Below are 55,003 nucleotides of genomic sequence, written 5' to 3'. Positions count from 1 at the left end.
GGATTGCGGGATTAGCTCCTCCAGGGTTGGCGGAATAGCTAATATTTGCTGCTGATCATAGTGTTTGAAAACAGGTTGTCTGATTGCCATATCTCATATATCTATACTTTAAATATATGAAAATCAGATTGTTAAAACAAATAAAACCATAGATAACTAATTGATTTTATAGCAATAAACCATTAATAATAAAAAAGAGGCTGATCATGATTTATGATACAGCCTCTTTCTTTAACAGATAAATTATTTTTGAAACTGGCTGTTTAGTAAAGCCTCCCAGTCTTTTGCCTGGGTTTCCAGTTGTTTCAGCTTTAATTCATTATCAATAAATTGCTGGTAAAACGGTATGCTGCAAACCTGCCTGTTTGCCTGGTCGGCAATTTGCAAAATGATTGATTTTACCGCAGTGCCATTCATGCTTTTTAAAATATAACAGCGGGTAGCGTTATTCAGGTCGTTTACGGTCACGGTTTCCTGCGATCCAAAGAGCAAAGCTTTACCCGATTGTGCCCAGCCAATGATCTTATTACCGATAAACTCCGACCGGCTTAAACTGAGGTGATGTTCATTTGCAATTGCCTGCAGGCGCTGGTTTAGCGCGGCAAATCTTTTTTGTTTTGATCGGCGGGTGATAATCACTACCGGGATAATAAATACAGCTAATAGGGTGCCCGCAACCAGGGCATTTTCCGTTATATGGTTCATGCTTGATAATTAAAATTGAATAAATAAGCGTTATATTAAACGCAAGGAGTTATAAAAAAATTAAATCAGCATGGGTTTACCAGAAACCATGAAAGGGGAAAAGGATGAGCCGGTAAAACCGGGACGGTGGCACATTTGAAGCCTTGCTAATATTGAGCCTTGCAAGCGTGTAAGGTGCGCCCAGTTCAACAGCGGTAAAGAAAGCTGCCGGATGTGCCGTAACCTGTAAGGCAGGCGCGTTAACCTCGGTATTCGTCTCGGCAATTAATTGGTCATGGCGGGTGTTTTGTTTGACACTCGCTTTATTGCTGCCCTGTTTGCCGGTATAAGCGTGTACCTGTCCAGGCCCGCTCATATGCAAAGCGAAGAACAAAGTAACCACCAATAAAGATTTCATTAACCTGGACAGCATTGGGCAAAGATAATGTTTTTTGGCAGGATGGTGGCGAAGCGCCGTTATCAGCTTAAAATCCAATTGAAAATCGGTCGTCAATAAATAAAATGCATCTTGTCAAATCAAAAAAATACATAAGTTTAGCCAATGAAATTTAGCGAAGCGGTTGTAAACAATAAAGATCACAACATTGAATGGATAAATAATTTGCGGCTAATCAGCATGTTTGCCGTCATCGTGTTACATACTGCATCGCCCTTGCTTTTTGGCTATAAAAGTGTGCCTTTAAATGATTGGCTCACGGGCGATGTTTACAACGCACTGGTACGTTTTGCGGTGCCGGTTTTTGTAATGATAACCGGGGCTTTATTACTGCATCGCGAGTATGAGTTGGGCGATTTTTTAAAAAAACGGATTGGCCGGTTAATCCTCCCATTTATTTTCTGGAGCCTGGTTTACGTTGCCTACCGCCTGTATAACGAGGAGTTTGCATTTACCGGTCATTTGTGGCCCGATGTAAAATTTGTTTTAAATCAACTAAAATCAGGAGCTTATTATCATTTATGGTATGTGTACCTGTTAATAGGGCTGTACCTGTTTATTCCTGTTTTAAGTAAGTTTGTACAGCATGCCACCGAAAAGGAAATATTGTATTTTCTGGTGATTTGGTTTTTGGCGGTGTTGCTGGCCACGCCATATTTAAGCATTTTTAATACCGCTGTTGATCTTCACAATTTCACAGGCTATATTGGCTACCTGGTATTAGGGCATTACCTCACTTATAAGCGGTTCAACTTACGGGCATTGCCATATATTGCTGCCCTTGTGTTCGTCGCCCTGGTGGCTTTAATAAGCTGGGGGACTTACTATCTACAGGTAAAAGATCATGAGCTTAAAACATTCTTTTATGAACCGGTTGGGCCTTTTGTTGTTGTGTTGGCCACATGCGCTTTTTTGATAGCTAAATACACCAAAGTGAAGCTTAATACAACCGTGAAGCGTGTTTGTAATAATGCCGGTAAATATACCTTTGGCATTTACTTAAGCCACGCTTTGGTGCTAAATATATTTGATTTAAACGATATTAACTTTACCATTTTTAACCCGGTAGTAAGTATTCCGTTAATAGCTTTTGTTTGCTTTTTACTGTCGTGGCTGTTGGTATATGGCATGAGCAAGGTGCCGGTAATTAAACATTTGGTTGGATAGCAACCCATACAATAATTAATAAGCCGCAAACAATATCTGCGAAAATTCATTATCAAAACAAAATATAAAACCGGCCAATGGATTCCGTTACCCATATTACTTTAGGCGCCTGCATTGGCGAACTTGTATTGGGTAAAAAATTGGGCAAACAGGCATTGCTATGGGGAGCGATAGCCCAAAGCCTGCCTGATATTGATGCCGCCGGGGCTTTATTTCTTCCGCCGGAACAGGCGTTATTGGCTCATCGTGGTGTAACCCATTCCTTAGTCTTCGGGGTAGTTGTCGGCTTGGCCTTAGCCTTTTTGGCCCGGCGTATACATCATAAGGTTTACCTGCCGTTTATTATGCTTGCACTGTTTTTTTGTACGCAATTGATGCTGCACGATTTGTTGGATACCTGTAATGCCTACGGCACCGGCCTGCTGGAACCTTTTAGCCATCAACGGTTTTCGGTTAACCTGCTTTACGTAGCCGATCCTTTATTTACTATAGGTTTGCTTGTAGCTTTCGTAGTTTTGGTTTTTAAGAATATCAGTTATCATGGCCGGGCGAAATGGGCTTTTGCGGCTATTATGCTCTCCGGGTTATACTTGTGCTTTGCCTGTTTCAGCAAATTGTATATAAGCCGCAAGGTGCAGGCTTCACTCGAAATAAGCCAGGTTCAACCAGCCTATTTAATTACGCCAGCGCCCTTTTCCAGCATGTTTTGGTACATTGTTGCGCCGGTAAACAATGGTTATAACACAGCCTATAGTTCGGTATTTGATGATAATGACAATTCATTAGCTTATCAGTTTCATGCCCAAAATGATTCGTTATTAAATGGCGTTCAAAACAAAACCGTAGTAAATAGCCTGGTTAGGTTTTCCGACAAATACTACACCATAACCAAAGCGGGAAATGACATCAATATCAACGTGTTGCGGTTTGGGCAGGTACAGGGCTGGGCAGTTACCGATGCGCCGTTTGCGTTTAGTTATCCGCTGGTTGCCGGTAAAAACCAGGCCATGCTGCTGCAAAAAGGCCGCCTGAGCGGCTGGGACGGTTATACGCTTAAAATTTATGTAAAGCGTATACTGGGCAAATCAGTTATCGAAAATAAACCTAATCACAAAATTTAATAATGAACTGGTATTTACCCGCAATTGGCATTTATCTTCTCCTGGTTGTTTTTGTTTGTCTGCGCATTTTGTATGATATAAGGTCGGCAACTAAAACTTTCGCGTATTTGCTTGTTACCATTCTTATGCCGGTAATCGGTATGGTTATTTATTTTGCCGTAGGTGCCAATTACCGCAAAAATAAACTCTACTCCAAAAAGATAGTAAGCGACAGCAAGCTATTGGCCGAGATTCGTGAACAGGTAATAAAGGAATCGGAAAGAAGCTGGAATAGTGGGGAAGAAGAATTAAAAGGCCATAAAAAATTGGCCCGCATGCTGCTGAATGACAACAGCCCGCTAACCTGTAATAACGATGTTAAACTTTACATTAATGGCGAAGAGAAATTTCCTGATGTAATAACTGCCTTAAAAAATGCCAGGCACCACATCCACATGGAATACTATATTTATGAGGATGATAACATTGGCAACCAGATAAAAGATATCCTGATCCAAAAGGCTTCCGAGGGGGTTAAAGTGCGTTTTATTTATGATGATTTTGGCAGCCGCTCCATACGACACACCCTGGTGCCCGAGTTAATAGCCGGAGGGGTGGAGGCTTACCCTTTTTATAAGATCCTGTTTATAGCGCTATCCAACCGCACTAATTACCGCGACCATCGCAAAATCATCGTGATTGATGGCTGCACAGGCTTTGTAGGGGGGATTAATGTAAGCGATAGGTACATTAACAACGGAGGCAAAAAGAAACTATATTGGCGGGACACGCATGTGCGCATCAATGGTCCCGGCGTATATTACCTGCAATATCTTTTTATCTGCGACTGGAATTTTAGTTCGGGCAAAAAACTGGCTTTGGAGAAGAATTTCTTCTGCTCGACCAAAAGCGATAAAGGGCAAGCCGTAGTACAGATTGCCGCCAGCGGGCCCGATTCGGACATACCTACTATCATGTTCTCGCTCATCCAGGCCATTGGTATGGCCGAAGAGGAGTTGCTGATAACCTCGCCATATTTTATCCCCGGCGAAAGTATCCTGGATGCACTTAATGTAGCCGCGCGTAGCGGCGTTAAGGTGAAACTCCTGGTTCCGGGCAAGTCCGACTCGGCATTGGTAAACGCCGCTGCCCGGTCGTACTATGGCGAAATTTTAGAGGCCGGTGTCGAAATTTACCTGTATCGCAAAGGATTTGTACACGCCAAAACGATAGTAGCCGATGGGCAACTGGCCATTGTTGGCACCGCCAATATGGATCACCGAAGTTTTGAACTTAATTTTGAAGTGAACAGCATGATATATGACGATACAATAGCCGGCCAGTTAAGCGATGCTTTTTACGCGGATATTAAAGATGCCGTTAAAATCAATCCAAAAACCTGGGCCAAACGCACCCTGTTTAAACAACTGCCCGAAAAACTCATCAGACTTTTATCGCCGCTGTTGTAATTGGGAATCATCTATCCGAAAAAAAACTATTACGCTGATTTTAAGTTTTCAAGTGTGGTAAGCCAATTGTTAAAATGGCGACAAGCGGCCCTTAGTTTATCTAAACTTATTGCTTCTGCAATCAAAATTCCGTCTGCAACTTTTTCATAGGACGGTATAACAGATAGTATTCTCTTGGACGGCGAGGTTAGCGGACTATCGTTAATATGTTCGGGAGTTTCAAATTTGTTTCTGATATTTTGCAATGCTCCAACCGGGAAATTATAATCTAACGATAAAAATTCTTCAAGAACAGCGCAATCTGAAAATAGCAAGGCTTCAAATTCATGAAGTTGAAAATGAGGTATAAACCTATAAACAGATAAATCCGTGTTTTCAATATCTAATTTAAACGCCTGCTCAATAGCTATAGCTTTTGCATAGGGTTCCATAGCTTTGCTTTCTTCATACCCCGGATACTTATTTCCCATGCCATAAATGTCTAAAAGTGTTGTTACGTAAGCACCGGAATCTTCTTTTAACCATTGAATAACATTCGCCTTAAGTTTACCGTAACTTGATCCGGTTTTTATATTGCGGGCGGTTACCAGTATGTTTTTAAGAATAAAGTGGGGATAAAGGACTTTGGAGATAAAGTTTTCTTCTGTAGAACCCTCGCATATTATATTTATTCGAATCACGGTTTACCTCCCAATACATTTTGCTCCCATAGTTCGCCTATTGAATAAAGTTTAAGCCAGGAACCTAAGCTTCCCTCATCCAAACGGGTAAATGTTGAACTGCCATCTTTATTTTCAACCACCAGGATGTTTTTGGGCTCAAACTCGTTCACAAGATTAACCGACTGGGTTGAAATAATAATCTGCGCTTTTTTAGATGCTTTCCTGATTAATGATCCCAATAAGGTTATTGCCGATGGATGCAGACCTAATTCTGGCTCATCTAATAATATTAACGGTGGAAGCTCAGGTTGCAATAATAATGTCGCCAGGCAAATAAAACGTAACGAACCATCAGATAAATCGTTGGCGTTGAATATCACGTCAGAATTTTTATCCTGCCACTCCAACATAATCGTTGATTTGTTGAAAGGGTTAGGTCTTAGTACAAAGTCTTTAAAATACGGCACAACTAATTCCACCGTTTTTACAATCCGGTTATAGTGTTTTTCATTAACCAATTTCATGTGATAAAAAAATGCAGCTAAATTTGAGGCATCGCCCCGCAGATAATCTACATCAGTTATGTCGCCCGTTTTTTTTACAGCGGCACTTGAACTGGTATCATGAAAATGATAAAGTCGCCAGCTTTTTAATACATCAAAAACATATGTCTGAACGCTTTTGATAACCTTTCTGTTTATCGTTTCTTCAAGTTTAGATTCCCTACCTCCATTATTTATATTTTCTTTGAAAACAGTATCTACCGAAGTGTCGAAATAGCAATATTCGTTTTCAAATAAGAATGAATCATTCGCGGTGGGCAATAAACTAAATTCGTAATAATTAGGGGCGAAATTTAACGATACGTGTAATTTTTTTGTGGTTTTACTGCCGTAATATAATAGCTTATTTGCGCCGCCATTGACACCAGTATAAATTTGAAGATGGCTTTCAATAACCTCCCTTAAAAATTTAAACAACCCTATAAAATTAGATTTACCTGCACCATTAGGGCCAATTAAAACATTAAGGTCATCTATTTCTATATCAAGTTTTTTTATCGATTTAAACCCCTCGATAAGTATGTTATTCAGTTTATGCGCCATAGCAAAACTTCGATTTATTATACTCCCACATAATTGTTTATACTACCCTAATAAAATACTGCGATCAAAAATCGAAAGTAAGTTAATTAATTTAGTTCTTAAACGATTTCTTAAGTTAAGAGTTTTATATCACTTTTTATTGCGTAGTCACCCTTAAACTCAACGTATCTGTTTGCATAGCCGTAAAAATGCCCAGGCCGTTGGTGACATTGGTGGGCTCGTTAAGCAAAGCCTGCGAATCGCGGGTGATATTGGTTGTCAGTATGTTGATGTATTCCTGGTTAACCCGCATTAATATCACTTTATAATGGCCGTAATAGTTAAATGAYGATTGTACCAGGTTGTAATAAGATGCCCGCTCCGCGTTAATCTGGAAGCTGGGCTTATTATTGCTGCGGATGTAAGATATATAATAGGGATCGTTGTCAAGATTTTTGAACACCAGCAGGTGGTACAGCGAATCTGGGTTACTCCATTTAATGCTCGCCCTCGCCACATCAGCATATAAGGGGTTGATGGTGCTGGGGACATGAAATACGCTATCCGACAGGGTAAAATCTGCAGGTTTGCCCGGCATAATAGTAGTCGCACTGATCTCTACACCGGCATAGGTAAACTGCATGGTATACGTTTTACCGGTAGCGATAAACGATTGATCGGCATAGGTATACGTGCCGCTTGCGCTTTCGGTTAGTTTAACACTTTTACTGCCATCAGATACGCTGATACTTAACCCCGTAAGTGCCGCTCCGTAAGTTGTAGTATCGGTAAGGGCCTTTTGCTGGTAAACTTTGATACTTAATACCTGGCCGGGAATAAGGTATGATTCTACCACCGGTTTATTGGTAGCCAATATATCCGATTGATTTTTTTTACACGATGCCAGCAGTAGCAAACTGCTCATTAAACTCAATGCGATATAGCGTGTATATGTTTTTATTTCCATCTTAAGCTGAGTGTTAGGTTGGGGGTAAAGCCCAGGTAATTTACATTGGTGGTTATCACCTGGTTATTTTGCACCTGGTACTCTTTATACCAGGTATTAGTATGGTTGTAAACGTTGAAGAATGACAGGCCTATCGAACCTACTTTATGCCCGTCAATCTTCAGCAGGTCATACGATACCGACATATCCAAACGGTGATATGCGGGCAGGCGTTCGCCGTTTTTATCGCTGATGTTCAGGTAAGTTTTACTGTTACCGTCGGCTGTTTGAATGGTATAAGTTGATAGGGGGGCAGTATAGGGCCTGCCGGTACTGAACAGGAATGTTGCTGCAAAGTTAAACCTGTTGTAATGGTACATATTGATGGATTTAAACTCATGCCTTACATCCTGGTTAGCATCGTAATAATAATCGCCGAAGGCGGCAAATTTATTCTGGGCTTTGGCAAGCGTATAGCTTACCCAGCCGGTGTAGTTTCCCAGTTTTTTTTGTATCAGTAATTCAACACCGGCATCGCGACCGGTACCTGTGTAAAAATCTTCGGTAACAGTTTGTGTTTGCGGCGCGGCCATCCTGAAACCGCCACCCCCCGTTTGGGTTTGCTTCACGGTGTATTGCGTAAGCCCGGTTAGGGTTTTGTAATAGCTTTCCACACTGATCAAAAATTCATCATTCTCATAGCTAAGGCCGCCTATATAATGCCGGGCCATGCCAACCGGGATATTGCCGCCATTGGATAATACCCAAAAGTTACGGTCGCCGGCAAGGATGTCTTGCCGTATCACCTGGTTCTCAAACTGGTAAAACTGCCCGGTAGCACCCTTTACCGTAAAATGTTCGTTCAAATTATAACTGGCCGATACCCGGGGTTCAAAATAAGGCTTGCCCGTTGGGCCATAATAGCTGGTCCGCAAGCCCGGCTGGATGTGGAAGTTGTTATTCGGGTCGATAGAAAGCTCGGCATAAACACCTTCCAGCATGGCGTTGTTATGCTGGTTAATCAGTTTGCCGGTATCGTTTTGTGTGTATTCGTAATCAATTTTTTTGTAGTTAACAAAACCACCAAAAAGCAACTTGTAGGTTTCGCCAGCTTGCCATTCCCATTCAGATTTATAGCCAACATCTTTCAGGTGATTGGTTTCTACCGTGCTGTTGCTAAAGGTGTGGGCAATACCATTGCTATCCAGCAATGAGCCGCCCGAACTGGCGCGTTCCCGGTTGTTGAAATAGGAGGAGTAGGTGATGTAATTGTTGGAGTACAGTTTTTTACCCCACTGCCTGAACCATTTTACACTGCTGCCCAGGTTGCCGTATTTGGTGTAATCGGTAATGCCAATTCCGCTGCCCGATCCTGACAGGCCCGGAGGCAAGCCAAGGGTACGGCTGTTATCGGTTTTATCGGTTCCGGAGTAATAGCTTACCGAAAGTTTATCCTTATCGCTGATGGTATAGGTGTATTTGGCGTTGGCATCGTAAAAATACGAGGCCGGAGTTACCTGGTTGGCAAAGCCGCCACCACCACGGCCGCCAAAACCGCCGCCACCGCCTCCCTGGAATGTGGTTGTCTGGTTAAACTGGTTAAATATCTTGTTATAAAAAGGCCCCTGGTATGATCGCCTGATGGAGAGCAACAGTGTTTCATTTTTGGAAAGCGGTGTCTCCAGGAAGCCGCTCGCGCTTAATAAGCTCAGGTCGACACCCATATTGGTTTCGTTTTTATTGCCTTCCTTGCCGTTAATTTCGGTAACGCTTGATAGCCTGCCGCCGTATTTGGAGGTAAAGCCACCTTTATAAAGCTGCACATCCTTAACTGCACTGGCGTTAAAGGCGCTAAAAAAGCCGTATAAGTGATCAACCTGGTAAACGGTAAAGCCATCCAGCAAAACCAGGTTTTGATCGGGTGTGCCGCCACGCACATAGGCCCCGGATGATGATTCGTTTGTGCCGCTTACGCCCGGCATTAGCTGGAAGGCACGCAGAATATCCTTATCGCCCATGGTTGGCAGTTTATCTAAATTTGCCGGCGAAAGCTGGAGCACGCCCACCTGCCTGCTATCAGTGTTCATAACTCCGCTTTTTTTGCCGGTAATATTAACTTCATTTAATGTGTTTAACGATGCGTACAGCCCACATATCAGCGTGTTGTTGATTTTATCGCTGCTAAGCCTGAAATAGTCTGTTTGGTAGCCCGAATAGGATACTTCTACCACACAGGTGTCTGATGGTACCCGTAAAAAAGTAAAATAACCATCAGAATTACTCATTGCGGTGAGGTCGGAGTTCCGGATCTTCACCGAAGCTGATGGAAGCGACTCGCCGGTTAGCTGATCGATCACCCGCCCGTTTATGCTGAACATAAAGTGCTTGGGGGCTATCTTTGGCGCTATGTCCTGGTCGTCATCATCGGTCTTTTTACGTTTTATTTTGGCATTTGCCGCCTGCAACGAAAGTTGGTTTAGTTTTTTCAGCCGGGCCAGGTCGTCGGTGTTTTTCAGAATGTAAATGGTGCCGGTAGATTCTATCCAGTACTTCAAATCGTGTTCCTGGCAAACTTGTTTGATGATGTTTTTTAAAGGCTCTTCAAAAAAATGCTCAACCACATCCATACCCTCCAGTTGGTTTTTATCATACACAATACGGATTTGGTAGGTGGTTGATATGGTATCAAGCATTTGGTCAAGCGTGCACAAAAAAAAGTGGTTGACGATAATGTCCTTCAGCTTTTTTTGTGTTTGCTGTGCCTGTGTGGCCGAATGGCCTAAAGCTACGATGGTAAATAACAATAAGGAAAATCTCTTCATTAGGGGTGTATTTTCTTTGCAACGAAATTGCACCCTATTTTCATCCACTTAAAATAAATGCGACATCAGGAGACCTTGTGTAGATAAATGGGGGGAATGTGTAGTGGGTTGGTGAGTGGTTGATTAAGTTAGATTGGGTTAGATTAAGTTGGAGTAAGGGAAAATTTATATTTTCTTACATGAATAAACTAATCAACCCAATCAACCACTCACCAACTCACACCTTCCCAATCATTTTATTAATCACCTCCCGGTAGCTGTCGCTTAGGGGCACTTCGGTATTGACGAGTTTTATGCGGGCTCTGCGAAGCTGGGATACGTGCTGCAGGTTTACCACGAATGATTTATGCACCCTGAAAAACTGCTCGGCAGGCAATTGCAGTTCCACAGCTTTAAGGCTGATGCGTGATAATACCGGTTTTTGCTGATTGGTGAAATGAACCTTCACATAGTCTTTTAGCCCTTCAATATATTCCACCTGGTCAAAGCTGATTTTGATGAGGTTATAATCGGCATGCAAAAAGAAATAGTTTTTTACTACAGGCTGGGGTACATAACTCCGGCGAAGTTCAAACAGGTCGATAGCTTTGTGACAGGCTTTTAAAAAACGGTCAAGCGGCACCGGTTTTACCAGGTAATCAATTACATCCAGTTCAAAACCTTCCAGTGCAAATTTTTCATAAGCCGTTACAAATATCACCATGGGGCGCTGGGTGAGGCTTTTAATAAGCTGTAAACCATTGATGCCGGGCATATAGATATCGCAAAATATCAGGTCGATCTGCTCCTTCTGCATGGCCAGGATGGCTTCACCGGCATTGCGGCAGCGTGCTGCTATTTGTATGCTATGCACATGTTTCAGGTTATCTTCCAGCAGGTCAAGGGCCAGCGGTTCGTCGTCAATAATCAGGCATCGCATCATTTAAGTTCAATTTGCAGCATTACAATATAAGTTTGTTCGTTTTTATTGATGTATAAGTTATGTTTACCGGGGTAAAGTAGTTCCAGCCGCCGTTTTACGTTGGCTAAACCGATGCCGCTGTCATTATCCTTTTGCTTTTCCGCTGCGTTATACACGTTTTGTACTGTAAACCGCAGTGTTTCTTCGTCGGCAAAAAGCGTGACTGCTATATCGGGCCTGGCAATATCGCCGGTACCATGCTTAAAGGCATTCTCCACAAAAGGGATCAGTAGCATGGGCTCGATAGTTTTATCAGGCGCTTTTATATCCGATTTAAAGTAAATTTTTACCAGGTCGCCAAAGCGCAGTTGTTGCAGGTCGATATAACTGCGCAGGTAATCTTCTTTTTTTTGCACCGTTACCATTTCGGCATCAGTAACATACAGCATGTAACGCAATAATTTTGATAATTGTATAAGCGTAGGCTCAACTGCCGCAGGATTTAACCTGGATAATGCCACAGCGCTGTTTATAACGTTAAATATAAAGTGCGGACTGATCTGCGAACGCAGAAAAGCCAGTTCGGACAGGAGCGAGGCATTGGTGATATCCTTCTTTTTATTCATCGCCCTAAACTGATCGGCAAGGTAATGGTAGGCAAAGCTGCCGGCAGTTATAGATAGTAACGGAAACAGTACAAAGAAAGGCCCGCGTGGTGCCCGGCCTTCCATATCTTTCACATTAGGCAGTGGGAAATGCGGCCTGGCATATAATAACACGATATTAAAAACTACAAATGATGCCAGTAAAGCCAAAAAATAAAACCAGATATTCTTTTTTAAAACCTTGGGAATGAGTACAAAGGCATTCAGGTAAAACTCGGCGGCAAGTACCAGGTTGAAGGTGATAATACGCCCGGGCGAAAAAAAGTGCTGGGGCATGCCCCGCATGTCCGGTCGGGAAATAATAGGGGTATAAATAATAAGCGCCCAAAATAGCAAGTGGATAAACACCTCGATAACAAGCGCCGGCTTTATGCGGTTAAACATGCGGGCTAAGGTAAACGCATTTATCCATCGTATTAAATACAATAGACGAGCGGCTGAAATGTGCCGACGAAAGGGGTTTTAGTTCTGAGTTCTGAGTTCTGAGTTCTGAGTTCTGAGTTCTGAGTTCTGAGTTCTGAGTTCTGAGTTCTGAGTTCTGAGTTCTGAGTTCTGAGTTCTGAGTTCTGAGTTCTGAGTTCTGAGTTGACATTATGTTAAATAGTTAAAACAATCATAAGTCAAGGAGCTTTCCATAATGACCAATGACCAATGACCAATGACCAATGACCAATGACCAATGACCAATGACCAATGACCAATGACCAATGACCAATGACCAATGACCAATGACCAATGACCAATGACCAACCGCCCCACTGCGTCATTATTACACAATAATAGTGGCGTAATTTCCACAAACTATTACGCAACTTAAAATTAAGTGCTGTTTTAAGGCTTTTAACCCACATTTAATAATTGGCATTGCAATTGAATATAACTTAATATCCTTCTCAAAGGATTGTTTTTCATAGGTAGATGTAAAGGCCGATAAAACTGCGAGAGTTTTTCGGCCTTATTTTATTTGCTGCCTGATGATTGTTGAATAACCGGAAGGCCAGCTTCACCGTTCTTTTGACTTAGTACTACAAAGTGCCTTGCGAAATAGATAATTAGGTCCGTTAAAAAATCAACAAAACAATTATCTTAGCCATTGAAAGTCGCGATCTTTACTCGTTGTTTTAAACCTTAAACCCACAAACCGCTATGCATATTTTTTTACGCGCCAAACACTGGCAATTGTTCCTTTTATCGTTTGGTATCCCTATGTTGCTGCAAATAGTAATGATGGGCAGTATTATTACGGGTTTGAGCCCTAACGCCGGTCCCGATTTTATATTTAGCTATTTTAAATTTTTTCCGTTGATTATGTTGCTGTTTATGGGCACAATGTTTGGCTGGTTTTGGTCGGTGGCCACAGGCTTACAAAGCATGGTTCCTGCGGATATAAAAATGAAAGTTACTTTATTTAAGGTTTTTCTGCTTATCCCKGTAATATATATAACAGTCCTTTGTATAACTCTTCCTACCTTATTTTTGTCTCCCCATTTTAATAACGTTCATAACCCGGCACCAATTTTATTGGCTTTTTCAGTTATTGTTCCGCTGCATTTATTTAGCATGTTCTGCATTTTTTACTGTATGTATTTTGCCGCAAAAACTATTAAAACAGTCGAGCTTCAGCGCGAGGTTACCTTTAGCGATTTTACCGGCGAGTTTTTCCTCATCTGGTTTTTCTGCATCGGTATCTGGATATTACAACCAAGAATAAACAGGTTGGTCAATCAACAAAAAGAGGAAGTTATTTAGTATCCAATATCGTTTAGGCTACAATTTCTTAGACCACTGGTTTTGCTATCCACTGTTAGCTGGTAAGCCGGTTGTTATTGCCAATGCTATCAATTGCGATATTATTCACCGTAAGTCGTTATTGCTGTTTATTGCTCAATTTTAAGCTTGATTGAGTTTTTCAGTACCGGGTAGTGTATTAAATTTTATGTTATGATATAGGTAAGGTTATCGTAAATGTGTTCATGTATCTATATTAAATCAGCCTGCAAATTCCACCCCCGCTTGCATCATTCCAATAAATATCTATACATTAGTACAACCAATTATAAACCATTTAATTCCTGTCTGCCATGATCAAAACGCACTTTCAGCAAGGCCTGTTTGGCTGTTTGTTTTTCGTTATTTTATTTTCTGTAGATGCCAAAGCGCAAAATAAGGATGGCTGGCGACAGCTTTTTAACGGTAAAGACCTTAACGGCTGGAAACAGGTGGGCAAGGGCAGTCGCTATGTAAAGGATGGCTTAACAGGCAGCCACGGCGGCATGGGGCTATTGTACTGGACGAAGGAGAAATTCAGCAATTGTACCATCCGCGTAGTTTATAAAATGCAAAAGTTTAACAGCAATGCCGGTGTATTCATCCGCATACCGCTGGAGCCACGCGAGGAATGGATGCCCGTATTTTATGGTTATGAAGTGCAGATAGATAACCATCCGGAAACCTCCAAAGAGGACGACTACCATATTAYCGGCACCCTGTACTCGCTTACCAAGCCATTGGCCAAACCCGGCAAGCCCGGCCCGCAGTGGAATACCATGGAAATTACACTGGATGGCCCGCGAACTATAGTTGTTGTTAACGGTCAAAAAGTAACCGACTATAAGGAGGGGGACCCGACACCGGCACGTAAATTTGATTTTGAGCCGTTCCGCGGCATCCGCCCCAATGAGGGCTACATAGGCTTGCAAAACCATGGCGATGACGATGTGGTTTTTTTTAAGGAAGTAGCTGTTAAACCATTGCATAAATAATGACTATGGAGCAATTGGATGAAGCAACAGGCAATAATGGCATAAGCCGTGCCGACTTTATAAAAAAGGCCGCTATAGCTACGGCCGGTTTTTACATTGTACCCCGTTTTGTGCTGGGTGGCAAGGGTTACACCGCGCCAAGCGATAAGCTGTATATTGCCGCGATAGGCTGCGGCGGGGAGGCCGAGAACGATATTAAGCACTTTGCCACCGCGCCTAAAAAAAATGCCGTTATAGCCTTTTTATGCGATGTTGACGACAGGCAGGCCGCACCACGCCGCAAAGAGTTCCCCAAAGCGCCTTATTATCATGACTGGCGCGAGTTGTTTGATAAGCAGCATAAAAACTTTGATGCTGTAACCGTGGCCATCCCCGATCATAACCACGCTTTGGTTGGGTTGAGCGCCATGCAGCTCAAAAAGCATTTATATCTGCAAAAGCCATTAACACACGATATTTACGAAGCCCGTATATTAACCCAGGCATCCGAAAAATACCAGGTGGTAACCCAAATGGGCGATCAGGGTGCATCCTGTGATGGTATGCGCACCATGCGCGAATGGTTTGAAGCCGGCCTGATAGGCGATATCGAGAAAGTATACTGCTGGACCGACAGGCCGGTTTGGCCGCAAGGCATTTCCTGGCCAAAAACAAGCCCGCCAATTCCTAAAGAACTCAAATGGGATTTGTGGCTGGGTACTGCAAAGCAAATCAACTATATTGATAACCTGGTGCCCTTTAACTGGCGCGGCTGGTGGGAGTTTGGCACCGGTGCGCTGGGCGATATGGGATGCCACATTATGGGGCCTCCTTTTAAACTGCTTGGCCTGGGTTATCCAACCGAAGTTTCGGGCAGTGCCAGCACCGTTTACAGCGGCATTTTTAAAGAAGGTATTTACCCCGAAAGCGGGCCGGTATCCAGTGCTATCAAGTTTAAATTTAAGCAGCAAAATGGTAAAAACCTCGATTTGCATTGGATGGACGGCGGCATAACGCCCGAGCGCCTTAACGAGCTTGACCCAGCCTTAAACATGAATGAAGCGTTGGGCGATTTCCCCGGCGAAAATGATTTTGAAGGCTGTACATTATTCATCGGCACCAAAGGAAAAGTTTCCTGCGGATGGGGAGGGAGCCATCCCCGACTGCTGCCGCTGTCGCTAAACAAGGATATAAACGTACCCGAAAAATACCCGCGCGTTGCCGGCGGTATGGATGGCCATTGGTGGCAGTGGGTTGATGCCAGTATAGCTGGTTACGGCAAAATGGAGGTGGATTCGCCATTTGTGGGGTATGCAGGGCCATTGACAGAAACAGTGCTGATGGGCAACCTGTTGCTGCGCACCTTTAACCTGCGCGAGAAAATAAAACGCAACGATCCGGTTTATGGCAACATGGAAGGCTACAAATTCAGCGGCAGGTACACCGGCTTGAATTGGGATGGCGAAAACATGCGCGTAACCAACTTTGAACCCGCCAACCAATACATCCGCCGTACTTACCGGCATGGTTGGGGCGAACTGAAATTGTAATTAACCCGGGAAATATAAAACCGGGCGAGTGATAAATGTCACCCGCCCGGTTAAAATGTTTTTTGTCAATTTATAAAGCTACTGTTGTACTGTTAGTCACCTTCCAGATAGCACTACCTGGTACAGGGAAGCTTACGCCGTTGGTATTGCCCCGGGTTGCGGCATCCTGTCCAAAATGGTATAGCGGATGCCCTTTATAAACAAGTTGTGTTTTTCCGAATACGTTAATAGTGGTAAACTGGGTTTTATCAAAAATTGAGGGGATGCTGGCTACCCCGGTAACCTCAAAAATGGGCCACGCGGCATTATTGCTAAAATCGGCTTTGGTAAAATTGTTTTTGCCGGATGCATCTTTGCTAAACATGTACAATGTAAGCCCCTTGTCATCAGTTATAAATTGCGATGCTCCCGTGCCTGCAATGCCTTGATCGGTGTACTGGGCTTTGTCCAGCCCGATAAGCTGGGCGTTGCCAAACATAATAGTATAGTCGGCTTTGGCTATGGCCCAAAGGTTGGCAACCTTATCACCATTGGTATCACCGGCTTTAAGGTCTTTGCTGTAATAATATAATGGCCATCCTTTATAGGTACTTTGTTTACTGCCGTCGGGCCTGTCAATCACACCAAAATCTGATGATGTCAGGCCGGCGCCAATGGTCAACCCTGCTTTGTAAAATACGGGCCAGGTAGTAGCGCAACCGTCAACACAGGCCGAAGCGCCGCTTACATCTTTAGAGAAAAAATAAAGCGAGAATCCGTTGTTATCTGTAAGTAATTTGCCGAAGGTGGCATTATCGGTCAGCACAACTCCGGTTAATTCCGGCGTTGGTATAATCCGGTTCGAACTTTTACTGCATGAGGAGCCCAACAGCACAATGCTTACAAACACAGCAATGATAGCATGAGGTAACTTGTAATTTTTCATAGGTTTTAATTTAAGATGTAGTTGATTTTATTAGTCATTACTCTAAAAAAGGGTAAATGGTTGCTTTTTAAGAAATGTAAAATTTAAGGTGCATGTAAATGCTCGACGTGAGGTTACGGCGTGTACAGGGTTTTGTAGAAGTGTATCGGTAAGGAAAAAATGTCATTTCGAACGAACATGGGAGGGGCTTGAACGCTGGCGTGAGGAGAAATCTTGTACGCCCTGCATTCCGGGCGGATAATTGTGATGCAGGGCGTACAAGATTTCTCACTCGTACCTCGTTTCGAAATGACAACTTTTTTTACATAAGGCTCGTGTATACGAAACAACTTGTTCGGGCAGACTCAGAGGAATATAATTAAGCCTCCCCAACCGGGGGAGATTCAGAATGGGCCACTTCTACCAGCCCCAATACCCATATTTTACCTGGGTATATTAAAAAAACACATTCGCAGCGTTTAATATGGAACAGATAAAAATAAATATCTATCTTTTCAACTAATATGAGCACGCGTATTTTAACAGCAACAGATATCAACCTTACATATACCCCTGTAATCAATTTCGCCCTTCAGCAAAACCATGTGCCGGTAATCCGGTCGCTGGTAATTAACAACACTACCGGGGCCGATTGGAATGCCCTGGAAGTTGAAATTACTGTTGAACCGACTTTTGCGCCTTCATGGAAAAGGATTTACGGGTATGTAAAACAAGGGGATGCCTTTGAAACAGGTGCTATACAGCTCAATCTATCAGCCCAATACCTGGCCGAATTAACCGAGAAGGTATCGGGTACCATAAATATCATTATCCGTAACGGCGATGAACTGCTATTGGCTGAAAATCGCCCGATAGAACTGCTTGCTTACGACCAATGGAACGGATTGAGCTTGCTGCCCGAGATGCTGGCGGCTTTTGTAACACCTAATCACCCGGAAATACCGAAGATCCTTCGCCGGGCATCTGCCATTTTACAAAGCTGGACGGATAACCCGTCATTTGATGATTACCAAAGCCGCAGCCCCGATAGGGTACGTAAGCAAATGGCCGCCATTTACGAGGCCATTGCCGAGCAGCAACTGATATATTGTACCGTACCTGCCAGCTTTGAAGAAAGCGGACAGCGCATCCGTTTGTGCGATGCCATATTTGCCAACAGGCTGGCCAATTGCCTCGACCTATCGTTGTTATACGCCGCCTGTATGGAGGCCGTGGGTATCCACCCGATTATTATCATAGTGAAAGGGCACGCCGTTGCCGGCGGCTGGCTGGTTGACGAATCATTTGCCGATGCAGTGAATGACGATCCATCGCTTATTACCAAACGTACGGCGGATGGCATAAGCGAGATAGCCATTGTAGAAGCTACCTGCATGAATGCCGGCAACAATACCTCATTTGATTCGGCTGCGGCATCGGCGGGGCAAAAGATGCTGAACGCCAGCGAATTTATATTGTTTATAGATATTAAGCGGGCCCGTTTTAGCGGGATACGACCGTTGCCCTTGCGGATACAAACCGCTGCAGGCTGGGAGATTATTGAAGAAAGCCGCCAGGAGCGGGCCAACGCCCTGCCCGACGAAATTTACGCCGGGCAAAAGCTAAAAAATGTAGATCATATCGAGATTTCCAAGCAACGCCTCTGGGAACGTAAATTACTTGACCTTACGTTGCGTAATAGCCTGCTCAATATCCGGATAACCAAAAGCGTAGTACAGTTTATGACCGTGAATGTAGGTAAACTGGAAGATGCCCTTGCCGATGGGCAGGAATTCCAGGTGTTGCCAAGGCCGGCCGATTGGGATAACTCGCTGCGCGATGCCGGTATGTACCAGGCGCTGCACCAATCGGACCCGATTGCCGAGCTGATACAGCACGAGCTGAGTCAAAAACGTATCCGTAGCTTTTTACCCGAGCCGGAGCTAACCAACGGCCTTACCGGTTTATTCCGGGCCTCGCGGTTATCCATCGAGGAGAATGGAGCTAACACCCTTTATATCGGCCTGGGCTTGTTAAGATGGTACGAAACGGATGCCAGCGAGCGGCCAAGGTATGCTCCTGTGTTGCTGGTCCCGGTCGAGATCATCCGTAAATCGGCTCAAAAAGGCTATGTAATTCGTAGCCGCGACGAGGAAACCATGGTGAACATTACCTTGCTGGAAATGATACGGCAGGATTTTGGAATCACCATTGGCGGCCTGGATACATTACCTAAAGACGAAAGCGGGGTAGACGTAAAGCTGATATTTAACATTGTACGCCAGGCCATTATGGCCAAATCAAGGTGGGATGTGGAGGAGCAGGCCGTACTCGGTACATTCTCGTTCAGTAAATTTATCCTCTGGAACGATATTCATAACAATGCCGAACATCTTTATCGCAATAAGGTGGTAGCCAGCCTGGTATCGGGCAAGCTGGAGTGGCAGGCACAGGAAAATGCCGATGTATCGCTGATACAGGATAGCCAGCTGCACCCGGCAAATATCGCGCTCCCCATCAGTACCGATTCGTCGCAGTTGCAGGCCATCGTGAGTTCGGGCCAGGATAAAAGCTTTGTGCTGCACGGGCCCCCGGGAACCGGTAAGTCGCAAACTATTACCAATATTATTGCCAATGCCTTATATGCAGGGAAGCGGGTGCTTTTTGTAGCGGCAAAAAAAGCCGCTCTTGAGGTGGTAGAAGATAGGCTGGAATCAATAGGCATAGGCGATTTTTGCCTCGAACTACATTCCAACAAATCAAAAAAAACAGCGGTGTTGGAGCAACTGAAAGCCGCTACCGAGGTAGCCCGCAAAGCCGCCCCCGAAAGTCACCGCGATGAGGCCGACCGCCTGTTTGCCCTGCGAAATGAGTTGAATACCTATGTTGAAGTGCTGCATAAAAAATACCCGTTCGGGTATTCGTTGTTTGATCTGTTTAGCAACTACAGCCGTTTTGAAAAAGGGGAGGATAGGGTATATTTTGCAGCAGGCGCGATAGCGCAGCTAAACCCTGCAAAGCTAACTGCCTGGCACGATGTGGCCGAAGAATTACAGGTAGCCGGTGCACTGATAGGCCAGCCGGCCAATCATGCCCTGCAATACATGCGTTTGCAACAATATAATAACCAGGTAAAGCAAGACGCCGGCCAATTGATTGAGCACCTGCTTGATCTTTTAAGCCAATACCAAAGCCAGCTTGTTGGTGTAAGCAGGTTGCTGAAAATAAACGGGTTGGTTAAAAGCAAGGACCAGCAGCAATCATTACATACCCTGGTAAGCTTATTGCTCGACTTACCCGATATCCCGGCATCATTGCTGCAGGCCGATTTTCTGGAGCAAACCTTTGCCCAGGTGGTAGGCGTTGCGGCCCACGGGCAACAGCGCGATAAACTACGTTCGGCCTTGCTTGGCCGGTACCAAAAGGAGGTTTTAAGTATACCAGCCCAAAGAATTTTATCTGAATGGAATATTGCCGACGGTAAATGGTTTTTACCACGGTGGTTGGGCCAGCGGGCAATTGTTAAAAATATGCGTGCGCTTTCGGCCACAGGGCAAATTGATAAATCGGCTATAGTTCAGGACTTGCAGCAGGTGATAGCCTTCCGTGCAGAACAGGATGTGATTGACAAATCCTCTTTTTTACCCGGCCTGCTCGGCTTTTTATGGAAAAATGGCGATCCCGACTGGGACGCGTTGATCCGTATCAGCGACGCCGTTATCAATATTAACCGCGCCGCAGGAACGCTTGTAGGTGCTACCCAGTTAAGGGAGTGGCGAGCGACATTATCGCGCGAGTTTACCGAAGGCAGCAGGGCGTTTATTATCCAAAACTCCGGCACGCTAAGCGGCTTACTAGCTACAGAACAGCAAGTGACAACTACCGAAGGGCAAATTCAACAACTGTTGGGTATAAACTTTGCCACGTTGCCCATTGTTACCGGCGATTACACTGCCGACCTGATTGATGAGGCCGTTAAGTGGGTGCAACACCTGGATGAATTGAAAGATTGGTACAACTGGACATTGACACGGGATAAAGCCCTGGCCGCGGGATTAGACCCCTTGCTTACCGCTTACGAAAAAAGTAATATGGCAAATGCCGACCTGGTGAGGCAGTTTCAGAAAGGATTTTACCGCTCGGCCGCCGAATATATATTAAGCCTGCACCCGGAGCTTGCCAGTTTTAACAGTGGCCTGTTTGGCGAAAAAATAAGAAAATTTCGCGAGGTGAGCAGCAAGTTTGAAATGCTTACCCGGCAGGAGTTATATGCAAGGCTGGCAGCAAACATCCCGTCGTTTACGCAGGAGGCTTCACAAAGTTCGGAAATTGGTATGTTGCAGCGGGTGATTAGGAATAACGGGAGGGCGATGTCTATCCGCAAAATATTTGATGGCATTCCAAACCTGCTGCACCGGCTGGCTCCTTGTATGCTGATGAGCCCGATATCGGTAGCCCAGTATTTTGATGCCGGCAACCCTAAGTTTGACCTGGTGATATTTGATGAAGCATCACAGTTGCCCACCTGCGAAGCAGTTGGCGCCATTGCTCGTGGCACTAACGTAATAGTAGTTGGCGACCCAAAACAAATGCCGCCGACCAGCTTTTTTGCCACCAATAACTTTGATGAGGACAATGTGGAGAAGGAAGACCTTGAAAGCATCCTGGACGACTGCCTTGCGCTATCCATGCCATCGCAACACCTGCTGTGGCATTACAGGAGCAAGCACGAAAGTTTAATTGCGTTTAGCAATGCCAAATATTATGATAACAAGCTGCTTACCTTCCCATCAACAGATGATATTACCAGCAAAGTAAGCTTTGTGCCTGTAGATGGGCATTACGATAAAGGGAAAAGCAGGCAAAATAAATACGAAGCCAAAGCGATTGTTGACGAGGTGATTAAGCGATTGTCTGATCCGTTGCTGGCCAAAAGGAGCATTGGTATTGTAACATTTAGCTCGGTGCAGCAACTGCTGATTGATGATATGCTAACAGAGGTCTTTGTACTTAGGCCCGACCTGGAAAAGATTGCCCTGGAAACCGGCGAACCCCTGTTTATCAAAAACCTGGAGAACGTTCAAGGGGATGAACGCGATGTTATCCTGTTTTCGATAGGCTATGGGCCGGACGAGAAAGGAAAAGTAAGCCTGAACTTTGGCCCGGTAAACCGCGATGGCGGCTGGAGGAGGCTGAATGTAGCCGTATCAAGGGCAAGGTACGAGATGAAAGTGTTTTCAACTTTAAGGTCAGATCAGATAGACCTTAACCGCACATCATCTGAAGGAGTTGCAGGGCTAAAAGCATTTTTAGCTTATGCCGAAAAAGGCAAAAGCGCTTTGCCGCCCCGCGCATCGGTAAAACAAAAAGAAGATGGCGGGTTTGAGCTGAGCATAGCCGAATCGGTTCGTAAACATGGTTATGAAGTACACAGCCAGATAGGGTGTTCTGATTTCAGGATCGACCTTGGCATTGTGGATAAGGAAAATCCATCGGCATATATCTTAGGTGTATTAACCGATGGTAAAAACTATCATGCGGCAACCACATCGCGCGATAGGGAGATAGTACAGGTTGATGTGTTAAAGTCGTTAGGATGGAATGTGCACAAGATTTGGTCGACAGAATGGTGGGAGAAGCCGGACAAGGTTATCAGCGGCATAATGGACGCGGTTACTAAGGCAGAAGAAAGTAAAAAGAAAGCAGCAGAACCGGCTGTAACGGAAAAAGCTAAACCGGTACCACCACGCCCCGAAGATTTAAACAACAAACCATCGTTCAACCAAACTTTTGCGGAAACGCAAGCCCGGCCGGCAGCCCCGGCTATTTTAAAAGTCGCCGAGGAATACGAGGTTAGCCACTTAGATACTGTTCATACCCTAACGGCCGATGATTTTATTATGCAGCATAACCGTGGCAAGCTCAAAGCGCAGGTATTTAATGTATTGCAAACCGAATCGCCCATAAGCAAGGATCTGCTCATCAGGCGCGTTCTGGCAGCGTGGGGAATTAGCCGGGTAACGGCGCGGTTTGTTAATCACCTGGATGGAGTATTTGAGCAGATGAACCTTACCCAAACCAAAACCGCAGGGGGCAATGTTTATTTCTGGAAAGCAGACCAGAGTCCTGAGAAATATAACATCTACCGCATAGCTAAAACCGATGCTGATAAACGGGATGCTGATGACCTGCCGCCCGAAGAGTTAGCAAATGCGATACGCGAAATTCTTCATAACCAGGTAAGCCTGGCCCGGGCCGATCTGGTAAGGGAAGGAGCGAAGCTGTTTGGTTTTGCCAGGATAGGAGCCAATGTGGAAAGCGCTATGCTAAGCGGTATTAATATTGCCGTGAACAAGGGTTTTGCCACGGTAAATGGCGAGCGTGTAGTTTATAATGGTTGATTTGTGTGCGTAAAATAGCAATGCGTATATAAATATTGCAAACTGCTAACTCAAAACTGCCAACTTTTTAACTACCTTTGTACCCTTAACTGCAAACTGCCCACCGGCAAATTGCGAACTCAAAAAAATGGGGTCGACCGGAATTGACAGGATGGAGATAAGTAGGTAAGCATGCAGCGCGTTGGGTGAATTAGCGCTTTAATCTGAACGCTCAAACTTACAAATGGCGAAAATAACTACGCCTTAGCTGCCTAATTTAGAATTAGCATAGCTTTTGTCCCGCCGGTTCTGCGTTTCATTGGATCGGCATCAGGGGCATCGACAAATGAAACTGGCCTGCTTGGGGTGTGATAAGCGGGCGAGATAAAGCACCTACGGAACACGGTACAGGTAAGCGACTGACCTTCCTGTTCCCGACAATTAAACAGAAGCTAAGCATGTAGAAAGCTTACCTTATACCATGTTTGGACGAGGGTTCGAATCCCTCCGGCTCCACAAAATTACTTACCGTAAGTTGAACGTATGTTTGGCTTACGGTTTTTTGTTATTGATTCTGCTCTTTTCTGGGTTTTAAAGTGGTGTCAAGTATTTCATCAAAAGATGCGTACCAACAATTATGTCCAAATTGATTGAAGGAGTATAATGCAATATCCTTATCTGTCGATAAAGATATTGGAACCATGTGGGGGTATACAACACCAAAGGCAAGTGTTTTAATCAAAAAATGCACATTATTTATAGCCAGTAATTTGTCTTGCTTATGCTCGGTTGGGACATATTCTATCTTATATACTGAAAAATTTGTATCTGATACATTTATGAAAGCTTTATAAACAACCGCGCCAGTCCAACTTCTTGTAAGGTATATAATATCATTCCAACCATAAATGTCCCATTTGTCTTCCATGCACTTAGCCTTGTAAGCAGCTCCCTCTATTTTCGAGCCATTATGTGGATACTCCAGATTTACATCCAGCATCTGGCTGCCATCCATTTTAAAACCAATTAATTCTTGTCCGATACTTTGTCTTTGTTTATTGAATAATTCTGCAACGAATTTATCCCTAGTAAAAGACAAGGTATTTTGTGTTAAGCTTCTGATATCGAGTATGTGTTTATTAAATGGGTTCTCATCACCTAACTCATACCATTTAAATTGATATTCTTGATTTTGGTATTGATGAGTTTCTGATTCTTTGATCGTTTTCCTTTTGAATAAGCCAAACATAGATTGTTATTAAGGTCAACGTAAATCTAACTATTAGAATTATCATAAATAGGTTGATTGATTAKATTTTTCCATGGCATCAATTACTTTAAGAAAATCTTTAAGTAAAAACAAAAAATCTTCGTTTTCGAGCAATGAAATAGGATTAGGTTCTAACCCCTTTCCTCCGGCTCCACCATACTGGATAAGTGTTGTAAATCAGCACTTATCCAGTATTTTTTTCCTCCAACTCTTTGTTAGTCAATATTATGCAATCCGCAACTTCGTTGTGTATTAAATTGCTTATAAGTTCTTATAATCAACACTGGCAGACGTTTAATAGCCTCTTACATTGCATGATTAGATTGATATTTTAAAGATAGTGTATTAACCTGAGTGGTCTTTTCATCATATCTTCTTAATATTGAGTATAACCTCCCGTGGACGTAAAGTGAGTAATGGCCATGCTGCCGGGATTTTCTCTGTAGTACTAATATTAAACGATTTAAAAATAGCATAAAGAACAAACGCCATTTCGGCCATCGCAAAATTATTGCCGACACACATTCTTGGACCTGCGCCGAACGGTAGGTAATTTCTGATGTTCTTATCAATTAATCCTTCCGGGGTTAAAAACCGTTCGGGATTAAATGTCAGCGGGCTCTCCCAATAACCTTCATACCGGTGCATCCCATAAATATAAGTTAAAATGCTGGTGCCGGCAGGGAACGAAAAGCCGCCAAACCGATCGTCTTTTATAGCTACCCGCTCGTTTATCCACACTGAAGGATACAGGCGCATACCTTCATTAATTATGGCATTTACGTAGCTATGGCGCGGGCTGTCCAACATATCTATTTCGCCTGTCGTGTCTATCAATTTTTCACAAACCTGCGGGTTTGAGGCAATAAGATATAATAGCCATGAAAGTGTGCTGCCAGTTGTTTCATGCCCTGCAAAAAGCAGGATAAGCAACTCGCTGATGAGTTGTTCTTCAGACATTCCTTGTCCGGTGTCTTCATACCGAGCATTTAGCAGCATTGCTAACAAGTCGTTATGTGCCGTTTCATCTGTCCGCCGCAGCGCGATAATACCTCTTAGCATATCCCTGATGCCATCCCATTGCTTAACCAGCTTTTTCTCGGCCCCTGTTACGGGGTATAAAAATCTCCTGAAAGGCTGAAGAACATCTTTGGCCATAAAGTCCTGCAGATCTATAAAGCCCCGGCACAATTCATCGGTCATCTTACGGGACATATCGATATTAAATAACGAATTGAGCAACACCGAAAAGGAGAGCTCACGCATTAACGGATATACATCGACCTGCGCCCCCTGCGGAAAATTGGCTATATAGGCATTCACGGTATTCATCACCGTTTCATACAGTTGGTTTATACTGTTATGGTGAAAGGCAGGCTGTATAAGCCGCCTTTGTCTTCGCCAGTCATCCCCGTTTACAAAAAGCAGGCTCGTGCCTAATTGCTTGTTAACTACATCTGTATCCAGCCTGGCTTTTTGATAATTGGTGTGATTTTCCCGAAGGACATAATTGACAAAACTGCTATCCCTGGTAACTATTACCCGCCCTTTTCCAGGCATAAATCCGGAGTAAGTACCCCCGAACTTTTTTATTTCCCCGGAGACATAGCTTAGCGGATCTTTTATTGCTTTGAATGATCCGGCTAAGCTTTGAAGCGTGTTATTGCCGGCAGGGAAATGATATTGATTGCTCATAGTGTTTTGCATTTATGCAACTGCAAACCTATAAGCGGGCCACGTTAAAAAAATTAACAAAAGCTAATTAATGCTGTTGTCCGTAAGCTATTCTTTTACGAATACGGCTAAGCGAAACCGGCGTAACCCCTAAATAGGTAGACAGGTATTTATCAGGCACCCGGTTAGCTATATCCGGTTTTTCGTGAATCAGTTTAAGGTATCTTTCTGTAGGCGACAGCAGCACAAAAGATTCTATTCTATCTGTTGCTTCCTTTAGCATATCTACCTGGAAGATAGATCTGTAGGCGCCTATCGAAGAGTTTCGGTCGGCCATTTCCTGCACCAGCTTATAATCCGTTTCCGTAAGCGTGGTATCTTCCAGGGCCTGGAAAATAAAACGGGAAGGCTTTTGCCACATGATGGTATCATACGAACCAACAAATTGGCTTTCCCAGCGTATTAATACTGTTATTTCGTCGCCATTGGGCTTTAATTGGTATGCCCTCATCAGGCCCTTTTTTATGTGGCCCATCTTTGTGGAGGCTGTTCCTTCGTGAATATAAATTTCTCCCGCCCGTATTTTTTTTGTTTTTGCTGTTTTAAAAAGCCTGTATATATCAATAATATTTACTCCCTTTAAAATAGAAATATAAAATTGAATATCTTCCTGGCTAAGCATAGCCAAAGATACGCTGACGCTGTTTAAATTGACATCAATAGAATAATTTTATTTAAAAGCGGTTGAATAATCTTCCCGTCACCTATAGGGGAATAGAACATGTGCTCAACCAACTGCCTTTTGGCCGAGCGATGTTTTTATTACACTTGTTTATCGGCCATCACCTGCTCATACATCTGGTCAAACGGCTTGTTCTTCAGCTCGATGGCTACGCCCGAGTTGCGTTGCTCGCAAAAGCGGAGCATTTCAAAGCAATCAATTAAAATGTTATCATCTACGCCTTTAAAAGTCATTTCCACAACTTTGCCCGATATCTTGTAATATTCCTCCAGCGCGCGCAGTCCTTCTCCGGTTATTTTAATGAGTTTGGCACGTTTATCGTCTGGCGATGTACGCTCGTCAATTTTCTTTTCGGTTATCAGTCGGTTAATAACCTCCATACCGGTGGTGGTTTCGGCAAACATGTAGTTGATCAGGTCACTTTTTCGTACCTCGCCTAAATGATTAAGGCCATTAAGATAGTAGAAGCTTTCGGCAGGGGGGAGCGCAATATGTTTTACCGCCGCACGAAAATAAAGGCTATAGGCACTCATGATGCGGCCGATGGTTTTTAACAGGAAAGCACCATTCATAATGCGTTCGCCTTTTTTACCCGGATGTTTGGGCTGCGGTCGTTGTTTTTGCAGGTAGTATCTGCAAAATGTTTCAACGGTCTGGTCCGCACTTACCTCCTCAAATTCCGACCAAGCTTTAATTAATTCGACTACGGGCTTCATGATGTTCCTATTTCGGCATAAAAATAAAAAAATATTTCTAAAAAGTTTTATTTATTCCTAAATGGTAATATATTTGAAAAGTTATTTCGGATTGGTAGTAGTTGAATTGAGGCATTAAGAAAGGTTTACATTTCTTTAATTTAGCGAAGAAATAAAAAGAGTTTAGTTTGGAGCTATTCAATTTTTTTCAAAATCCTGTAAATTCCGATAAATCCTTAAATCGTGTTAAAATGTTTTTGATTATCAATCGTCCAATAAAGTAGCGTTTATTTGTAATACACTTTTACAGCATCTAATATAACTTGCATATGCAACCCGATAAAACCAAACCAAATCAAAAACCACCCGGCGTATTCAGCCTGCTGAAGCCATACCTGGGTTGGGTTACATTGTTATTAGTTTTTTCTGTAGCGGCTACGGCAATTAACCTTTGGCTGCCTAAAATAATTGCCAATGGTATTGATGCATACACCCATCACCAGTTTGTGGTTAACGATGTGATTAAAAAGTTTTCACTGGCGGCAATACTGGTGTTTATTTTCAGCTCTATCCAGGGTGTGATACAAACGTACTCGTCAGAACTGGTAGCGAAGGACTTGCGCGAAAAGCTGGCAGATAAAATATCGCGCCAAAGCCATGCCTTTATCGAGCAGGCCAATCCATCAAAACTGTTAACTAACCTTACGGCCGATATTGATTCTATAAAGTTATTTGTATCGCAGGCGCTGGTATCAATAGTTACGTCGATTATAACCATTGTTGGCTGTAGCGTAATGCTGCTCACTATTAACTGGCGTTTGGCGCTGGCTGTTATTGTTATTATTCCTATTATAGGCGGTACGTTTGCATATGTTTTAAAAAATGTGCGGGCGTTGTTCATGAAAAGCCGCGGGGTGATAGATACGCTGAATAAGGTTATTAACGAAAGTATATTGGGCGCTGCATTAATCCGGGTTATTAACTCGCAACAACTGGAGTTTAACAAATTTTTGGCTGCCAATACCGAAGCCAAAAATTACGGGCTAAAAATCCTGACTTTTTTTGCCGGGTTAATACCTATTGTAACTTTTACCGCCAACATGGCCGGGTTAACCATTTTAGTAATGGGCGGGCATTTTGTAATAAACAGCACCATGAGCCTTGGTAGTTTCGCGGCGTTCAACAGTTATTTATCGCTATTGATATTCCCCATATTTGTGCTTGGTTTTATGAGCAACCTGATAGCACAGGCCAGTGCATCATATACCCGTATCAGCGTTGTTTTGGATGCACCGGATGTTGCCGAAGGGGGCGATTTAAAAGATGCACTTCGCGGCAATGTGGAGTTGAAGGATGTATCAGTCGTTTATGGACAAAAACTGGCGCTTAAGGAAATATCGTTAAAAGTTACCGCTGGGTCAAAAATTGCCATTATAGGGCCAACATCCGCAGGTAAAACCCAATTGCTTTACCTGCTAACCGGGCTTATCAATGCAACAAGCGGCGAGGTTTTATATGATGATAAAAGCATAGCGGCTTATGACAGTGAATCCTTTCACCGGCAGGTAGGCTTTGTTTTCCAGGACAGCATTATATTTAATATGAGCATCCGCGAAAACATAGCTTTCAGCGATACAGTTACCGATGAATCGTTGCAAAAGGCTATCGACACCGCGGAGTTGAAGGACTTCATCGGCAGTTTGCCCGAGCATTTGAATACCATTGTTTCCGAACGTGGTTCCAGTTTGTCGGGTGGGCAAAAACAACGTATCATGCTGGCCCGTGCATTGGCGGTTAACCCTAAAGTTTTGTTACTGGATGATTTTACCGCCCGGGTAGACGGCAACACCGAGAAAAAGATCCTTGCAAATATTCAGCAAAACTATCCGGGTTTAACGTTGATATCAGTTACCCAAAAAATAGCCTCTGTTGAACATTACGACCAGATAATTTTATTGACGGAAGGCGAAATTGTAGCCAGCGGTGTACATGACGACCTGATGAAAACCAGTACCGATTACGTACAGATATTTAACTCGCAACAAAGTACAAGTAATTACGAATCGGTTAAGTCCTGAGTATTAAGTTGAAAGTCTTGAGTCTTAAGTCGGAAGTAAAAAACTTCCTTGGAGTCACGACTTAAGACTTCGGACTTAAGACTCAGAACTTCTAAATAAGTATCACAAAAAATATTATCAACAAATGAATTACGATCTTAACCAGCTTGGTAAAACTGCGCCAAAAACATCAACCTGGGCAGGCCTGCGGAAGCTGATCCAACTGATATCGCACGAGCAGCGAACGCTCATTATAGCGTTAATAGCCATCCTGGTCAACTCCACGCTGAACCTGCTGGGCCCCTTCATTATCGGCCATACCATCGATAATTATGTGCTTCATAAAAATTTTGATGGCGTTATACACAACGCCATTTTATTACTTTGTATGTACACCGCGGCCTTGTTTACCAGCTATAAGCAAACTACGCTGATGGGGGGCGTGGGGCAGCGCATGCTGTTTACGTTGCGTAACGCGATATTTAACAAACTGCAGCAATTGCCGGTCGGTTTTTTTAATCAAAACAAGTCGGGAGACCTTATATCCCGCGTAAATAATGATACAGATAAACTGAACCAGTTTTTTTCGCAATCGCTGATGCAGTTTATCGGTAATATATCTACCATGGTAGGGGCGGGAATATTTTTGCTTGTCATCCACATTGAATTGGGTGCGGCAGCATTAGCACCCGTTTTAGTGATCCTGTTACTTACTGTTGTACTATCGCCATGGGTTAAAGCTAAAAACGCTGCCAACTTAAAAAGTACCGGCGGCTTAAGCGGCGAGATCCAGGAAAGTTTAAATAACTTTAAGGTGATTATCGCTTTTAACCGCCGAGATTATTTCAGGAAGCGATTTGCTATCGCCAACGGTGAAAATTATGAAAAGGCCATCGGCGCGGGATTGGCTAACAACGTTTTTGTGCCGGTTTATGGCTTGTTTGCCAGTATAGCCCAATTGATAGTGCTTACATTTGGTATTTACCTTATTACTCATAAACTCTATGGTAGTCAAGCATTGTTTACCCCAGGGGCTCTTATCGCTTATTTGTCATACACCACCTTGTTCTATAACCCACTGAGGCAACTTGCCGCTTTATGGTCAAACTTCCAGACAGCCATGGCTGCCTGGGACAGGATCTCGCAGATATTATCTCTGGAGAGTGACCTGCCACAAATAGCGGTTGGCATAACCGAGCCTAATGCAGCATTACTCGAGTTCAGGAACGTGCATTTCAGTTACGATGAAAGCAAAGAGATATTGCATAACATTAACTTTAAGCTGGAGCAGGGTAAAACCTACGCACTGGTTGGCCCAACAGGTGGCGGTAAAACCACTACGGCATCATTAATAGCCCGCCTGTATGATCCATCAAAAGGATTGGTACTGTTGGATGGTAAAGACATCCGTACCTATACCGCCGAAGAGCGCAGCCTTAAAATAGGATTTATTTTACAGGAGCCTTTTTTGTTTAGCGGCACCGTTAAGGATAACATCCTGTACAGTAACGATATGTACAAGGAACATACCAACGAGCAATTGGAGAAAGTGATTACGGATGCCAACCTGGGCGGCCTGCTGGCTATTTTTGAGAACGGGCTGGAAACTCCTGTACTTTCAAGCAGCGATAGCATTAGCCTTGGCCAAAAACAACTGATAGCGTTTATGCGGGCCGTACTGCGTAATCCGCAGATATTGATTTTGGACGAAGCCACCGCCAACATTGATACCATTACCGAAAAACTACTGAGCGATATCCTGAACAAACTGCCCGAAACCACCACCCGCGTAATCATAGCCCACCGCCTGAACACTATTGAAAATGCCGACGAGATTTTCTTTGTAAACTCCGGCGAGGTGATACGTGCAGGTGGCTTAAATGAAGCGATTGATATGCTGCTGCATGGGAAGAGGGTGAGTTAGGTAGTAGAGTTAAGAATCAAGAGTCAAGAATCAAGACAGGAGCTTGTTTCATTGTAGGTAGCGAAACACATTGAGCGAAAGTTTTAAAAGTTACATAGGTCTTCCTGCTGTGTCATTTCTGCCCATCGTGCAGAAATAAGTTTTGCATAATCGATATAAAAGAGACCATAGCTTCCAATAGCGTATCCTTCGTTAACTTCTACAATCAAAAATCTTCCATCTGCTGTTAAACCGAAATCAATAGCGTAACCGGCGGGTGCATTCTTATATGAATTAACTGCTTCTTCTATAATTTTATAATCATATTGGTTTCTCCAGTCTCCCTTGTACGGCTTTACACCGAGTATTTCCTTGTATCTTACAAAGACCCTCCATTCGCTTATAAACTCAACAGGTTCAGAAACCCATATGGGTACATCGCCCTCTATATCACCGCATCCGATTAAATCATAAGTAGTTTTAATATGCCTGCCCGTGAATTTTTTAAGTTTATGCCTGGGTTTCACAAATACATTCCACAATTCGGGATTATTTGCAATCTTATCTATTGTAGATTCGGTTATTTTCCTTCCATAAAATTTCGAAAGGCAACCAGGGTAGTCAATATGTTCAGGGATTTCAAAGTCTAATTTATTCAAGGCAGTTTGCACGAAGCTTATGCTGCCAAAGAAGATGTTGTGCGGGGATACGGCAAGATCGTCAAAGTGCTCTACTTCGATGATTTCAAACCCCATGTGATAAAAAGCTTCAATTCCCGTTACCACAGTGATATTGCTTGCTTTTCCTCTGGTGATTTTTTCTGTATATAATTTCACTGAATTCTGGGGATGTAGATTAAGGTGGTAGTATTTGTGATGGAGATCATTGCTCGTTTTTACAACCGGTGTGCTATTAGTAGTGGTCTCTATTACAGTTTTTAACGCCTCTGCTAAAAGATTATATCTGCCCGGGCGATAGCTTGACGGTCGACATCGATATGGCAAGTTACTACATATAGGTCATAAATACCAACTGGTCGTATGCCTAATTTAAGCTGGAAGGTAAGTTATGAATACGATCAGTTGCGGCGCGCTAAATTCGCGGGAGCAAAAGATATTTCGCCGTAGCATTCTCCATAAGGTTGTTATATTTATGCAAATGATTTTGGGATACAATGGCAGGTAAAATTAAAAGTGACTTTGAGATAGTTACGGCTGAATCGCGCAAATTGGCTATCGCCTGGCATCATGGCTTTATCAATTACGACCACCTTTTTGTAGCCATGTTGCAAAATAAATGCAAGGCTACAAAATACTTAGGGCATTGTGATTTGGATTATTGGGAAACAAAAATAAAAGCGTTGTATCCTGCAACCGGCAAGCAAACACTGCGGCATTCAATGCCTTTAACGGTAGAGGCCGAACGTGTTGTAAAGGATGCTTTCCAAATATCGGGCATTGATGATTTTGCCCCAACCAATACCATACACCTGCTGCTGGCTATTTTAAGTTATGATAATGAGGTAAGCAAGGCTTTTTGCCAGGCTGGGATATTAATTGAAGATATTACGGGAGCCGAATTTAAAAAACCGGTAAAACGGTTTCCATCTCCTGTACAAGCTGTTCGGGAAAAACCATATAGCAAAGCAGAACTCTTTTTTTTGTCAAAAGCATCGAAAAAGAAGCGGGTTGACGCTTTGTATCGAAATGCCCTTAACTTTTATTTTTATGGGCAATTTGATGATGTTTTAAAAATATGCCGGATAGGTTTAAGTCTTTTGCCCAATTATATGCACTTCAAGGTGTTAATGGCTTTCGGCAGCCAAAAGCTGCGTGATTTCGATTTAGCATTGTCGCTAATGACCGAGTTGGCAGAGCTTAAGCCCGATGATACCGATTTACGACTTTCATTATCACTTCTGTATGGTATGATGGGAAAGTACGGGGAGTGCGGCGAGATGTTAGACGCTCTTTTGCAGGTACAGCCGGATAACGAATCGTTTTTAAATAACAAAGGCTTTAACCTGCAATTGCAGGAGCGTTATGCAGAATCGGTGCCTTTATTTGAGCAGGTTATACRGGCTGATCCTTCAATTGCCTATGCCTGGAATAACTTAGGTTTCTCGAAGTTCAGGCTGGGAGAGAAGGAGCAAGGGCTGGGCATGATTAATAAATCGCTTGAGCTGGATAAGGGAAATCCTTACGCGTACAAGAACCGAGGTATTGTTTTGATGGAGCAAGGACACAAAATTGAAGCAAAACAAAACTTTATACTTGCCCTGAAATTTGGCTACACCGAAAACTATGGTGATGAAGTGGAAAAATTGTTGCACAGCCTAAGCCCGCAGGATCCTGATTAAACGCTACTAAAACACAAATAACCCGGATGATAGTTCATCCGGGTCATCTAATTTTTCAACAATGGGCTACTAAAAAGAAACTCATTTTAACTCAGCCGCGAAACCGCCGTTACGTACCATGGTTATGGTCATTTTATCGCCGGCTTTTACCTGTTTGGTTTTACGGCGGTAATCCATAGCCTGGCTACCGGCGTTTATGCCATCCTCAAACCATGTTATGGTATAGGTTTTGTCTTTATCCAAAAAGTCGAAATTCAGTTCCAGTTCCCTGGTTTTTTCTTTGCCATTGGTTATGCCGCCGATAAACCATTTTTCGCCTTTGCGTTTGGCTACCACTGCAACCTGGCCGGCATCTGCAATTAATGCCCGGGTTTCGTCCCAGGTGGTAGGCACGCTGGTTATAAATTCGGTACAATCGGCGTTGCGGTAGTAAAGCGATGGGTTATCGCACAGCATTTGTATGCCGCTTTCAAATACCACATACATGGCCAGTTGGTTAACCCTGGTGCCTATGGCAGCTGCATTAGGCCGTTGCGCGCTGTAAGCGTTGGGTTGCATGTTTATCATGGCCCCCGGTGTAAAATCCATAGGGCCTACGGCATTACGTATAAATGGCAGGTAGGTGCTGTTATCGGGCGAGCAGCCACCCATTTGTTCAAGGCCGCGTACGCCTTCGTACGATATGAGGTTTGGATATTTATATTCGAGCCCCGCAGGTTTAAAGGCACCATGAAAATCGACAAAAACCTGGTTCCTGGCCGCTTCTTTAACTACATCTTCATAGTACTTTACCATCCATTGGTCGCTGCGGTCCATAAAATCAATCTTAACGCCTTTAACGCCCCACTCATGGAAGGTTTTAAACAAATCCATATTATTATGTACTGTAAGCCAGGTGAGCCATAAAATGATGCCCACATTTTTTTCCTTGCCATAACGAATTAGTTCTTTCAGGTCTACTTTAGGATTAGGCGTGTACGGGTCGGTTGTGCTTTTGGCCCATCCTTCGTCCATCACAATGTATTTAACGCCGTATTTGGATGCAAAGTCGATATAGTATTTGTAGGTATCCAGGTTATAGCCCGAAACAAAGTTTACATCGGGCCCATAAGGGGTGGCATCGTTCCACCATTCCCAACTGGCCTGGCCCGGTTTAATCCACGTTGCGTCGCCAATAACACTTTTTGACGATAGCCTTAACGTCATGGTATTTTCTAACAGTTGCTTATCGTTTTTAGTTATTACAAAATACCGCCACGGAAAATTACGGGTGCCGGATGTTTTGGCAATATAATCTGCCGATTTTAAGATCTTCTGGCTCCGGTCGCCGTCGGGGCCAAATTCCAGCGGAACCTTCGGAAAGGTAGCTTCGGCGCCGTTGCTGCCTGTACCTTTTAAAAACATACCCGGATAATCGGAAAGGTCGGCTTCGCTGACCAGTATTTTATAGTTTTGTTTGGTATCTATCAACACCGGCAGGGTCGACATTTTGTCGGCCTCTTTCCATGCAGCCGATGAAACGTGTGTATAAGCATCTTCATAGGAGGTTTTAAAGCCACCCGGCTGCTGCAGGGTTAACGCGTAATCTTCAGGGAAGTTTATACCAAAATCCTCGCTCATTACCGTTATATCGCCCTTTTTTGTGGTGGCAAAGCGGTAGGCTATACCATCATCAAAAGCACGGAACTCTACAGAGTAGTTTCCTTTAAAGTTTAACAGCACGGCATTGTAAATGCTTTTAGCAGTCGAGAATTTGAGGGAGATGTATGGTTTGATGGTTTCTTCGCCGTGTATACGCTTTGAGTTCAGAAGTTTGGGGTTTTGGCCTAAGGTAACATCATTAAGATTAAGTCCCAGGTGGCTTTTGGTTAGCAGTTCTTTACCGTTGCGATATACGGAGTAATAAATTTTATCGCCGGTAGTTATGGTTATCTTAAGCTCGCCATTTGGCGATGTCAGATCAATAGGTTTGCCCTGGGCAAATAGCCTGCCCGTAGCGACAGATAACAGGAAAAGGCAACATAGATATTTTTTCATAAAACAGGATAATGGTGTAATTGGGTTTATTTATAAATGATGGTATTATTGGTATATTGATCTAAGCATTGGTAGTGCTAATGGTGCACTGATAACTTAGGGCAGGCAATGATAACGACACATTACCGGCCATTTTTTATCAATAACCAAAGTTAATCTTATGTCGCGAATATAAAACCCTGCCAGTGGCTGCGCAATGCCGGTTAATCGCCCTGGTGCCGGGGATAGCGGGGCTCATGGGCCGCTTTTTTGAAGCTGGTACAGCTGGCAATAAAAATAGCTTCTGAATAGTAATTTGCTGATAGTTTGAGTTTTAAATAAACCTCCAGGTGCTATAGGATGATGTCCCGCTCGGTTTTAATAACAAGCCTCTGTAAAACTTTCATGGTGCGCTTCGATACCGAAATGTATACGCCGACAATAAATATGTACGATTTAACAAAAATGGGAATAGGATAATTTATCCTTTTGCCGTATTACCTGCGATAACCATGTGCCTTAAATTGCACAACTGCATCGTTTTAGTAAATTTGTACATAACGAAACAAGGGGCGTTTATCAATGACGATAAATGCCCCTTGTTTGATTACAGAAAAGATGTTTTAGCTTCTTATTTTATCATAATTTATTGATATAAAGTATTTTGGTATAAAAAAACGGATATTGAAGTTATGGATAAGATGTTGTGTAGGCATCCCTAAATTGATTGCAAAGGTGCTTGAGGGGTACTTGAAAAGTGCATCACCGGTGATGGTTTAAAAATTCAGGCAATCGGGTAAGCCTGATATTACAGGGATATACACCCGATAATACCGGCTTACAAAATAGTTGTCGGATTAACACTAAATAATTGCATAATTATTTTTACACTTGCAAATAAACTCTAACTAAATTATGCAGAAGTATAGCGGCCAGAAACGCATTTTAGTGGCTACCGATTGTATCATTTTTGGATTTGACGGCTGGAATATCAAATTATTGCTGGTTCAGCGTGGCCTTGAGCCCGAAAAACATAAATGGAGCCTGATGGGTGGCTTTATTCAGCCCTCAGAATCGCCGGACGATGCCGCTAACCGTGTTTTAGAGCTGCGTACCGGGCTTAAAAATGTGTACATGGAGCAATTTCGCGTATTTGGCAGCCCCGACCGTGACCCGGTTGAACGTACGCTTTCCATAGCTTATTTTGCACTGATAGATATTCACCAGTACGAAAAACAATTGAGTGAAGAATATCACCCGGAATGGTTTTTACTGGATGAAATGCCCGATTTGATATTTGACCATGCCCAAATGGTTAGGTTGGCACTAAGGCAGCTGCGCTATAAAGCAGCGCTTCACCCGATACTGTTTCAGCTTTTGCCCGAAAAATTTACCATCCCGCAATTGCAGGCGCTGTACGAAGGGGTTTATCAAACTAAATTCGACGATAGGAATTTCAGCCGTAAACTGTTATCAACCGGCTTGTTGGTTAAGCAACCCGAAAAGGATAAGCTATCCTCAAAAAAAGGAGCGTTTTATTATAAGCTCGATCAATCGCACTACGAACAAAATTTCGAGTCGTTTTTAAACCTTGTACCAAACCCCGAGAAGTTTTTTTAAGGATTTGAGTATCCAGCCTGGCAGTTTCAAAGTTCGAGATACCGGGTTTTTCAGACTGTTTTTTTGATTTTTTGCGCAAAATATCCTCATGTTGTTTTTGTGTAAATAAATGCACTTTTTGTTTCAATAAATAGCATATTTATGATTGAAAAGTTGAGTTTAATGACCCTGTTTTACCCGTTTGTGCATGAATAAAGGGCGGTTTTGAAAATATAAAAGGATGCTTATGAATTTGTATGGTTTACCCACAAATAAAAGCGGTTTTGCAAACCCCGATTTGCGGAATTCGCCTTAATTTGTGGGAATTGTTTTTTATAAATTTTGACCATCCATACCAGGCAATATAGGTCCGGTTTTTCTCGTTTCTCCGCAATTTTTGTTAAAAAACGCGCAAAGATTAAAACTTTATATAAATTTACTTTTCATACCGATTATTGAACCAATTTATTACCTAAGTTTTTGCCATGCCCGTTGGAGTGTTGTATGTTGATGATGAGATAAATAATTTAAATAGTTTTAAGGCGGCGTTTAGGCGAAGTTTTAATATTTATACAGCACAATCGGCAGCCGAGGGGTTCCAGGTGCTGCAAACTTATGAAATAGGCGTTATAATTACCGATCAGCGTATGCCCGTTACAACGGGTATCGAATTTTTAGAGTCAATTTTACCTTTGTATCCCGATACTATTCGCATACTTTTAACAGGTTTTTCGGATGTTAATGCGGTAATGGATGCAATTAACCGTGGGCAGGTTTACAAATACCTGGTAAAACCCTGGCAAAACGACGAACTAAAAATTTATATTCAAAATGCTATAGAAATATATGAGCTGCGACGGGAAAATAAGGAGCTAACCTATAAATTGCAAATAGCAAACCTCGAACTGGAATCGCTTCATAAAACCGGGGGATAATTTAGAATTGAGGTAGGTTTAACGGGCATCACACTACACATTAATCATCTGTACATGTTTAGTATTTCAAATCTTACATTTCAAAGCTAATATTGACATGAAAACGATTTGCAAAGCTAATTTGTGCGATTGTTTATGTTTAACAGTACTTAATAGTCTCAAATCTCAAATCTCATATCTCGTATCTGTTTCTCTTTTTTTATTGTGTTTTAATTCAGGTGCAAACGCGCAAAATGGTTTTTCGAACCAGGGTACCGAATTTTGGACGGTTTATATGGATCATATTGATCCACCTACAACAAGCGATCCTAATGGTACTGTAAGTAAAATGGATCTTTACATTACCGCCGATGTAAATACCAGGGTAACGGTTGCCATTGCCGATGGTACTTTTTCGCAAAGCTATGATGTTGTTGCACGGCAGATACTTACTGTTGCAATACCCGCAAGCGCATTTATAGATCAACAGGGATTAAGTTTAAAAGGTATTCACATTACAGCCCAAAAACCGATTGCCGTTTATGCCCATATTTTCGCTCAAAGCGTTTCGGGCGCCACACTTTTACTGCCTGTAAATGTGCTGGGTAAAGATTATCTTTCTATTAATTACACCCAGCAATCCAATTCGCTCAGCAGCGAAAAAAGGCCGTCTTATTCCACATTTGCAGTTATCGGTACCGAAGATAATACTACGGTAGAAATAACACCAACCACCTACCTGCTTAATGGCGAACTTCCGGGTAAGCCTTTTACTGTAATTTTAAACAAAGGCCAGGTGTACCAGGCACTGGCAAATAATGATTTAACCGGTACGCGCATCCGTACGATAAGCACACAAGCAGGCACATGTAAAAAAGTGGCTGTTTTTTCGGGCAGTTCAAAAATACTTATCGGTTGTATAACCAAAAACAATACATCTGATAATCTTTTTCAACAGGTTTATCCAACGGCAGCCTGGGGCAAAAATTATATCACTGCGCCCCTAAAAAGCCGCTATTATGATGTTTTCAGGATCGTTAAAAGCGATGATAACACAACGGTAAACCTAAATGGTACTAACCTTTCACCGTCGGATTTTGTAAACGGACGTTATTACGAGTTTAATTCAACCAGCCCCAATGTTATTAAAGCCGATAAACCTGTGCAGGTTGTGCAGTATGCCGTAACTCAATTTAAAACAATTAACTGTATTGATACCGCGCAGGATATAGGCGATCCTGAAATGATTTATCTTAATCCGCTTGAACAAACGCTTGATCATGTCACCTTAAATTCAACCGGTAATTTCAGGATTGCCAATAACTATATTAATGTAATTATTAAAACAGCCGCCGTACCCACCTTTGCGCTTGACGGTAAGCCGTATACTGAATTTACTCCGGTTAGCAATAATCCAGCTTATTCATATGCCCAGATATATGTTTATAATGGCGTTCACCATATTAGCGCATCCGATGGTTTTAACGCCATTGCGTATGGCTTCGGCAACGCCGAATCATACGGTTACGCCGCGGGCACCAACTTGAAAAATTTAACCCAGTTTATAGCGCTGGATGACCCCAAAACCAATACTGCTACGTTAAATGGCTGCTCTGGCGTAACCTACAAAATACAATTAACCCTTCCTTACAAAACAACGCACATCAGATGGGATTTTAAAAATGGTATTACTTATAATGATAGCAACCCGGTTGTAAAATCAACGTCGGTAAAGGGCGGGCAAACATTATATTTATATGAGTATGCAGCCGACCAGGTTTATAAAGCCGGCGATTACTCTATATTGGCAACTGTATTTAACCCGGTTGCCGATGAATGTGGTTCGGACGAAGATGTCGAGCTCGACTTCAACATCTCGGACCCGCCTGTTTCAAAGTTCAACTTTTCGGGAGTATGTTTGGGCGATACCACATTTTTTAGGGATACATCGGCAACTAACGGCCGCGAAATTAAAACCTGGTTGTGGGATTTTGGCGATGGGCACACCGATGTAGTACAAAACCCTTCGCATTTGTATACAAAGGCTGGCAATTACACAGTAAGGGTTACCATTACCAACGAAAATGGCTGTGCCGATATATCGGATGCTGCTACGGTGAATATCAGTAATTTGCCTGTGGCAAACTTTGAGGTAGCTGCATCCGGATGCCCTGCACAGGATATAATTTTTACCGATCAGTCTGTTGCCGGCGATGGTACAATTTCAAAATGGATATGGGATTTTGGGGACAGTACGGCCGTTGTAGTAAAAACAGATAAATCTCCTTTTACACATGTTTACCCGGTTGGCGGCACTTATAATGTTAAGTTAACGGTATTGAACGCCAACGGATGTGCGGGCCCGGTTAAACAAAAAACAGTAGTGATAACCCCACTTCCTGTGGTTGATTTTATTTTGCCCGACGCGTGCGTTGCTGATTATGTTCAATTTAAAGACAGTAGCATTATTGCCGACCATACGGAGGCTGATTTTATTTACCATTGGAATTTTGGCGACATTAACGCCACCGCTGCCAATAATATATCTGCTGAAAAAAATCCCAGGCATCATTATACCCAGGCGCGTGATGACTACCAGGTGACTTTAACAGTAACTTCAAAATATGGCTGTAGCTATACCAAAACCAAAACCTTTGTAGTTAACGGCGATATTCCTAAAGCAAACGTGGTGTTAAAAGATCCATCAGCGGTATGTAGTAATAAAGAAGTTTTCTTTGAAAACCGGTCTTCGGTTAACTTTGGTAACATAACCCGGCTGGAGGTGACTTTTGATATGGGAGATGCTTCCTCGTTACAGGTGTATGAACATCCAACTTATGGGCAGCAACTGCGCTACACTTATCCCATATTTACCGATGGCGACCGTACTTTTAATGTGCATGTAGCAGCCTACTCGGGTGGCGTTTGTGCCAATATTCAGGAATTTCCTTTAGTTGTAAAAGCTACACACGTTATCACTTTGATGCAGGTGCCATCAATATGTCCCGAAGCTACACCTGTACAGCTTGCGCCTTTAAGTATAGTAGGGCAGCAGGGTAGTGGGGGGTATTCAGGTAAGGGCGTAAGTAGGACTGGCTTATTTGATCCGGCCGTTGCCGGTACAGGCACTGCTGAGGTAAGCTATATTTATACCACTCCCAATAGCTGTCCTGATACCGTGAAACAACAAATTATGGTATACCCATCACCAACAGTAAGCTCAGCCGGGGCACTAACTGTGCTTGAAGGTGCTACAGTTACCTTGAATACATCAGCGTCGGGCCATAATCTGAGTTATAAATGGTATCCTGCTATAGGCTTAGATCATGACGATGTATTAAATCCGGTTGCAAGCCCTGCAGAAAATACCAGTTACCGGTTAACTGTAACATCGGCAGAAGGCTGTTCAAGTTCGGTTGATGTTATGGTGAAGGTTTTAAAATACCTGGTGATACCCAATGCTTTTACGCCTAATGGCGATGGCAGAAATGATGTTTGGGATGTGAAATATTTAGATGAATATCCTAACAATACCGTCGAAGTGTATAACAGGTACGGTCAAAAAGTATTTTCATCAATTGGCTACCCTGTTCCCTGGGATGGCAGATACAAAGGGAATTACCTGTCGCCGGGCACTTATTATTATATTATCAATCCGAAGAACGGCCGTAACGTGGTATCAGGAAGTGTAACCATAATTAGGTAGATGTTTAAGAATGCTTTATATTTATAGGGTCGAAATGAGCCTGTAAATTATACAGGTACCGTGAGCCTGACCTGCATGAATAAAATTTTTACCTTAATAAACCTTTTCCTATTTCTCTGTTGTTTTGCTTGCCGCGTTTCGGCCCAAATTACACAAACGGTTACAAGTGGTTCAAGTACGCAGGTTATTAATTTTCCGGGTGCGGGTTGTGTTTTTGACTGGGAAAACGATAATACTTCTATTGGTTTATTGCAAAACGGTACCGGCAATATTCAGGCCTTTACAGCTATCAACACCGGCAAGGTGGGTGTTAAAGCAACCATTACGGCGGTGGCGCAGCCTACAGGTTTTGCTTACATACCTAATATGGGCGATGGAACCGTCTCTGTTGTGGATCTGACAAGCAATAAAACGGTTTCGGCAATAAGTGTCGACAAAGATCCCGTATGGGTTACCGTGAGCCCGGATGGAAAAACGGCATATGTATCAAACGAAACTGCACAAAGTATAAGTGTTATTAATACTACAACAAATAAGGTCACAACAACAATCGCTACCGGCGGAATAACATTAGGAACAGTAACTAGCCTGGATGGTAGTAAATTGTACGTAGCCTGCACCGGCACAAATAATTTACTGTTAGTAAATACTTCCGATAACAGCATCATTCAAAAAATAGCATTAAACGCATCGCCATTTGGTATTACAATGAGTCCTGATGGCAGGTTTATATATACCGCCAATCTTAACGACAATAACATTTCTGTTGTAAGTACAGCTACAAACACGCTTATTACAAATATAGCGGTTGGCACAAGCCCATCGGCCCTGGTATTAAATCCTGATGGTAGTCGGTTGTATGTAACCAATCAAAATTCAGGTTCTATATCTATTATTAATACAGCCGCCAATCAGGTAATTGATACGTCGGTCACCGGCCAAACTTCTGCGGATATAGCCATAAGTTTGGATGGGCAATGGCTGTACACTACTAACTTTGTAGCGGGTACAGTTTCTGTTATCAGTACGGCGTCAAATAAAATTGTGAGCAGTATCAATGTTGGCGATATGCCTGTCGGGATATCTATTAGTTCGGGCGGTAGCAGATTATATATTTCCAATCAAGGTTCCAACAACGTTAGTGTTATCAATACCTTTACCAATAAGGTAATTGCAACGGTTGCGGTAGGTGCATCGCCAAACGGGCAGGGGCATTTTATAAAAAATGGACTGAATTGCACTGATAAGCCACTTCGCTATTATATAAACGTAAACCCAGCCGGGCTGCAACCTTCAATTTTTGCAAGCGCTGTAACCGGCAACATTTCCTCGTGTGCCGGAACTGTTTCGCAAACCCCGGCTTTGTTACAATTTAAGTTGTCGGCCAGTAATCTGGCCGAAGATATTGTTGCCGTAGCCCCGGCTGGTTTTGAATTTTCGCTTTCGCCAAATACGGGTTATGGGACAACGTTGTTAATAACCCCTGATAACGGAAGTGTTGCAGAAGAGGTAATTTATATCAGAAGTAGCGCCGCCGCAGCGGTTGGTAATATATCCGGAGATGTGATTCTGACATCAGGATCTGTAAAAGAAATGGTACCCTTAACCGCCACTATTAACCCGCTGCCAACCGTTGGTAAAGTGCCGGATCAGGTAAAGTCAAACGGCCAAACCACTGATGCGGTTAACTTTAGCGGAAATGGGAACGCTTTTTTATGGAGTAACGATAACCCTGCGATTGGGCTGCCTGCAACGGGAACGGGCGACATTGGTGCGTTTACCGCAGTTAATACAGGCAAAACTCCTATAACAGCAAAAATTAAGGTAACGCCCTTACTTGCGGGTTTTGTTTTTATGGCCAATTTTAACGGCGGAACCGTATCCATGATCAATACGGCTACTAATAAAGTGATGTATACGCTAACTGCAGGTGCAAATCCTATTGGTGTATCGGCAAATCCAAAGGGAACAAGGGTATATGTAACAAACTTTAGTTCAAATAGCATTACTGTTATCGATGTTGCTTCTCATTCCGTATTAGCAACCATTACGGTAGGAAAAAGTCCTAACGGTGTAACCGTAAGCCCGGATGGCAGTAAGGTATACGTATCCAATAGTAATGATAACAGCCTGTCGGTAATTGATGCCGCCACAAATGAGGTTGTTGCTACGGTTAAAGTTGGTAATTATCCAATTGGAATTACGGTAAGCAAGGATGGTAGTAAAATATATGTAGCTGACGATCTGGCTAATAAAATAACAGTGCTCAATGCAGCCAACAACGCGTTTATAAAAGATATCCCTGTTGGCAATGGTCCATCAAATACCGTTTTAAGTCCGGATGGTGGCAGGTTATACGTTGCAAATAGCAGCGGGAATTCAATTTCAGTTATTAATACTTTAACAGACGATGTGATAGGCACCATTGCTACCGAATCAATTGTATTGGGGCTGGCAATAAGCCCTGACGGCACTCGCCTGTATGCAAACAATAACCCGCCAACAAACTCGCTGGTATACGTTTTTGATACTGGCAACTTTGCCACGTTAAATAAAATCGCTATTGGCTCGGCAACCGAGGGATTAGCCATCAGCCCTGATGGCAGCAGGGTTTATGTATCCAATATTTACAATAATTCGGTGAAGGTTATTGATACCCAGACAGAGAAAGTTGTTGCTGATGTCCCTGCCGGCCAAGGCCCAAGTTCTGTAGGTAACTTTGTAACAGCTGGTTCGCCTTGTGATGGCGAGCCCATAACTTTTACCGTAACCGTAAAGCCGACAGCCGCGCCAACCATTGTTGCCACAGGTACTTTAGTGGCAATCACATCCACTTATGGTAGCCCTTCGGCAGCGCCGCCCAGTTTCGCCGTGTCAGGCTCGGATTTAACTACCAGCATCCTTGTTACGCCGCCGGAAGGTTTTGAGGTTAGTTTAGATGATGTTAACTTTAGCCCCGTGCTAACAATAGGGGGCCAGGGAACTGTTGCCCAAACAATTATTTATGTGCGCCTGGCGTCAAAAACAGATGTGGGTAGTTACGTAGGCGATATTGTATTAACCAGCAAAGGTGCTGGCAATGTTGTCGTGGCTGCCACCGGAACAGTGAAGCCGGCAACAGTAACTATAACAGCTAATACCGTACATAAGGTATATGGAAATACACTTACAGGCGTTAAAGGTTCAACTGCATTTACTCAAACAGGTTTGCAAAACTCAGAAACAATAGGCAGTGTAAGTATTGACTACGGGCAGGGTGCCGCAGCCGGCGATGCCATTAACACCTACATAGGCTCAGTAAAGGCATTTTTAGCTGTTGGCGGAACTTTTAAAGCCAGCAATTATATAATTAACTACTTGCCAGGTGATATCGTGGTCGACGCTGTTCCTGTCATTTCGGCAACCGGAACACTACAACCCTTGGTTACTACTTATGGCACCCCGTCGGCAACAACCAGCTTCACGGTTTCGGGTGCCAATTTGTCGTTGGGTATTTTGGTTACGCCACCTGTGGGTTTAGAGGTGAGCACAGATAATATTACTTTCACAAAAACTGTCACTATAGGGACAAGCGGTTTGTCTACATCAACAATTATATACTTTAGGCTTGCCTCCGTTACAAATGCAGGCAGTTATCCCGGCAATATTGTGCTAACCAGCCAGGGTGCATTAGATGTAAATGTACCGATGGTTAGCAATACGGTGAATAGGGCGCCCTTAATTATTACTGCAAATAACGTAAACAAAACCTACGGCGATGCCTTGAGTGGTGGCACCGGTTTTACTTCATTTACATGGGGTGGCTTGCAAAATTCCGAAACTATAGGAAGCGTGTCTGTAACTTATGCATCCGGTGCGGCCGCAACAGATAATGTGGGCGTATACAGCGGTTCGGTATCACTGGATTATGCAGTTGGCGGAACGTTTAAAGCCACTAACTATAACATTGACTATGCCCATGCCGATATTATGGTGAATAAAGCAAATTTAACCGTTATTGCCAATAGTAAAAACAGAAAATACGGCGAGCCAAATCCCGATTTAGATATAACTTATATCGGTTTCAGGAATTTTGATGGTATTTCGCAGCTGACGGTATTGCCTTCTGTAACAACATCAGCTAATGTATTGTCGCCTGTTGGGCAATATGTCATAAAGGCGGGCGGAGCTCAGTCTGGTAATTACAATTTTACTTACATTGATGGTGTGCTAACTATAGAGCCTGTTAAACTTGATATTGTTATACCCAATGCATTTTCGCCAAACGGAGATGGTAGCAACGACAATTGGCAAATTAAAAATCTGGATGCTTTTCCAGGTTGTGCGGTTAATATATTCAACCGTTATGGTGCAAAGGTTTTTTCGTCAGTTGGTTATACTGTTCCCTGGGACGGGAAATATGATGGCATTATAGTTCCACCCGGAACTTATTACTATGTTATCAGTCTTAAAAACGGAAGCAGCCCAATGTCGGGCTATGTAATTATTGTTAGATAAAACAGTGTGTAAATATGGAAACGTTTTGCCTTGAAACTCCCGGTTAATGGTGCTGGCGAGCCCGAATTGGGATACAAATTATAACATATAAAGTTTATATGTCGATATTTTATCAAATTATATCGGTGCTTTATACAATAAGATACCGAGAAAGATTATATTCGTCAATCAGTTACAATGTCCCGTGGAATGGTAGGTATAAAAGAAATAAACTACCTTTCGGAATTTATTATTATATAATAAAACCCTAGAAAGCACGTCAGGTTACGTTGGGACCTGTAACCATTATAAGTTAAATTAATGAAGAGAATTTTATACGCGATTGTTTTTTTTATTGCCGGTGCACAATTTGTTTATGCGCAGCAAAAGCCCCAATACACGCAATATATTTTTAATAATTACCTGCTAAACCCGGCCCTAACCGGGATTGAGAATTATACTGATGTTAAAGCAGGCTACCGCAGCCAATGGACTGGCCTTGAAGGTGCGCCCACAACCGGTTATTTAAGCATCAACGCGCCCATTGGGGATAGGTTTGTACAGGGCGATGCTACGGCCTTCCCGGCAAGCGGCGGGCTTAATCCTTCAAGCAGGCTGTATACGCAGCAGTACCAGGCTGCAGAACCCCACCACGGTATTGGCTTAACCTTGGTATCCGATAAAACAGGCCCCATAAGCCAAACAACTATCGATGCTACGTATGCTTATCATTTAGGGCTTACCGACAGGTTAAACCTGGCGGTTGGTGTATCGGCGGGGGTAAGCCACAACGTGCTCGATCGCGCGGCACTTCATTTTGGTGGGGTAGATGATTCTGATCCCATCCTGGCCAACCTTAACACTAATCAGTGGAAACCCGATTTGGGTTTTGGAGTTTGGGCTTATGCTTCTGATTACTTTTTTGGTGTATCGGTGCAGCAAATATTGCCGCAAAGCTTGTATGTAACCGGATCTTCATCGCTAAATAAAACAGTACCTCATTACTTCTTTACGGCGGGCACCAAGCTATTTTTGTCTGATGATGTTACACTTATCCCGTCGGTATTGGTTAAGGTGATACAACCGGTGCCTACTACCTTTGATGTAAACATGAAAGTATCGTTCCAGGACAAGTTTTGGTTAGGCGGCTCATACCGCCGCAGCGATTCTTTTGCGGCCATGGTTGGTTTCAACCTTAGTTCATTTATCAATGTTGGTTACTCATATGATTTTACCACTTCGGCCCTAAACACCGTGAGTAATGGATCGCACGAAATAGTTATAGGAATCCTGCTTAATAACCGTTATAAAGTTACCTGTCCACAGCATACGTTTTAAGGAAGTATCAAGTAGTTAGTATCAAGTATCAAGACAAGAATATGTTGGTAATGGTTTCAATTGCCATTCCCTTAATAAAAAATGCCTTGACACAATCAAGGCATTTTTTATTAAATTCTATATCATCTGCACATTTGGTATCTGAAATCTGCACATCCGCTACAGCTCTCTGCGTAACCTTGCAACCGGGATATTCATTTGCTCGCGGTATTTGGCTACGGTGCGGCGGGCTATGTTATAGCCGGCATCTTTTAATATATCGGTCAGTTTTTCATCGGCAAGCGGATGGCGTTTGTCTTCTTTACCAATATGCTCTTCCAGTATTTTTTTAACTTCTTTATTAGATACCTCTTCGCCGCTTTCGGTCTGAATAGCTTCAGAGAAAAAGGATTTTAACAGAAATGTGCCAAACTCCGTTTGAACGTACTTGGAGTTGGCCACGCGCGATACGGTACTGATATCCATGTTTATCCTGTCGGCAATATCTTTCAGGATCATCGGTTTAAGGTTTTTATCATCACCTGTAAGGAAAAACTCGTACTGATATTGCATAATGGCATTCATTGTTTTAAGCAATGTTTGCTGCCGTTGTTTAATGGCATCAATAAACCATTTGGCCGAGTCGAGCTTTTGTTTTACAAACTGCACGGCTTCCTTTAGTTTTTTATCCTTTTGTGATGCCTTATCGTAATGTTGAAACATCTCCTGGTATGAGCGACTTACGCGCAATTCGGGAGCATTTTTGGAGTTTAAGGTGAGTATCAGCACCCCATCGTTATTGATGATGTGAAAATCAGGTATCACCTGCATTTGCTTGGTGTTAATCTCGTTACTGTCGCCTGGCTTGGGGTTAAGTTTTAAAATCTCGTTTATAACGCCACGCAACTCATCCGAATCCATGTTTAACGATTTTTCCAGCTTATCGTAATGTTTGCGGGTAAATTCGTCAAGGTATTGCTCAACAACAATAATTGCCTTTTTTATGATAAGGTCATTAGGGTCTTTTTTACGAAGTTGAATTAGCAGGCATTCCTGCAGGCTGCGTGCGCCCACGCCGGCCGGGTCAAAGTTTTGAATCACTTTTAACATGTCTTCAACTTCCTCGTCTTCGGCCATTACGTTTTGCGAGAAGGCGAGGTCGTCGGTAAGTGACATGATAGGGCGGCGCAGATATCCATCATCATCAAGGCTGCCAATAATTTGTTTGCCTATTCTGAAATCCTTATCACTTAGTGGCAATAGGTCAAGCTGGAGTTGCAGGCTTTCAAAAAACGAGCTTTGTACAGCAATAGGGATTTCTTTTCGCTCATCCTCGTCATCGCCATTTTGGTCATACCGCGATCCGTAATCATTTACATTGTCGTCCTGTAAATAATCGTCTATGTTAAACTCATCCATTTCGCCCTTTTCTTCATCGCCATTAAAGGTATCTTCGTCGGGGTCGCGGTCCGGGTATTCTTCAACAGGCTCATTCAGGTTTGTTAAGCTCAGATCTTCGAGTGCGGGATTTTCTTCCAGCTCTTCTTTAATACGGGTATCAAGGGATACGGTAGGTACCTGCAGCAATTTAATAAATTGAATTTGCTGTGGGGATAGCTTTTGTAAGAGTTTTTGTTGAAGGTTCTGTTTTAGCATAGTTAAGACGTGTCCAAAAATACATCAATTACCGTTAACTTTAAAATAACTTACGGCAATAGGAACAATGATGATAAATGCTAAATAAAAACTTTTGTTTGATTAGTGTGTTAATAATCTTAACCAAAAATCAATATCATGGCCGTAATTAAAGAATTTAAGGAATTTGCCCTGCGTGGCAACGTTGTTGACCTTGCAGTAGGTGTTATTATTGGCGCCGCTTTCGGTAAAATAGTTACCTCGCTGGTAACAGATATCATTATGCCGCCAATTGGCCTTATTACAGGTGGTGTAGATTTTAAAGATATCAAGATATTGCTGAAACGTGGCGATGTTGCTAAAAAAATACCCGATGTGACTGTTAATATTGGCAATTTTATTAACATCACCATTGAGTTTTTAATAGTGGCTTTTTGTATTTTTCTTATTGTAAAAACAATCAATGCCATGAAGCGCCCGCCCGAACCAGAGGTTGCTCCGGCACCCGATCCAGCCCCGACAAAAGAAGAGGTTTTACTTACTGAAATCAGGGATCTTTTAGCAGCCCGGAAATCTTAATGTTCAATAGCTGATAGTTCATAGATTGTAGCTTTGATGTGATCCGTGAACCATCAGCTATGATCTAAAAGCTCTTTGGCAACTTGGGGTCTGTGAGGATAATATAGTCCGCCAGTTTACTGAACTTGGCCCAGTCGGGGTTATCAAAACTATCATCCGCATAAGCGCCTATGGAGATAACACGCGCTTTTGGAGCGTATTTCTTAAGCTGGGCAACGGCACCCATTTTTTCTTCGCTATGAAAGCCGCCGTTAATTTGAAGTATTTTAAAGTCAGTATGTTTTTTGTAAAATTGGGCTATTGACCAACCCATTGTTGCATCCCAAAGGTTTTGCGATTGATAAATTTGCATTCCTGCCATAGCGGAGTGGCCGCCCATTATCTTTACAAATTTATCGTAATAGGGGCCCGTAGCCGTATCAATAGGCAGGGGGGCGAGATAACCTTTGGCTTGCGCATCAAGTTGCTGCAGGCTGTTTAAACCATTGCGAGTTACCATGTTGGTATAGCGCGATGGAGCGTTTGCCGCTACCACAGGTATTTGGCTTTGTTTAGCCAGTTCAACCATTGGGCGATAATCTTTGTAATTGGGCCAGGTGCGTGCATCGCTCACCAGGTTTTTTTCGCGGATGAGGCCGTTTAAGTATTCGTTTAAAACCAGTTGGCAATCGGTAGTAAACATTTCCACAGATAAAGCTGTTTTGCCGGGATATTGTTGTGCCAGTTGTGTGAAAATTTGCAACTCGAGCAGGTGCCCGGTAGAATCATTATGTTCCTCGCCAAAAAATAATACATCGGCCTTGGCCATGTTATTGATAATGTCGGCAATTGTTGCCGGTTTTTGTGTTGCGGTGCTATATATTTTATAATGAATTGCCGGGATAGCCTGACTTAATGCAGTAAAGGGTAAACAAATGACAAGCAGCAGGATAGATAGTTTCATATTGTGGTTTTAAAACGCTTAATTTACAGCAATAAATATAGAGCGACAAATAAGAAAAATAGTGTTTGAAAAGTTTTAAAATATTACTACATTTGCGCTCTTGTTTTTAAAACGACGAATAGAATAAATAGTTATGAAAAGAACGTTTCAGCCTTCTCAAAGAAAAAGAAGAAATAAACACGGATTCCGTGAACGCATGTCAACTGCTAACGGCAGGAGAATATTAGCAGCCAGAAGAGCTAAAGGCAGAAAAAGATTATCAGTTTCTGACGAGGGTCGTCATAAAGCATAAACCGGTTGCGCTGGTTGGCATTTTGCCAATCAATGGATACCGATTGTCTGCTTAAATCCCGGTTCCAGATAAGCAACTATGTATACTTTTAAAAAAGAAGAACGGTTATGTAATAAAAGGCTTATAGATAAGCTTTTTCATAGCGGCTCTTCTTTTTTGTGTTATCCTTTTAAGGCCTCGTGGTTGTATCATACAGAGCCACAGCAATTTCCTGCACAAATATTATTTTCGGTTTCCAAAAAGCGCTATAAACATGCTGTTGACCGGAATTTAATAAAGCGCTGTATGCGCGAAAGCTACCGGTTGCATAAACAACAAAACTTATACAAGTTGCTGCAAACAGCCGATAAAACCATCGTACTGTCTATAGGTTATATTGGTAAGGAGATTGTGCCGTACAGCACCATTGAAAAAAAAATGCTGAAGATGCTTGCGCTGTTGTCTGAGCAACTAACTGCCGCCAATAATGTAATTGTATGATGGCGCTGGTGGATTTGTTTAAACAGCTTATAGGCTATATTTTTATAGTCCTGATAAAAGTATACCAGTATTTTATTTCGCCTATGACGGGTGCTTCGTGCAGGTACACGCCAACATGCTCGCAATATGGGGTAGAGGCCATCAGGAAGCACGGTGCCTTTAAAGGCGGGTGGCTAACCATTAAACGGATTGCCAGTTGTAATCCCTGGGGAGGGCATGGGCATGACCCTGTACCTTAATTAGTTTTAAGTTTTGAGGGGTGGGTTTTGAGTTTTTCTCAATGGTGGTATTCGGGGCTTAAATGGTTTAGCATTTTGTATTGTTAATATGATTGCGTTTTTGAACTTTTCAAACTCACAACTCACAACTAAAAAGATGGGCCTTATTTTACAAATAGAAACTGCAACAACATCATGCTCAGTAGCATTAGCTGCTGACGGTAAGGTTTTGGCTTTTAAGCAGGTAAATGAGCGGAATAAACACGCCGAGGTTATTACTTTATTTACAGAAGAACTTATAACCAGCGGTAATTTTACTTACCGCGACCTTGACGCTATTGCGGTAAGCTGCGGCCCAGGCTCGTACACAGGTTTGCGCATCGGCGTATCTACAGCAAAAGGGCTGTGCTTCGCACTTGATAAGCCGCTGATAGCTATAGAAACTTTGGAGGCGATGGCTTATGGTGTTATAAATGATAATACCATATCTATTGATAAAAACAGGTTGCTATGCCCCATGATTGATGCCCGAAGAATGGAGGTTTACTGTGCTGTTTTTAATATAGCCGGCGAAAAACTTAAAGATACAGCCGCCGAAATTATTGATGAGCACAGTTTTGCTCATTTGCTAAATAATAACCAAATCCTTTTTTTTGGCGATGGTGCCGACAAATGTGAAGCTGTTTTAGGCCGCCATCCAAACGCTGGTTTTTTACGCAATTTCGAAAACTCTGCAACCTATCTTACCCAAAAAGCAGCCGAAAAATTCGCCAATAAAGATTTCGAAGATGTTGCCTATTTTGAACCCTATTATCTCAAGGATTTTATAGCCGGAGTTAAGAAAGAAGCAAGAAGTTAGAGTCAGGAGTTAAGACTTTTGGAGCGATGGTCGAGAAAAAAGCAACTTGTAATAAATCTGTCCGTGTTCAATTAAGGCTACCTAAAAAACACAACCTATTCAACAAAGGAAGCTGTCTTGATTCTTGACTCTAACCTCTTGACTCTTTTTTAATTGCCTGTTTTAAACAATCGTCCCCACAACCTTCCAAAAAAGCCTTTTTCGCCCATCGGGATGTAGCTTGAGTTCATCGGATGTTCAATCACCGTGCCAAATTTTAGCGAGAAACCAAGAAATATGTCCATGCCTGAGTAGGTGCCAATATGATCTATCTGTGTTTGGTTACCCAAGGCGGCAAAGGCAAGCCTGCCTGTGTTAATGAGCCTCTCGGTACCTCCGTATACCTCAAAGTTCGGGGTTTTATACATCAACTGGGCACCTACATTAAATAGTTTCATATCATCGTAACTGGCTGTAATTGTAGCGGTATAGTTTTGATATTGCACATGATTAACCAGCGCCGCGGTAAAACCTGTAAACCAAAACTCTTTTGAGCCTATTAGGGTTGGGGTGTATTTAAAATTATTGTCGTAATCTATCCAGTATGTTTTCGATGCGCTTAACTCGCCCCTGGCGTTTGTTTTTGTTGTAAACGAGCCAATTTTTGACATCGCTTCAGTGCTTCTGAATAGCTTAATTACCGCGTTGTATATGCTGTCTTCACGGTGACCCGATCCTAACCCGGTTATAGTTGTAGTATTATCAAAATCAGAAGCAAGCGAACGGCTGCTCCAGTGTATAAATCCTAAATCTTTAATATTTGCCTGTATGGTTATTTTGTCGTCGGTTATGTACGATGTTCCAATGGTTATCGAAGCACCCGGGCTTCGAAATGTAGGCAGGTAATCATGGGCAGACGGCTGGCCCGGTATGTAGCTTGAATAATAACGACCGCGCATGCTGAGAGTTGCCTGGTTATTCACCGAATCAAACACAGCGTGCGAACCTGTAATATCAAACTTTGAATATTTTACACCTAACAAAGCACTCAACTTAAAACCAAAAGCAAACTGTTTGTTGATCCGTTCGCGGTACGAGTAACTGATCTGATTATAGGTTTGTAATTGAAAATGATTGTTGAAGATATCATCATATGGGTTGCCCTTAAAATTGGCAACATTGTCAAACAAGGCAATAGTTTCATCGGATACCAGGCCGCGGCTTTCTGCTTTTAATTGGTATGAAAAACCCATCTCCACATCGCCATTAAGGCTTGTGAACGATTTAAGCATTAGGCCGTAGGCATTAACATTGGCATTAAAATGATTGTACTTGCTTTTACCAATTTGAAGTGCCGATGCTTTATAAGTTGGAGTAGTAGAAAAAATCCTGTTTTTAAGCGCCTGTTGGATATCTCCGGTTACGTAGGCGTTTGCGCCAAAGTTTGGTAAAAAAAAGTTAAATGCGTATTGCCTGCTTGAATCGGGTATAAATGATCTTACAGATGGGTTTTCAAATGAATCGTAGAGCGTACCGGTGTTATACTGCGAAAATTGCTGGGCCGAAGCCGAGAAAGAGATGAGCAAAAAGAAGAAAAGAATGTAAATTTTATTCATATAATATCTCGCGAGCCTTAGTCCGTTTAATTTTTTAAAGATAAAATTCAAAAACGGTTATCTGTAAAAAAGAATAAATTAATCAGTAGTTTTAACGTATTTAAGCGTAAGTTGGTTGTGAAATGGCCAAAGTAATTTTAC

The 55,003-nt window shown here is 42.8% G+C and carries 38 protein-coding genes and 1 other RNA gene; 21 read left to right on the top strand and 18 right to left on the bottom strand.

Going from position 1 to position 55,003, the window contains the following annotated elements; genetic code table 11:
* Positions 1 to 243 precede the first annotated feature (243 nt).
* Complete coding sequence (locus AC1DV1_RS26020) at positions 244 to 705, bottom strand: hypothetical protein (RefSeq protein WP_477365800.1); 462 nt, start codon at positions 703 to 705, stop codon at positions 244 to 246.
* 76 nt (positions 706 to 781) lie between these two features.
* Complete coding sequence (locus tag AC1DV1_RS26015; protein WP_477365797.1) at positions 782 to 1,117, bottom strand: hypothetical protein; 336 nt, start codon at positions 1,115 to 1,117, stop codon at positions 782 to 784.
* A 129-nt stretch (positions 1,118 to 1,246) separates the two neighbouring features.
* Here AC1DV1_RS26015 and AC1DV1_RS26010 point away from each other — a divergent pair, with 129 nt between their 5' ends.
* The 3 genes from AC1DV1_RS26010 (at position 1,247) to cls (ending at position 4,877) form a co-directional block, all read left to right on the top strand.
* The gene (locus tag AC1DV1_RS26010) at positions 1,247 to 2,308 is read left to right on the top strand and encodes an acyltransferase (RefSeq protein ID WP_477365794.1); all 1,062 of its coding nucleotides are present in this window, start codon (positions 1,247 to 1,249) and stop codon (positions 2,306 to 2,308) included.
* A 77-nt stretch (positions 2,309 to 2,385) separates the two neighbouring features.
* Positions 2,386 to 3,429, top strand: a complete 1,044-nt coding sequence (locus AC1DV1_RS26005; RefSeq protein WP_477365791.1) for a metal-dependent hydrolase — start codon at positions 2,386 to 2,388, stop codon at positions 3,427 to 3,429.
* Between the two features lie 2 nt (positions 3,430 to 3,431).
* On the top strand, positions 3,432 to 4,877 hold the full coding sequence (gene cls, locus AC1DV1_RS26000) for a cardiolipin synthase (protein WP_477365788.1): 1,446 nt from the start codon (positions 3,432 to 3,434) through the stop codon (positions 4,875 to 4,877).
* A 29-nt stretch (positions 4,878 to 4,906) separates the two neighbouring features.
* On the opposite strand, the gene AC1DV1_RS25995 is transcribed toward cls, so the two are convergent.
* The 6 genes from AC1DV1_RS25995 to AC1DV1_RS25970 form a co-directional block, all read right to left on the bottom strand.
* A complete protein-coding gene (locus AC1DV1_RS25995; protein WP_477365785.1) occupies positions 4,907 to 5,557 on the bottom strand; it encodes a DUF4276 family protein in 651 nt (216 codons plus the stop codon).
* Positions 5,554 to 6,645 (bottom strand): AAA family ATPase, encoded by a 1,092-nt coding sequence (locus tag AC1DV1_RS25990; RefSeq protein WP_477365782.1) that lies wholly within the window; start codon positions 6,643 to 6,645, stop codon positions 5,554 to 5,556. Before AC1DV1_RS25990 ends, AC1DV1_RS25995 begins: the two co-directional genes overlap by 4 nt.
* A gap of 136 nt (positions 6,646 to 6,781) precedes the next feature.
* Complete coding sequence (locus AC1DV1_RS25985; protein WP_477365779.1) at positions 6,782 to 7,591, bottom strand: DUF4249 domain-containing protein; 810 nt, start codon at positions 7,589 to 7,591, stop codon at positions 6,782 to 6,784.
* Positions 7,582 to 10,392, bottom strand: a complete 2,811-nt coding sequence (locus AC1DV1_RS25980; RefSeq protein WP_477365776.1) for a TonB-dependent receptor — start codon at positions 10,390 to 10,392, stop codon at positions 7,582 to 7,584. The genes AC1DV1_RS25985 and AC1DV1_RS25980 overlap by 10 nt, the downstream gene beginning before the upstream one ends.
* Positions 10,393 to 10,609: 217 nt before the next feature.
* A complete protein-coding gene (locus tag AC1DV1_RS25975; RefSeq protein ID WP_477365773.1) occupies positions 10,610 to 11,314 on the bottom strand; it encodes a LytR/AlgR family response regulator transcription factor in 705 nt (234 codons plus the stop codon).
* Entirely contained in the window at positions 11,311 to 12,342 is a 1,032-nt protein-coding gene (locus tag AC1DV1_RS25970; RefSeq protein ID WP_477365770.1) for a sensor histidine kinase, read from the bottom strand. The genes AC1DV1_RS25975 and AC1DV1_RS25970 overlap by 4 nt, the downstream gene beginning before the upstream one ends.
* 762 nt (positions 12,343 to 13,104) lie before the next feature.
* Here AC1DV1_RS25970 and AC1DV1_RS25965 point away from each other — a divergent pair.
* The 3 genes from AC1DV1_RS25965 to AC1DV1_RS25955 all read left to right on the top strand — a co-directional run bounded on the left by AC1DV1_RS25965 (position 13,105) and on the right by AC1DV1_RS25955 (position 16,249).
* On the top strand, positions 13,105 to 13,707 hold the full coding sequence (locus AC1DV1_RS25965) for a hypothetical protein (protein ID WP_477365767.1): 603 nt from the start codon (positions 13,105 to 13,107) through the stop codon (positions 13,705 to 13,707).
* A gap of 332 nt (positions 13,708 to 14,039) precedes the next feature.
* Positions 14,040 to 14,720 carry a 3-keto-disaccharide hydrolase gene (locus AC1DV1_RS25960; RefSeq protein WP_477365764.1) on the top strand — a complete coding sequence of 227 codons (681 nt, stop codon included), beginning with the start codon at positions 14,040 to 14,042 and terminating at the stop codon, positions 14,718 to 14,720.
* Positions 14,721 to 14,725: 5 nt separating this feature from the next.
* Positions 14,726 to 16,249, top strand: coding sequence for a Gfo/Idh/MocA family protein (locus AC1DV1_RS25955; RefSeq protein ID WP_477365761.1), 1,524 nt, complete (start codon positions 14,726 to 14,728; stop codon positions 16,247 to 16,249).
* Between the two features lie 70 nt (positions 16,250 to 16,319).
* On the opposite strand, the gene AC1DV1_RS25950 is transcribed toward AC1DV1_RS25955, so the two are convergent.
* Positions 16,320 to 17,174 carry a hypothetical protein gene (locus AC1DV1_RS25950; protein WP_477365758.1) on the bottom strand — a complete coding sequence of 285 codons (855 nt, stop codon included), beginning with the start codon at positions 17,172 to 17,174 and terminating at the stop codon, positions 16,320 to 16,322.
* 503 nt (positions 17,175 to 17,677) lie between these two features.
* Between AC1DV1_RS25950 and AC1DV1_RS25945 the strand changes: the two genes are divergently transcribed.
* Together AC1DV1_RS25945 and ssrA are read left to right on the top strand one after the other, a co-directional pair.
* Entirely contained in the window at positions 17,678 to 23,554 is a 5,877-nt protein-coding gene (locus AC1DV1_RS25945; RefSeq protein WP_477365755.1) for a DUF3320 domain-containing protein, read from the top strand.
* A gap of 129 nt (positions 23,555 to 23,683) precedes the next feature.
* Positions 23,684 to 24,052, top strand: a transfer-messenger RNA (tmRNA) gene (ssrA, locus tag AC1DV1_RS25940).
* 46 nt (positions 24,053 to 24,098) lie between these two features.
* On the opposite strand, the gene AC1DV1_RS25935 is transcribed toward ssrA, so the two are convergent.
* From AC1DV1_RS25935 to AC1DV1_RS25920, 4 genes are all read right to left on the bottom strand, one after another.
* On the bottom strand, positions 24,099 to 24,782 hold the full coding sequence (locus AC1DV1_RS25935; RefSeq protein WP_477365752.1) for a hypothetical protein: 684 nt from the start codon (positions 24,780 to 24,782) through the stop codon (positions 24,099 to 24,101).
* Positions 24,783 to 25,169: 387 nt separating this feature from the next.
* Complete coding sequence (locus tag AC1DV1_RS25930) at positions 25,170 to 26,498, bottom strand: cytochrome P450 (protein WP_477365749.1); 1,329 nt, start codon at positions 26,496 to 26,498, stop codon at positions 25,170 to 25,172.
* A 67-nt stretch (positions 26,499 to 26,565) separates the two neighbouring features.
* Positions 26,566 to 27,159 carry a Crp/Fnr family transcriptional regulator gene (locus AC1DV1_RS25925; RefSeq protein WP_477365746.1) on the bottom strand — a complete coding sequence of 198 codons (594 nt, stop codon included), beginning with the start codon at positions 27,157 to 27,159 and terminating at the stop codon, positions 26,566 to 26,568.
* Between the two features lie 140 nt (positions 27,160 to 27,299).
* The gene (locus AC1DV1_RS25920) at positions 27,300 to 27,935 is read right to left on the bottom strand and encodes a MarR family winged helix-turn-helix transcriptional regulator (RefSeq protein ID WP_477365743.1); all 636 of its coding nucleotides are present in this window, start codon (positions 27,933 to 27,935) and stop codon (positions 27,300 to 27,302) included.
* Between the two features lie 308 nt (positions 27,936 to 28,243).
* On the opposite strand from AC1DV1_RS25920, the gene AC1DV1_RS25915 reads away from it, so the two are divergent.
* Entirely contained in the window at positions 28,244 to 29,992 is a 1,749-nt protein-coding gene (locus AC1DV1_RS25915) for an ABC transporter ATP-binding protein (RefSeq protein ID WP_477365741.1), read from the top strand.
* A 124-nt stretch (positions 29,993 to 30,116) separates the two neighbouring features.
* On the top strand, positions 30,117 to 31,895 hold the full coding sequence (locus tag AC1DV1_RS25910) for an ABC transporter ATP-binding protein (RefSeq protein WP_477365737.1): 1,779 nt from the start codon (positions 30,117 to 30,119) through the stop codon (positions 31,893 to 31,895).
* 83 nt (positions 31,896 to 31,978) lie between these two features.
* On the opposite strand, the gene AC1DV1_RS25905 is transcribed toward AC1DV1_RS25910, so the two are convergent.
* A complete protein-coding gene (locus tag AC1DV1_RS25905) occupies positions 31,979 to 32,710 on the bottom strand; it encodes an ATP-grasp domain-containing protein (protein WP_477365734.1) in 732 nt (243 codons plus the stop codon).
* A gap of 338 nt (positions 32,711 to 33,048) precedes the next feature.
* On the opposite strand from AC1DV1_RS25905, the gene AC1DV1_RS25900 reads away from it, so the two are divergent.
* The gene (locus AC1DV1_RS25900; protein ID WP_477365731.1) at positions 33,049 to 34,233 is read left to right on the top strand and encodes a tetratricopeptide repeat protein; all 1,185 of its coding nucleotides are present in this window, start codon (positions 33,049 to 33,051) and stop codon (positions 34,231 to 34,233) included.
* Between the two features lie 81 nt (positions 34,234 to 34,314).
* On the opposite strand, the gene AC1DV1_RS25895 is transcribed toward AC1DV1_RS25900, so the two are convergent.
* The gene (locus AC1DV1_RS25895; RefSeq protein ID WP_477365728.1) at positions 34,315 to 36,270 is read right to left on the bottom strand and encodes a glycoside hydrolase family 97 protein; all 1,956 of its coding nucleotides are present in this window, start codon (positions 36,268 to 36,270) and stop codon (positions 34,315 to 34,317) included.
* Between the two features lie 894 nt (positions 36,271 to 37,164).
* Here AC1DV1_RS25895 and AC1DV1_RS25890 point away from each other — a divergent pair.
* The 5 genes from AC1DV1_RS25890 to AC1DV1_RS25870 all read left to right on the top strand — a co-directional run bounded on the left by AC1DV1_RS25890 (position 37,165) and on the right by AC1DV1_RS25870 (position 48,282).
* A complete protein-coding gene (locus AC1DV1_RS25890) occupies positions 37,165 to 37,869 on the top strand; it encodes an NUDIX hydrolase (RefSeq protein WP_147059327.1) in 705 nt (234 codons plus the stop codon).
* Between the two features lie 464 nt (positions 37,870 to 38,333).
* Positions 38,334 to 38,783 carry a response regulator gene (locus AC1DV1_RS25885; protein WP_477365725.1) on the top strand — a complete coding sequence of 150 codons (450 nt, stop codon included), beginning with the start codon at positions 38,334 to 38,336 and terminating at the stop codon, positions 38,781 to 38,783.
* Between the two features lie 202 nt (positions 38,784 to 38,985).
* Positions 38,986 to 42,468, top strand: coding sequence for a PKD domain-containing protein (locus AC1DV1_RS25880; protein ID WP_477365722.1), 3,483 nt, complete (start codon positions 38,986 to 38,988; stop codon positions 42,466 to 42,468).
* Between the two features lie 75 nt (positions 42,469 to 42,543).
* Entirely contained in the window at positions 42,544 to 46,965 is a 4,422-nt protein-coding gene (locus AC1DV1_RS25875) for a beta-propeller fold lactonase family protein (RefSeq protein WP_477365719.1), read from the top strand.
* 300 nt (positions 46,966 to 47,265) lie between these two features.
* Positions 47,266 to 48,282 carry a PorP/SprF family type IX secretion system membrane protein gene (locus AC1DV1_RS25870; RefSeq protein ID WP_477365716.1) on the top strand — a complete coding sequence of 339 codons (1,017 nt, stop codon included), beginning with the start codon at positions 47,266 to 47,268 and terminating at the stop codon, positions 48,280 to 48,282.
* Between the two features lie 159 nt (positions 48,283 to 48,441).
* Here AC1DV1_RS25870 and rpoN read toward each other — a convergent pair whose 3' ends face one another.
* Positions 48,442 to 49,917 carry an RNA polymerase factor sigma-54 gene (gene rpoN / locus AC1DV1_RS25865; RefSeq protein ID WP_477365713.1) on the bottom strand — a complete coding sequence of 492 codons (1,476 nt, stop codon included), beginning with the start codon at positions 49,915 to 49,917 and terminating at the stop codon, positions 48,442 to 48,444.
* A 138-nt stretch (positions 49,918 to 50,055) separates the two neighbouring features.
* Between rpoN and mscL the strand changes: the two genes are divergently transcribed.
* Positions 50,056 to 50,475 (top strand): large-conductance mechanosensitive channel protein MscL, encoded by a 420-nt coding sequence (mscL, locus tag AC1DV1_RS25860; RefSeq protein WP_477365710.1) that lies wholly within the window; start codon positions 50,056 to 50,058, stop codon positions 50,473 to 50,475.
* 64 nt (positions 50,476 to 50,539) lie between these two features.
* Here the strand turns inward: mscL and AC1DV1_RS25855 are convergent, their stop codons facing one another.
* On the bottom strand, positions 50,540 to 51,418 hold the full coding sequence (locus tag AC1DV1_RS25855; RefSeq protein ID WP_477365707.1) for a ChaN family lipoprotein: 879 nt from the start codon (positions 51,416 to 51,418) through the stop codon (positions 50,540 to 50,542).
* 133 nt (positions 51,419 to 51,551) lie between these two features.
* Here AC1DV1_RS25855 and rpmH point away from each other — a divergent pair, with 133 nt between their 5' ends.
* The 4 genes from rpmH to tsaB all read left to right on the top strand — a co-directional run bounded on the left by rpmH (position 51,552) and on the right by tsaB (position 53,267).
* Positions 51,552 to 51,710: a 50S ribosomal protein L34 gene (gene rpmH, locus AC1DV1_RS25850; RefSeq protein ID WP_076375290.1), complete on the top strand. Its 159-nt coding sequence runs from the start codon at positions 51,552 to 51,554 to the stop codon at positions 51,708 to 51,710.
* Between the two features lie 78 nt (positions 51,711 to 51,788).
* A complete protein-coding gene (gene rnpA, locus AC1DV1_RS25845; RefSeq protein WP_477365704.1) occupies positions 51,789 to 52,190 on the top strand; it encodes a ribonuclease P protein component in 402 nt (133 codons plus the stop codon).
* A complete protein-coding gene (gene yidD / locus AC1DV1_RS25840; RefSeq protein WP_477365701.1) occupies positions 52,187 to 52,429 on the top strand; it encodes a membrane protein insertion efficiency factor YidD in 243 nt (80 codons plus the stop codon). Before rnpA ends, yidD begins: the two co-directional genes overlap by 4 nt.
* Positions 52,430 to 52,565: 136 nt before the next feature.
* Positions 52,566 to 53,267 (top strand): tRNA (adenosine(37)-N6)-threonylcarbamoyltransferase complex dimerization subunit type 1 TsaB, encoded by a 702-nt coding sequence (gene tsaB / locus AC1DV1_RS25835; protein WP_477365698.1) that lies wholly within the window; start codon positions 52,566 to 52,568, stop codon positions 53,265 to 53,267.
* A gap of 149 nt (positions 53,268 to 53,416) precedes the next feature.
* Here the strand turns inward: tsaB and AC1DV1_RS25830 are convergent, their stop codons facing one another.
* The gene (locus AC1DV1_RS25830; RefSeq protein ID WP_477365695.1) at positions 53,417 to 54,862 is read right to left on the bottom strand and encodes a DUF5723 family protein; all 1,446 of its coding nucleotides are present in this window, start codon (positions 54,860 to 54,862) and stop codon (positions 53,417 to 53,419) included.
* Positions 54,863 to 55,003: the final 141 nt, after the last annotated feature.

This window comes from Mucilaginibacter sp. P4_D1 (assembly GCF_056401935.1).
Note: the sequence above shows the minus strand (reverse complement) of the source record. Positions and strands in the feature narration are given on the sequence as shown.

Coding starts and splice junctions, on each gene's coding strand:
- tsaB (WP_477365698.1), top strand. CDS start 52,566: ATGGGCCTTATTTTACAAATAGAAACTGCAACAACATCATGCTCAGTA.
- AC1DV1_RS25950 (WP_477365758.1), bottom strand. CDS start 17,174: ATGAAAAATTACAAGTTACCTCATGCTATCATTGCTGTGTTTGTAAGC.
- AC1DV1_RS25975 (WP_477365773.1), bottom strand. CDS start 11,314: ATGATGCGATGCCTGATTATTGACGACGAACCGCTGGCCCTTGACCTG.
- cls (WP_477365788.1), top strand. CDS start 3,432: ATGAACTGGTATTTACCCGCAATTGGCATTTATCTTCTCCTGGTTGTT.
- rpoN (WP_477365713.1), bottom strand. CDS start 49,917: ATGCTAAAACAGAACCTTCAACAAAAACTCTTACAAAAGCTATCCCCA.
- AC1DV1_RS26005 (WP_477365791.1), top strand. CDS start 2,386: ATGGATTCCGTTACCCATATTACTTTAGGCGCCTGCATTGGCGAACTT.
- rpmH (WP_076375290.1), top strand. CDS start 51,552: ATGAAAAGAACGTTTCAGCCTTCTCAAAGAAAAAGAAGAAATAAACAC.
- AC1DV1_RS26010 (WP_477365794.1), top strand. CDS start 1,247: ATGAAATTTAGCGAAGCGGTTGTAAACAATAAAGATCACAACATTGAA.
- mscL (WP_477365710.1), top strand. CDS start 50,056: ATGGCCGTAATTAAAGAATTTAAGGAATTTGCCCTGCGTGGCAACGTT.
- rnpA (WP_477365704.1), top strand. CDS start 51,789: ATGTATACTTTTAAAAAAGAAGAACGGTTATGTAATAAAAGGCTTATA.
- AC1DV1_RS25980 (WP_477365776.1), bottom strand. CDS start 10,392: ATGAAGAGATTTTCCTTATTGTTATTTACCATCGTAGCTTTAGGCCAT.
- AC1DV1_RS25910 (WP_477365737.1), top strand. CDS start 30,117: ATGAATTACGATCTTAACCAGCTTGGTAAAACTGCGCCAAAAACATCA.
- AC1DV1_RS25925 (WP_477365746.1), bottom strand. CDS start 27,159: ATGCTTAGCCAGGAAGATATTCAATTTTATATTTCTATTTTAAAGGGA.
- AC1DV1_RS25885 (WP_477365725.1), top strand. CDS start 38,334: ATGCCCGTTGGAGTGTTGTATGTTGATGATGAGATAAATAATTTAAAT.
- AC1DV1_RS25895 (WP_477365728.1), bottom strand. CDS start 36,270: ATGAAAAAATATCTATGTTGCCTTTTCCTGTTATCTGTCGCTACGGGC.
- AC1DV1_RS25875 (WP_477365719.1), top strand. CDS start 42,544: ATGAATAAAATTTTTACCTTAATAAACCTTTTCCTATTTCTCTGTTGT.
- AC1DV1_RS25935 (WP_477365752.1), bottom strand. CDS start 24,782: ATGTTTGGCTTATTCAAAAGGAAAACGATCAAAGAATCAGAAACTCAT.
- AC1DV1_RS25870 (WP_477365716.1), top strand. CDS start 47,266: ATGAAGAGAATTTTATACGCGATTGTTTTTTTTATTGCCGGTGCACAA.
- AC1DV1_RS26015 (WP_477365797.1), bottom strand. CDS start 1,117: ATGCTGTCCAGGTTAATGAAATCTTTATTGGTGGTTACTTTGTTCTTC.
- AC1DV1_RS25855 (WP_477365707.1), bottom strand. CDS start 51,418: ATGAAACTATCTATCCTGCTGCTTGTCATTTGTTTACCCTTTACTGCA.
- AC1DV1_RS25945 (WP_477365755.1), top strand. CDS start 17,678: ATGAGCACGCGTATTTTAACAGCAACAGATATCAACCTTACATATACC.
- yidD (WP_477365701.1), top strand. CDS start 52,187: ATGATGGCGCTGGTGGATTTGTTTAAACAGCTTATAGGCTATATTTTT.
- AC1DV1_RS25990 (WP_477365782.1), bottom strand. CDS start 6,645: ATGGCGCATAAACTGAATAACATACTTATCGAGGGGTTTAAATCGATA.
- AC1DV1_RS26020 (WP_477365800.1), bottom strand. CDS start 705: ATGAACCATATAACGGAAAATGCCCTGGTTGCGGGCACCCTATTAGCT.
- AC1DV1_RS25920 (WP_477365743.1), bottom strand. CDS start 27,935: ATGAAGCCCGTAGTCGAATTAATTAAAGCTTGGTCGGAATTTGAGGAG.
- AC1DV1_RS25890 (WP_147059327.1), top strand. CDS start 37,165: ATGCAGAAGTATAGCGGCCAGAAACGCATTTTAGTGGCTACCGATTGT.
- AC1DV1_RS25970 (WP_477365770.1), bottom strand. CDS start 12,342: ATGTTTAACCGCATAAAGCCGGCGCTTGTTATCGAGGTGTTTATCCAC.
- AC1DV1_RS25955 (WP_477365761.1), top strand. CDS start 14,726: ATGGAGCAATTGGATGAAGCAACAGGCAATAATGGCATAAGCCGTGCC.
- AC1DV1_RS25915 (WP_477365741.1), top strand. CDS start 28,244: ATGCAACCCGATAAAACCAAACCAAATCAAAAACCACCCGGCGTATTC.
- AC1DV1_RS25830 (WP_477365695.1), bottom strand. CDS start 54,862: ATGAATAAAATTTACATTCTTTTCTTCTTTTTGCTCATCTCTTTCTCG.
- AC1DV1_RS25930 (WP_477365749.1), bottom strand. CDS start 26,498: ATGAGCAATCAATATCATTTCCCTGCCGGCAATAACACGCTTCAAAGC.